Origin of the sequence: Subtercola boreus (assembly GCF_003399625.1) — a bacterium.
GTDB classification, from domain to species: Bacteria; Actinomycetota; Actinomycetes; order Actinomycetales; family Microbacteriaceae; genus Subtercola; species Subtercola boreus_C.
This window is the reverse complement of sequence record NZ_NBXA01000014.1, coordinates 57,447-115,117: the sequence shown is the minus strand read 5'-3', so window position 1 is coordinate 115,117 and position 57,671 is coordinate 57,447. Positions and strand designations below refer to the sequence as shown.

The 57,671-nt window shown below is 69.1% G+C and carries 48 protein-coding genes (2 of these 48 cut by a window edge); 23 read left to right on the top strand and 25 right to left on the bottom strand.

What is annotated here, in order from left to right; all coding sequences use genetic code 11:
- Positions 1-386, bottom strand: partial view of a helix-hairpin-helix domain-containing protein gene (locus B7R21_RS06945; RefSeq protein WP_253259678.1) — the beginning only. 484 nt of this gene lie to the left of the window's left edge; 386 of the gene's 870 nt are visible here — the first part of the coding sequence; the start codon lies at positions 384-386; the stop codon falls past the left edge of the window.
- 63 nt (positions 387-449) lie between these two features.
- The gene (gene leuS / locus B7R21_RS06940) at positions 450-2,987 is read right to left on the bottom strand and encodes a leucine--tRNA ligase (RefSeq protein ID WP_116282579.1); all 2,538 of its coding nucleotides are present in this window, start codon (positions 2,985-2,987) and stop codon (positions 450-452) included.
- Positions 2,988-3,237: 250 nt separating this feature from the next.
- On the opposite strand from leuS, the gene B7R21_RS20025 reads away from it, so the two are divergent.
- On the top strand, positions 3,238-4,191 hold the full coding sequence (locus tag B7R21_RS20025; RefSeq protein ID WP_172592082.1) for an aminotransferase class IV: 954 nt from the start codon (positions 3,238-3,240) through the stop codon (positions 4,189-4,191).
- A 346-nt stretch (positions 4,192-4,537) separates the two neighbouring features.
- On the opposite strand, the gene B7R21_RS06925 is transcribed toward B7R21_RS20025, so the two are convergent.
- Genes B7R21_RS06925 through B7R21_RS06910 form a run of 4 tightly spaced genes read right to left on the bottom strand, consistent with a single transcriptional unit; the run spans position 4,538 to position 10,644 of the window.
- Positions 4,538-6,364, bottom strand: a complete 1,827-nt coding sequence (locus tag B7R21_RS06925; RefSeq protein ID WP_116282508.1) for an amino acid ABC transporter ATP-binding/permease protein — start codon at positions 6,362-6,364, stop codon at positions 4,538-4,540.
- The gene (gene cydD / locus B7R21_RS06920; protein WP_216364156.1) at positions 6,364-8,163 is read right to left on the bottom strand and encodes a thiol reductant ABC exporter subunit CydD; all 1,800 of its coding nucleotides are present in this window, start codon (positions 8,161-8,163) and stop codon (positions 6,364-6,366) included. Before cydD ends, B7R21_RS06925 begins: the two co-directional genes overlap by 1 nt.
- Positions 8,160-9,218, bottom strand: a complete 1,059-nt coding sequence (gene cydB, locus B7R21_RS06915) for a cytochrome d ubiquinol oxidase subunit II (protein ID WP_116282507.1) — start codon at positions 9,216-9,218, stop codon at positions 8,160-8,162. Before cydB ends, cydD begins: the two co-directional genes overlap by 4 nt.
- Before the next feature lie 13 nt (positions 9,219-9,231).
- Entirely contained in the window at positions 9,232-10,644 is a 1,413-nt protein-coding gene (locus tag B7R21_RS06910; RefSeq protein WP_116282506.1) for a cytochrome ubiquinol oxidase subunit I, read from the bottom strand.
- 112 nt (positions 10,645-10,756) lie between these two features.
- Here B7R21_RS06910 and B7R21_RS06905 point away from each other — a divergent pair, with 112 nt between their 5' ends.
- Both B7R21_RS06905 and B7R21_RS06900 read left to right on the top strand, forming a co-directional pair.
- Positions 10,757-11,176, top strand: a complete 420-nt coding sequence (locus B7R21_RS06905; protein ID WP_116282505.1) for a BlaI/MecI/CopY family transcriptional regulator — start codon at positions 10,757-10,759, stop codon at positions 11,174-11,176.
- Between the two features lie 25 nt (positions 11,177-11,201).
- Complete coding sequence (locus B7R21_RS06900; protein WP_216364154.1) at positions 11,202-12,221, top strand: M56 family metallopeptidase; 1,020 nt, start codon at positions 11,202-11,204, stop codon at positions 12,219-12,221.
- Between the two features lie 179 nt (positions 12,222-12,400).
- Here the strand turns inward: B7R21_RS06900 and B7R21_RS06895 are convergent, their stop codons facing one another.
- From B7R21_RS06895 to B7R21_RS06875, 5 genes are all read right to left on the bottom strand, one after another.
- On the bottom strand, positions 12,401-13,333 hold the full coding sequence (locus tag B7R21_RS06895) for an ABC transporter substrate-binding protein (protein WP_116282504.1): 933 nt from the start codon (positions 13,331-13,333) through the stop codon (positions 12,401-12,403).
- A 1-nt stretch (position 13,334) separates the two neighbouring features.
- On the bottom strand, positions 13,335-14,072 hold the full coding sequence (locus tag B7R21_RS06890) for an ABC transporter permease (protein WP_116282503.1): 738 nt from the start codon (positions 14,070-14,072) through the stop codon (positions 13,335-13,337).
- Between the two features lie 4 nt (positions 14,073-14,076).
- The gene (locus B7R21_RS06885) at positions 14,077-14,826 is read right to left on the bottom strand and encodes an ABC transporter permease (protein WP_116282502.1); all 750 of its coding nucleotides are present in this window, start codon (positions 14,824-14,826) and stop codon (positions 14,077-14,079) included.
- Positions 14,827-14,922: 96 nt separating this feature from the next.
- Positions 14,923-15,735 (bottom strand): ABC transporter ATP-binding protein, encoded by an 813-nt coding sequence (locus tag B7R21_RS06880; RefSeq protein WP_116282501.1) that lies wholly within the window; start codon positions 15,733-15,735, stop codon positions 14,923-14,925.
- A 202-nt stretch (positions 15,736-15,937) separates the two neighbouring features.
- The gene (locus tag B7R21_RS06875; protein WP_116282500.1) at positions 15,938-16,594 is read right to left on the bottom strand and encodes a TetR family transcriptional regulator; all 657 of its coding nucleotides are present in this window, start codon (positions 16,592-16,594) and stop codon (positions 15,938-15,940) included.
- 175 nt (positions 16,595-16,769) lie between these two features.
- On the opposite strand from B7R21_RS06875, the gene B7R21_RS06870 reads away from it, so the two are divergent.
- The 3 genes from B7R21_RS06870 to B7R21_RS06860 all read left to right on the top strand — a co-directional run bounded on the left by B7R21_RS06870 (position 16,770) and on the right by B7R21_RS06860 (position 21,380).
- Positions 16,770-17,852 (top strand): App1 family protein, encoded by a 1,083-nt coding sequence (locus B7R21_RS06870; RefSeq protein ID WP_253259677.1) that lies wholly within the window; start codon positions 16,770-16,772, stop codon positions 17,850-17,852.
- 60 nt (positions 17,853-17,912) lie between these two features.
- The gene (locus B7R21_RS06865; RefSeq protein WP_116282499.1) at positions 17,913-19,007 is read left to right on the top strand and encodes a winged helix DNA-binding domain-containing protein; all 1,095 of its coding nucleotides are present in this window, start codon (positions 17,913-17,915) and stop codon (positions 19,005-19,007) included.
- A gap of 261 nt (positions 19,008-19,268) precedes the next feature.
- Complete coding sequence (locus B7R21_RS06860) at positions 19,269-21,380, top strand: acyltransferase family protein (protein ID WP_116282498.1); 2,112 nt, start codon at positions 19,269-19,271, stop codon at positions 21,378-21,380.
- Between the two features lie 81 nt (positions 21,381-21,461).
- On the opposite strand, the gene B7R21_RS06855 is transcribed toward B7R21_RS06860, so the two are convergent.
- Entirely contained in the window at positions 21,462-22,016 is a 555-nt protein-coding gene (locus B7R21_RS06855; RefSeq protein ID WP_116282497.1) for a YceI family protein, read from the bottom strand.
- A 134-nt stretch (positions 22,017-22,150) separates the two neighbouring features.
- Here B7R21_RS06855 and B7R21_RS06850 point away from each other — a divergent pair, with 134 nt between their 5' ends.
- Both B7R21_RS06850 and B7R21_RS20405 read left to right on the top strand, forming a co-directional pair.
- Positions 22,151-22,780, top strand: coding sequence for a DsbA family protein (locus B7R21_RS06850; RefSeq protein WP_116282496.1), 630 nt, complete (start codon positions 22,151-22,153; stop codon positions 22,778-22,780).
- Positions 22,781-22,831: 51 nt separating this feature from the next.
- On the top strand, positions 22,832-24,052 hold the full coding sequence (locus B7R21_RS20405) for a hypothetical protein (protein ID WP_216364152.1): 1,221 nt from the start codon (positions 22,832-22,834) through the stop codon (positions 24,050-24,052).
- A gap of 38 nt (positions 24,053-24,090) precedes the next feature.
- On the opposite strand, the gene B7R21_RS06840 is transcribed toward B7R21_RS20405, so the two are convergent.
- Positions 24,091-24,930, bottom strand: coding sequence for a polysaccharide deacetylase family protein (locus B7R21_RS06840; protein ID WP_116282495.1), 840 nt, complete (start codon positions 24,928-24,930; stop codon positions 24,091-24,093).
- A 17-nt stretch (positions 24,931-24,947) separates the two neighbouring features.
- The gene (locus B7R21_RS06835; RefSeq protein WP_116282494.1) at positions 24,948-25,814 is read right to left on the bottom strand and encodes a polysaccharide deacetylase family protein; all 867 of its coding nucleotides are present in this window, start codon (positions 25,812-25,814) and stop codon (positions 24,948-24,950) included.
- A 28-nt stretch (positions 25,815-25,842) separates the two neighbouring features.
- On the opposite strand from B7R21_RS06835, the gene B7R21_RS06830 reads away from it, so the two are divergent.
- Entirely contained in the window at positions 25,843-26,739 is an 897-nt protein-coding gene (locus B7R21_RS06830) for a UbiA family prenyltransferase (RefSeq protein ID WP_116282493.1), read from the top strand.
- A 92-nt stretch (positions 26,740-26,831) separates the two neighbouring features.
- On the opposite strand, the gene B7R21_RS06825 is transcribed toward B7R21_RS06830, so the two are convergent.
- Positions 26,832-29,489, bottom strand: a complete 2,658-nt coding sequence (locus B7R21_RS06825; RefSeq protein ID WP_116282492.1) for a DEAD/DEAH box helicase — start codon at positions 29,487-29,489, stop codon at positions 26,832-26,834.
- 127 nt (positions 29,490-29,616) lie between these two features.
- Here B7R21_RS06825 and B7R21_RS06820 point away from each other — a divergent pair, with 127 nt between their 5' ends.
- Positions 29,617-30,777 carry an LLM class flavin-dependent oxidoreductase gene (locus B7R21_RS06820; RefSeq protein ID WP_116282491.1) on the top strand — a complete coding sequence of 387 codons (1,161 nt, stop codon included), beginning with the start codon at positions 29,617-29,619 and terminating at the stop codon, positions 30,775-30,777.
- A gap of 110 nt (positions 30,778-30,887) precedes the next feature.
- Here the strand turns inward: B7R21_RS06820 and B7R21_RS06815 are convergent, their stop codons facing one another.
- Positions 30,888-32,231 carry an MFS transporter gene (locus B7R21_RS06815; protein ID WP_301182556.1) on the bottom strand — a complete coding sequence of 448 codons (1,344 nt, stop codon included), beginning with the start codon at positions 32,229-32,231 and terminating at the stop codon, positions 30,888-30,890.
- Between the two features lie 207 nt (positions 32,232-32,438).
- On the opposite strand from B7R21_RS06815, the gene B7R21_RS06810 reads away from it, so the two are divergent.
- Positions 32,439-33,437 carry a LysR family transcriptional regulator gene (locus B7R21_RS06810; RefSeq protein WP_116282490.1) on the top strand — a complete coding sequence of 333 codons (999 nt, stop codon included), beginning with the start codon at positions 32,439-32,441 and terminating at the stop codon, positions 33,435-33,437.
- On the opposite strand, the gene B7R21_RS06805 is transcribed toward B7R21_RS06810, so the two are convergent.
- Positions 33,404-34,213, bottom strand: a complete 810-nt coding sequence (locus B7R21_RS06805; RefSeq protein WP_116282489.1) for a 3-hydroxybutyrate dehydrogenase — start codon at positions 34,211-34,213, stop codon at positions 33,404-33,406. The genes B7R21_RS06810 and B7R21_RS06805 overlap by 34 nt on opposite strands.
- Positions 34,214-34,368: 155 nt before the next feature.
- On the opposite strand from B7R21_RS06805, the gene B7R21_RS06800 reads away from it, so the two are divergent.
- Entirely contained in the window at positions 34,369-36,018 is a 1,650-nt protein-coding gene (locus B7R21_RS06800; protein ID WP_116282488.1) for an SDR family NAD(P)-dependent oxidoreductase, read from the top strand.
- Positions 36,019-36,307: 289 nt separating this feature from the next.
- On the opposite strand, the gene budA is transcribed toward B7R21_RS06800, so the two are convergent.
- From budA to B7R21_RS06785, 3 genes are read right to left on the bottom strand one after another with little or no spacing between them, the layout of a single operon-like run.
- Positions 36,308-37,066, bottom strand: a complete 759-nt coding sequence (budA, locus tag B7R21_RS06795) for an acetolactate decarboxylase (RefSeq protein WP_172592081.1) — start codon at positions 37,064-37,066, stop codon at positions 36,308-36,310.
- 32 nt (positions 37,067-37,098) lie between these two features.
- On the bottom strand, positions 37,099-37,539 hold the full coding sequence (locus tag B7R21_RS06790) for a DUF3054 domain-containing protein (protein ID WP_116282486.1): 441 nt from the start codon (positions 37,537-37,539) through the stop codon (positions 37,099-37,101).
- A gap of 37 nt (positions 37,540-37,576) precedes the next feature.
- Positions 37,577-39,025 (bottom strand): phytoene desaturase family protein, encoded by a 1,449-nt coding sequence (locus B7R21_RS06785; protein ID WP_116282485.1) that lies wholly within the window; start codon positions 39,023-39,025, stop codon positions 37,577-37,579.
- A 134-nt stretch (positions 39,026-39,159) separates the two neighbouring features.
- Here B7R21_RS06785 and B7R21_RS06780 point away from each other — a divergent pair, with 134 nt between their 5' ends.
- Entirely contained in the window at positions 39,160-39,423 is a 264-nt protein-coding gene (locus B7R21_RS06780; protein WP_116282484.1) for a hypothetical protein, read from the top strand.
- Positions 39,424-39,482: 59 nt separating this feature from the next.
- Here the strand turns inward: B7R21_RS06780 and B7R21_RS06775 are convergent, their stop codons facing one another.
- Complete coding sequence (locus B7R21_RS06775; protein WP_116282483.1) at positions 39,483-40,214, bottom strand: 4'-phosphopantetheinyl transferase family protein; 732 nt, start codon at positions 40,212-40,214, stop codon at positions 39,483-39,485.
- A 63-nt stretch (positions 40,215-40,277) separates the two neighbouring features.
- Here B7R21_RS06775 and B7R21_RS06770 point away from each other — a divergent pair, with 63 nt between their 5' ends.
- The 6 genes from B7R21_RS06770 to B7R21_RS06745 all read left to right on the top strand — a co-directional run bounded on the left by B7R21_RS06770 (position 40,278) and on the right by B7R21_RS06745 (position 45,744).
- Positions 40,278-41,231: a Dyp-type peroxidase gene (locus tag B7R21_RS06770; protein WP_116282482.1), complete on the top strand. Its 954-nt coding sequence runs from the start codon at positions 40,278-40,280 to the stop codon at positions 41,229-41,231.
- A 51-nt stretch (positions 41,232-41,282) separates the two neighbouring features.
- Positions 41,283-42,524: an ATP-binding protein gene (locus B7R21_RS06765; protein ID WP_116282481.1), complete on the top strand. Its 1,242-nt coding sequence runs from the start codon at positions 41,283-41,285 to the stop codon at positions 42,522-42,524.
- Complete coding sequence (locus tag B7R21_RS06760) at positions 42,521-43,582, top strand: tetratricopeptide repeat protein (RefSeq protein WP_172592080.1); 1,062 nt, start codon at positions 42,521-42,523, stop codon at positions 43,580-43,582. The genes B7R21_RS06765 and B7R21_RS06760 overlap by 4 nt, the downstream gene beginning before the upstream one ends.
- A gap of 72 nt (positions 43,583-43,654) precedes the next feature.
- Positions 43,655-44,047, top strand: a complete 393-nt coding sequence (locus B7R21_RS06755; RefSeq protein ID WP_116282479.1) for a PPOX class F420-dependent oxidoreductase — start codon at positions 43,655-43,657, stop codon at positions 44,045-44,047.
- Positions 44,048-44,220: 173 nt separating this feature from the next.
- Entirely contained in the window at positions 44,221-45,147 is a 927-nt protein-coding gene (locus B7R21_RS06750) for a DsbA family protein (protein WP_116282478.1), read from the top strand.
- A gap of 129 nt (positions 45,148-45,276) precedes the next feature.
- Positions 45,277-45,744 carry a VanZ family protein gene (locus B7R21_RS06745; RefSeq protein ID WP_116282477.1) on the top strand — a complete coding sequence of 156 codons (468 nt, stop codon included), beginning with the start codon at positions 45,277-45,279 and terminating at the stop codon, positions 45,742-45,744.
- Between the two features lie 47 nt (positions 45,745-45,791).
- Here the strand turns inward: B7R21_RS06745 and B7R21_RS06740 are convergent, their stop codons facing one another.
- Positions 45,792-47,063: an SGNH/GDSL hydrolase family protein gene (locus tag B7R21_RS06740; protein WP_116282476.1), complete on the bottom strand. Its 1,272-nt coding sequence runs from the start codon at positions 47,061-47,063 to the stop codon at positions 45,792-45,794.
- A 250-nt stretch (positions 47,064-47,313) separates the two neighbouring features.
- On the bottom strand, positions 47,314-48,786 hold the full coding sequence (locus B7R21_RS20400) for an NtaA/DmoA family FMN-dependent monooxygenase (protein WP_216364150.1): 1,473 nt from the start codon (positions 48,784-48,786) through the stop codon (positions 47,314-47,316).
- A 21-nt stretch (positions 48,787-48,807) separates the two neighbouring features.
- Here B7R21_RS20400 and B7R21_RS06730 point away from each other — a divergent pair, with 21 nt between their 5' ends.
- Positions 48,808-49,452, top strand: coding sequence for a helix-turn-helix domain-containing protein (locus B7R21_RS06730; RefSeq protein WP_116282475.1), 645 nt, complete (start codon positions 48,808-48,810; stop codon positions 49,450-49,452).
- Positions 49,453-49,567: 115 nt separating this feature from the next.
- Positions 49,568-53,341, top strand: coding sequence for an ABC transporter ATP-binding protein (locus B7R21_RS06725; RefSeq protein WP_216364148.1), 3,774 nt, complete (start codon positions 49,568-49,570; stop codon positions 53,339-53,341).
- Position 53,342: 1 nt separating this feature from the next.
- Here the strand turns inward: B7R21_RS06725 and B7R21_RS06720 are convergent, their stop codons facing one another.
- Positions 53,343-54,260 carry an alpha/beta fold hydrolase gene (locus B7R21_RS06720; protein ID WP_116282474.1) on the bottom strand — a complete coding sequence of 306 codons (918 nt, stop codon included), beginning with the start codon at positions 54,258-54,260 and terminating at the stop codon, positions 53,343-53,345.
- 93 nt (positions 54,261-54,353) lie between these two features.
- On the opposite strand from B7R21_RS06720, the gene B7R21_RS06715 reads away from it, so the two are divergent.
- On the top strand, positions 54,354-54,833 hold the full coding sequence (locus tag B7R21_RS06715) for a DUF4190 domain-containing protein (protein WP_116282473.1): 480 nt from the start codon (positions 54,354-54,356) through the stop codon (positions 54,831-54,833).
- Between the two features lie 89 nt (positions 54,834-54,922).
- Complete coding sequence (locus tag B7R21_RS06710; RefSeq protein WP_116282472.1) at positions 54,923-57,487, top strand: carboxylate--amine ligase/circularly permuted type 2 ATP-grasp protein; 2,565 nt, start codon at positions 54,923-54,925, stop codon at positions 57,485-57,487.
- 97 nt (positions 57,488-57,584) lie between these two features.
- On the opposite strand, the gene B7R21_RS06705 is transcribed toward B7R21_RS06710, so the two are convergent.
- Positions 57,585-57,671 carry the end of a DUF805 domain-containing protein gene (locus tag B7R21_RS06705; RefSeq protein ID WP_367379389.1) on the bottom strand. Its footprint extends 264 nt past the window's final position, so only the last 87 of its 351 coding nucleotides appear in the window; its start codon lies beyond the right edge, outside the window — the gene reads right to left on this strand; the stop codon is at positions 57,585-57,587.

Below are 57,671 nucleotides of genomic sequence, written 5' to 3'. Positions count from 1 at the left end.
GACGCCGGGTTGGAAGCGGAACCGGGCGTGCCGGTGGCAGCGCTCGATGAGCCGAGGGAGCCCGAGGCACCCGCGCCCGGGTCACCGGAGACCGCACCGGCAGAACCGCCGGTAGCGCTGGTATCGCCCGCACCGCCCGCCGCAGATGCACCACCACCCGGGAGCGCGACGAGATCGACCCGGCCGCGCCCTGCCACCATGGACACGACCACCGCACACACCAGAGTCGCGATCACCAGCACGATGGCGGCGCCCACGCCGATCCGCAACCGGGACCTCCCGGCAGGCTCCTCCTCGCGAGGCGGCTCCTCGATCTCCCACGGCAGTGGCCGCCCGGCCCCCACGGGCCGGGCGGACTCCTCGGGGACACCAGGCACATCGCGCATGCACCGACCGTACGAAACAGAAAGGGCCGAGCATCCGCCCGGCCCCGAATCTGTGGAGAACTTCTACGAACGCGCCTTTGTGGCAATGTTGACGATCTTCGGTGCACGCACGATGACGTTCACGATCTCGCGATCCCCGAGGAAGCGCACGACCGCCTCAGACGACCGCGCCAGCTTCTCGAGTTCGTCGCCCGAGATCTTCGGAGAGACCTCGAGGCGCGCCCGTACCTTGCCGTCGACCTGGACGACGGCGGTCACCGACTCCTCCGTGAGCAGCGCCGGGTCGGCACCGCGCCAGCCGTATGCCGAGATCGAGGGCGGGTAGCCGAGGCGTTCCCACATGTCCTCGGCGGTGTACGGAGCGAACAGCGACAGACCGAGCGCGATCGTCTCGACCGCCTCGCGGACCGCGGGGTCGCCGCCGCCCGGTCCGCTGTCGATCGCCTTGCGGGCCGCGTTGGTGAGCTCCATGATCCGCGCGACGACGACGTTGAACTTGAACGCCTCCACCAGGCCGGGGGCCTCGGCCAGGAACCGGTGCGTGATGCGGCGGAGCGCGACATCCCCGTCCCGCCAGTTCACCGACGGCAGCGATGTGACGTCACCCGACAGCCGCCAGGCGCGGGCCAGGAACTTCGCCGAGCCCGCGGGCGAGACATCCGCCCAGTCGATGTCGTCTTCGGGCGGGCCCGCGAACGCCATCGTGAGGCGCACCGCGTCGACACCGTGCTCGTCGAGCTGGTCGCTGAGGCGCACGATGTTGCCCTTCGACTTCGACATCGCCGAGCCCTCCATCAGCACCATGCCCTGGTTGAGCAGTGCGCTGAACGGCTCGGTGAACGAGACGTAGCCGAGGTCGAACAGCACCTTCGTGATGAAGCGCGCATAGAGCAGGTGCAGGATCGCGTGCGTCACGCCGCCGACGTACTGGTCGACGGGCGCCCACTTGTCGACCTCACGCGGGTCGAACGCCTTCGTGTCGTCGTTCGGGGAGAGAAAGCGCAGGAAGTACCACGAGCTGTCGACGAAGGTGTCCATCGTGTCGGCGTCGCGGAGGGCCGGTGAGCCGTCGCGCGGGTCGGGCACGTTCACCCAGTCCGTCGCGGCACCGAGGGGCGAGGTGCCCTTCGGCTGCAGATTCAACCCTTCGGTCGGCGGCAGCAGCACGGGCAGCTGGTCTTCGGGCACGGGAATCTCCGCGCCGTCGGCTCCGTGGATGATCGGGATCGGCGTTCCCCAGTAGCGCTGGCGTGAGATCAACCAGTCCCTGAGCCGGTAGTTCTTGGCGGCGCGACCCGATCCTGCGGCCTCCAGCTGCTCGATCACGCGCGCGATCGCCTTGTTCTTGCTCAGCCCGTCGAGCGCGCCCGAGTTGATCAGACGCCCGTCGCCGGTCAGCGCCTTACCGGTGGATGCCGGGTCGAGCGGTGGCAGGTCGTCCGGAAGCTCGCCGTCGACGAGGATCGGGATGGCCCCCGTGACCGGCTGGTTCGTGTCGAGCACGACGCGGACGGGCAGGGAGAACGCACGGGCGAAGTCGAGGTCGCGCTGGTCGTGCGCGGGCACGGCCATGACCGCCCCGGTGCCGTAGTCGGCGAGCACGTAGTCGGCCGCCCAGACGGGCAGGCGTTCGCCGCTGACGGGGTTGACCGCATAGCGCTCCAGGAAGACGCCGGTCTTCGGCCGGTCGGTGGCCTGGCGTTCGAGCTCCGTGCTCTTCTGCACCTCGGTGAGGTACTCCGTGAAGCGGGCGCGTGCGACATCCGACACCGACGGATCGGCGATCAGCTCGGCGGCGAGCTCGGACTCGGGCGCGATGACCATGAAGGTCGCGCCGTGGAGCGTGTCGGGGCGCGTCGTGAAGACCGTCACCGGCTCGTCGCGGCCCTCGATGGCGAAGTCGACGTCGGCGCCGATGGAGCGGCCGATCCAGTTGCGCTGCATGGCGATGACCTTGGCCGGCCACGTTCCCTCGAGCTGCTTCAGGTCGTCGAGCAGGCGGTCGGCGTAGTCGGTGATCTTGAAGTACCACTGCGTGAGCTTCTTCTTCACGACGACGGCGCCCGAGCGTTCGGACGTTCCGTCGGGCAGAACCTGCTCGTTCGCCAGCACGGTCTGGTCCACCGGGTCCCAGTTGACCCAGCTCGACTTGCGGTACGCCAGGCCCTTCTCGTAGAGCTTCAGGAACAGCCACTGGTTCCACTTGTAGTACTCGGGGTCGCTGGTGTGCAGCTCCCGGCTCCAGTCGAACGAGCCGGCGTAGCGGCGGAAGCTCGCCTTCTGCTGGTCGATGTTCGCGTACGTCCACTCGCGCGGGTCGATCTGGCGCTTGATCGCAGCGTTCTCGGCGGGCAGGCCGAACGAGTCCCAGCCGATCGGGTGCAGCACGTTGAATCCCTGGTGGCGCCAGTAGCGGGAGATCACGTCGCCGAGCGCATAGGCCTCCGCGTGCCCCATGTGCAGGTCGCCCGAAGGGTAGGGGAACATGTCGAGGATGTATTTGCGCGGGCGCTTGTCGTTCGTGAGATCGGTGCGGAACGGCTCCGACTCGTCCCAGACCGGCAGCCACTTGTTCTGGAGGGCCTCGAAGTCGTAGCGCAGAGAATCGGATGCTGCGTCGGTGTTCGTTGCGGGTGTCGTGTCGGTGTTCGTGGTGCCTGTGTTCGTGGTGCCTGTTGCGTCGTCTTCGGCGCCACGCGCAGCGGAATCGCGTTCGATAGTCACGTGAGTCTCAATCGTCGGGGAACGACCGCACAGTGCGGCCTTGCGGAGGCGGTTCGGGTGCCCGCGTCTCCAGCAGTCAATTGTACTGAACCTGCCTGCGGCTCGCTGTTGCTACGGTGAACTGATCATGACTACGTCTGCTGCCGCCGATTCGGCCGGTTCTCGCCGCTTCATGTACCGCGACGGATCGTTGGTCGCTGACGCTGGGCCGATGGATGCCCGGCTGCACCTCGACGTCGCAGACTCCTGGCTGGTCGACGCCGGGCGGGTGCGGGCCATCGATCTGCACCGGGCCCGGTTCTTCGCCTCGGCGGCGGCCGCCGGGTTCGGGAACGAGACGCTGCTCGCCGCGTTCTGGGAGGCGGCGCTCGACGCGATCCCGCCGGTGCACCGGTGGTTCCCGCGGGTGGAGTTGAGCCGGGTCGGCGGCGGTTCGGCGGCGGACGGCGCGGCGCGCGGCGGTTCGGCGGCGGACGGCGCGGCGGCGGGCGGTGCGGCGCGCGGCGAGGGTGCGGCATCCGGCGGCGCGGGCGGCGCAGGCGGCTCCGGATCGGGTTCCGGCGCGGCACGGTGGCGGCTGTCGCTGTTGATGCGGCTCGCTCCGCCGCTCGCAGCCTCGGCTGTGCTGCGTTCCCATGACGGGCCCGAGCCGCGGAGCATCCCGAGCTGGAAGGGCCCCGACCTCGACACGCTCACCGCCCTCCGCGACGCGGCACGTGCCGACGGCATCGACGATCTGGTGCTGCTCGGCCAAGGCGGCGAGATCATCGACGGAACAACGACGGCGCTGCTGTGGTGGCGGGGCGACACGCTCTCTGCGCCGCCCGCCGACCTCGTGCGGGTCGACAGTGTCACCGCGAAGTCTGTGCGCGTGCTGGCCGCGGCTCTCGGCGTGACCGTGTCGGAGGAGCGTGCCACACCCGCCGACCTCGCCGGCACGGAGCTCTGGGCCGTGAATGCGCTGCACGGGATCCGCGTGGTGACGTCCTGGCCGGGCGGGCCGACGCTCGCGCCCGTGCCCGGGCGCGCGGCCCTCTGGCAGCGGCGGCTCGCGGCGCTGGCGCGCCCCCTCGCTCCCTGACGTCCCGCGCCAGCTGCCAGCTGCCCGACTCGGCCGCCGCTCAGAGCCGTCACACGGACGAGGCTGAGTTGGGACTCTGTCTTCAGGCGCGTCGCGTGGGCTGAGGTTCGCCGATTCGTCGCGACCGTGCGGGATGGCGGGCCGGCTGACTCGCTGAGCGGTGCGAGTCCCGTCGGGATGCAGCCGGACTGCAGGCTGGGGCCGGCTCACCCACACGGGAGGAGCTGGGCCGATCCACAGCAGATACGGCGTCGCACCGGCTCAGCTCCTCCCGGAGGAACACGGTTGCGGTGGCGGTGGCGGTGGTGGTGCTGGAGGCGGAGGCGGAAGAGTAGCCAGCCGGACGTCAGCCGAGGCGGAGACGCTCGGTGATGAGGTCGGGCGGGACATCCGTGTGCGAGATCAGCACGACGCTCCGGCCGGGGCCGGCGGCGGCGAGCAGGTCGCGGAGGAGTGCGTCGGCGCGGGCCGGGTCGACGTTCGCGGTGGGCTCGTCGAGCACGACGACCGGGAAGTCGGCGAGCAGCACGCGTGCGAGCGCGATGCGCTGGGCCTCGCCGCCCGAGACGAGTGCTCCGTGCTGGCCGAGCCGGGCGTCGAGTCCGCCGCGGTCGGCGGCCCAGGTGGTGAGTCCGACGCGGTCGAGCACGGCGAGCAGGTCGTCGTCGGAGGCCGTCTCCTTGGCGAACAGCAGGTTCTGCCGGATGTTCGCGTCGAAGATGTACGGAGTCTGCTCGCAGAGCCCGATGCTCTGGCGCACGACCTCGGGGGCGAGCGTGCGCACGTCGACGCCGTTGAGCGTGAAGGTGCCACTGTGCTCGAGGAACCGCACGAGCACGGAGGCGAGCGTGGTCTTGCCGCTGCCACTCGCACCGGTCACGAGCAGCCGCTGCCCCGGCCGGATGGTGACGCTGACGTCACGGAGTGCCGCCGCCGTTTCGCCACGGGTGGCTGGGGCGATCACGGTGGTCGGGGCGGGGCGGTCGAGCGAGGCGACACGTTGCGGCCATCGCGCGGACACACGCTCGAGACGGATGACCGGCGCGACGCGTTCGCCGGACGCCGCGTGCTCCGCACCCGGAAGGGGATCCGGCAGCGCGGCGGGCCCGGACTCGGCTGGCGACGCGGCGGCGGCGGGCGAGGAGGCCGGGACCTCGGGCGGCAGGGCGTCGGGCAGCGCGGACGCGACGCGGGCCGCGCTGGCGTGCACCTGGCGCCAAGCTCCCGCCGCGAGGGGGACGGCGGAGAAGACCTCGAAGACCGCGATCGGCACCAGCGCGAGCACCGCGAGGACCGGACCGGTCAGGCCCGAGCCGGAGGTGCCGCTGAAGAGGCCCGAGGCATCCGCGCCGACGCTGCCCGCGACCACGGCGGGACCGAGCGCCGGGATACCCACGGCGAGAGCCGCGACAGTGGCCAGCCCAGCCAGGAGGGAGACGATCGCGGCGGTGGCTCCGGCACCGGCGGCACGGCGGGTGGCCGACCGGGTGAGCCGCTGATCGGTGGCTTGGAGGTGGGCGAGCCGGTCATCCACCGCTCCGAAGGCGACGAGCACGTCGAGGTTGCCGATGACGTCCAGTGTCTCGTCGGAGAAACGGCCGCGGAGGGGCGCGAGTTCGCGTTCGGCAGCTCCAGCGATGCGCGAGTTGACGAGTGTGCCTGCAAGGAGCGCGAGGAGCAGGGCGACGGCAAGCGTGAGTCCGGCCGCGGGCAACAGCAGCGCGACACCCACCACGGCGAGCGCCGACACGAGCAGGGAGGTCACGAGCGGCTGCACGACGCGGAGCGGAAGGTTCTGCAGCTCATCCACATCGCCGACCAGCCGTGCGAGCAGGTCTCCGCGGCGGATCCCGCCGAGCCCGGCGGGGGCGAGCGGCACGATGCGCTCGTAGATGGCGACCCGCAGTGACGCCAGCGCGCGGAAGGCCGCACTGTGCCCGGCGAGCCGGTCGAGGTAGCGGAAGGATGCCCGGGCCAGAGCGAATCCGCGAACGCCGACGATCGCGATCGAGAGGTACAGGATCGGCGGCTGCTCGGCGGCGCGCGCGATGAGGTAGGCGGAGGTGGCGAGGAGTGCGACGGTCGAGAGCGCGCTGAGCAACCCGAAGGCGAGCGCCGGCGTGAACGCGCGCGGGGCAGGCTGGGCGAGCCGCAGAACGTCGGCCGTGCGCATCAGCGCACCGCCCCGGTGAGGCGCGATGGCGTGGCGGCCGAGGTGGTGGTGGGAGTGGTGGCAGCCGGCGCGATGGAGGCGGTGGTCGCACCAGCGGCGGTACCTTCACCAGCGGCGGTACCTTCACCAGTGGCGGCCCGGGAACCGGCGCCGGCGCGGTCGGTCCCCTGCGCTGGCGCCGACAGTTCGATCACGAGGTCGGCCGCCCGCGCGAAGGCCGCGCGGTGCGACACCACGAGCACCGCGGCACCCGTGCTGGCCGCGACCGAGCGGATGCCGTCGATCATCCGCTGCTCGGTCGCCCCGTCGAGGGCTGAGCTGGGCTCGTCGAGGAGGAGCACTCCGCAGTCCTCGTCGATCAGACGGTAGAGCGCCCGGGCGACCGCGACGCGCTGGGCCTGACCCCCGGAGAGACCCGATCCGTTCACACCGAGCTCGCGCCCGAGGTCGACCTCGGGCGCGGCGGCCAGTGCGAGCGCGCGGCTGGCGAGCTCGGGCGATGGATGCCCGCTCCCGAGCGTCACGTTCTCGAAGACGGTGCCGCGGAGGAGTCCCGGACGCTGTCCTGCCCAGGCGAGGGGAGCCGACACGATGCTGCCGGTGTGGGGCACGAAGCCGAGCATGGCGGCGAGCACACTCGACTTGCCCGCTCCGCTCGGACCGGAGAGCACCGTGAGGGTGCCGGGCCGGAGATCCGCCGAGAAGTCACGCACCGCGAAGCGCTCAGCGCCCGGCTCGCCGTAGCGAACGGAGACCAGCGCGAGGGAAGCGCCCGCGGGTTCGTCGGGGCGTGACGCGTGTTCCGACAGAACAGCAGCCCCGGCCGGAGCCCCCGCCACAGCCCCCGCCCCCGCCCCGACGATCTCGAACACCGCGTCCGTCGCCGCCACCCCGTCGGCCGCCGCGTGGTAGGCCGCCCCGACCTGCCGGAGCGGCAGGAACGCCTCGGGCGCCAGCATCAGCACGAACAGTCCCACACCGAGCCCGAGATCCCCGCCGACCAGGCGCAGCCCGACCGCCACAGCAACCAGCGCGACCGAGAGGCTCGCCGCCATCTCGAGCGCGAATCCACTGAGGAACGACACCCTCAGCACTTTCAGCGTGCTCGAGCGGTATTCCTCCGTCACGAGGCGGATGCGCGCCGCCTGCCGCTTCTCGCGCCCGAAGACCTTCAGCGTCGACAGCCCCTCGACCACGTCGAGGAATCCCGTCGAGAGCGCTCCGAGCGTCTCCCACTGTTTCTTCTGCAGCGCCTCGGTCGCCCAGCCGATCAGGATCATGAAGACCGGCACCAGGGGCAGCGTCAGCACGACGATGATCCCGCTGGTGACATCCGACGCGAACAGCACCAACACCAGCAGAGGCGTCGCGAGCGCCGTCAGGATGAGCTGGGGCAGGTACTTCGAGAAATAGGTGTCGAGCGCATCCAGACCCGTCGTCGTCACGGTGGCCACCTCGACGCTGTTGCGCCCCGCCAGCCAGCCCGGGCCGAGCCGCACGAGCGACGCGAGCACCGTCTGCCGCAGCTCGCTCTTGACCCTCGCCGCTCCCCGGGAGGCGTTGCGTTCCCTGAGCCAGACGAGAAGCGAGCGGAGCACGATCACGCCGACGAGCGCGGCCAGAGATCCCGCCAGAGCGGGCAGGGAGGCCCCGGCGATCGCCGAAACCACCATCGAGCTCACCAGCCACGCGAACGCGACGATGCAGCCGGTCTCCAGAAGCGCGAGCAACGCTCCCAGAGCAAAGAACCGGCGAGCGGATGCCGCGTACCTCAGCAACCGCGGGTCGACAGGTTTCACGCGCCGACCCTGTTCCCGGCGACAGCCGGCCCTGACGGCTCCGGTGCCCCGGTGATGGATGCGCGGCTGACCCGCTTGCGGAACACCCAGTACGTGAACCCCTGGTACGCGAGGATCAGCGGCACGAACACCAGCGCCACCCAGCTCATCAGCGTGAGCGTGTACCCCGACGACGACGCGTTCGCGATCGTCAGGCTGTTCGCGGGGTCGTTGGTCGCCGGCATCACATCGGGAACGAGTGAGAGGAAGAGCGAGAGCACGGCGAACGCGATCGTGGCTGCAAGGAAGGTGAACGACCAGCCCTCCGCCTTCCGCTGGTTCGCGAGCCAGCCGGCGATGAGCGTCACAGCGGCGACGGCCGACAGGATGCCCGACCACACCGATCCGAACGACACCGTCGTCCAGACCAGGAAGACGGCGGCGACGAGGATCGTGAGCATGCCGGAACGGCTGGCCAGTTGCCTGGCCCGCTCCCGGATCGGCCCGTCGGTCTTCAGCGACACGAACACCACCCCGTGCGTGAAGAACAGCAGCAGCGTGGTCAGCCCGCCGAGCACGGCATAGGGCGAGAAGAGGTCGAAGACGGTTCCGGTGTAGTTGAAGCCTGCGTCGAGCGGCACCCCGCGCACGACGTTCGCGAAGACGAGCCCCCAGAGGAAGGCCGGCACGGCGGAGCCGACCACGATCATCCGGTCGAAACGCCGCTTCCAGGCGATCTCGGGGCGCTGGTGACGGTACTCGAACGAGACCCCGCGGAGGATCAGGGCCAGCAGGATGACCAGGAAGACCAGGTAGAAACCGCTGAACAGTGTGGCGTACCACTCGGGGAAGGCCGCGAACATCGCCGCGCCCGCCACGATCACCCAGGTCTCGTTGAGGTCCCAGATCGGTCCGATGGTGTTGATCAGCACGCGGCGATCGGTGTCGTTCGGGCCGCGGGCGTCGCGGCCGAGGAACGGGATCGACATGCCGACGCCGAAGTCGAAGCCGTCGAGCACGAAGTACCCGATGAAGAAGAAGGCCAGCAGGCCGAACCAGAGGGTGGGGAGATCCATCAGTACACCGTTCCTAGTACACAGTCGCTTCGTGCTTCACTTCGCCGGTCTCGGCGTCTGGTGTCGGCGCCTGCTCCGGGCCTTTCTGGATGGCCTTCTTGATCAGCCGGAACTCGACCACCGCGAGCGTGCCGTAGACCAGCGTGAACGCGATCAGCGAGATCAGCACCTCCAGGCCCGTCGTGTTCGGGGACACCGCGTCCTGGGTCTTCAGCAGGCTGAACACGATCCACGGCTGCCGGCCCATCTCGGTGAACACCCAGCCGACGATCATCGCCGCGAGCGGGAGCGGCATCGACCAGATCGCGACCTTCCAGATCCAGCGCTTTTTCGGCATCCGGCCCTTGCGGGTGAACCAGAGGCCGCCGACGGCGGTCATGACGGCGAGCACGCCGAAGGCGATCATGTAGCGGAACGCCCAGTAGGTAACCCAGATGGTGGGCGTGTAGTCGCCAGGGCCGTACAACTGTGTGTACTGCGCCTGCAGGTCGTTGATGCCCTCGACCGTGCCGTCGAACGTGTGCGTCGAGAGGAACGACAGCAGATACGGGATCCGGATCGAGAACAGCTCGCTCACGCCGTCGGGCGTACCGAGGGTGAAGATCGAGAACGAGGCGTTCGCGCCCGTGGAGGTGTTGTAGAGCGCCTCGGCTGCTGCCATCTTCATCGGCTGGGTCTCGACCATCGCGAGCCCCAGCTGGTCACCCGAGAGGAAGGTCAGCGTGCCCGCGATCACCATCATCCAGAGCCCGAACTTCAGGGCGGGGCGCATGGTGTCGAAGTGCTGGTTGCGGGAGAGGTGCCAGGCGGCGGCGCAGACGATCAGCGCAGCCGAGACCATGAAGCACGCGAAGATCGTGTGCGGGAAGGCGGCCAGCGCCACTTTGTTCGTCAGCAGCGCCCAGATGTCCGTGAGCTCAGCGCGCCCCTTCACCTCGTTGATCTGGTAGCCGACCGGGTTCTGCATGAACGAGTTCGCCGCGATGATGAAATAGGCGCTCAGGATGCTCGCCAGCGCGGTGACCCAGATGGTGGCGAGGTGGAGTCTCTTCGGCAGGCGGTCCCAGCCGAAGATCCACAGGCCGATGAACGTCGCCTCGAGGAAGAACGCGAGGAGCCCCTCGAGGGCGAGCGGGGCGCCGAAGACGTCGCCGACGAAGCGGGAGTAGTCCGACCAGTTCATACCGAACTGGAATTCCTGCACGATGCCCGTCACCACGCCCATGGCGAAGTTGATGAGGAAGATCCTGCCGAAGAACTTCGTGATCTGCAGGTACTTAGCGTGCCCGGTACGCACCCAGGCCGTCTGGAAGAGGGCGACCGTCAGGGCCAGGCCGATCGTGAGAGGCACGAACAGGAAGTGGTAGATCGTGGTGAGCCCGAACTGCCAGCGGGAGAGCAGCAGTGGGTCGAGCCAGTCGTTCACAAGTCCTCCACGGTGATTTTCTACGGTGTGTAGAAGTTCTTCTTCTACCGAGTGTAGAACGCTTTTTCTACCCTATGTAGAACACGCAGGAAAAAGGCGCTAATCTAATGCCATGGCAACACTTGGCGACCTCGAGCGCTCAATCATGGAGCGACTCTGGCAGAGCGACGCTCCTGTGTCGGCCGCTGAACTGCGCGACGACCTCGAGCACAAGACGAGCGCCGGCAAGGATCTCGCTCTGACGACGATGCTCACGGTGCTATCCCGCCTCGAACGCAAAGGTTTCGTCGCCCGCGACCGGAAGGTCAGGCCGCACCTCTACTTCGCCGTCACCACGCGCGCCGACCACACGGCTGAGCTGCTGGCGCAGGTGCTGGGCGCCGAGCCCGACCGCGAGGCGGCCCTCGCCCGGTTCGTCGGCCAGGTGAGCCCGCAGGAGGCCGACACCCTCCGCCAGCTGCTCGAGAAGCGCGCGGGCTCGGTCGGAGCATCCGCCGCCCCCCGCCCGCTGCCCGCCGCGCAAGCCGACTGACAGCCCAGAAGGCTACGCTGGGCGCGTGCTTTCCGCCTCCCTGACCCTTGCCGCGCTGGCGGTCATTCTGGCGTGGCCGGTTCCGGTGCTGCTCGCCCGGGCGCACTGGCCGTCGCGCTCGCCGGGTGTGGCACTGCTGCTCTGGCAGGCGATCGCCCTCGCCGGCGGGCTGTCGATGATCGGCTCTCTCGTGACGTTCGGCCTGATCCCATTCAGCAACGGACTGCTCAGCGGGCTGGCCGATCTCCCGCCTCTCGTCTTCTCCGGCGCGCTTCCGGCCGGGGCGGGCCTGATCCATCTCTTCGCCCTCTCGAGCGCCGCGCTGCTGCTCGCACACCTGCTGCTGAACCTGGGCGTGACCGTCACCCGCACGGAACGCCAACGCAGACGCCACCGCTCCCTCGTCGACCTCCTCAGCACCCCGCTGCTCGGCCAGCCCGGCACGCTCATCCTCGACTCCCCCGCGCCGGTCGCCTACTGCCTGCCCGGCGCACGCACCGTCACCGTGCTCTCGGAGGGGCTCGTCTCACTGCTCGACTCCGACCAGCTCGATGCGGTGATCGCCCACGAGCGGGCACACCTCCGCCAGCAGCACCACATCCTGCTCGTGGCCTTCGAATCGTGGCGGAGCGCCCTGCCGTGGTTCCCCATAGCCACCCGCGCGCAGGTCGCCGTCTCGCTGCTGGTCGAGATGCTGGCGGATGACCAGAGCCGCCGTCTGACCGACAGCACCACCCTCGCCGAAGCCATCGCGCTCGTCGGGTCGGCGGAGACGCAGAACATCGTGCGCCGCGGCCCTGCGTCGATGTCGGTGGTGGATGCCCCGGCCTACGCCGTGCGCGCAGACAAGGTCGGTACGGCGACGGAGTTCGGCGAAGACCTGCAGCACGACGTCCGGTTCGCCACCTCCGTCGATCCCGTGGTCGTGCGGGTGCGACGGCTGCTGCACCCCGAGCTCCAGCTCTCGCTACCGGCCCGCACGGGCATCCTGTGCCTGGCCGCCCTGCTGCTCGCGTTGCCCGCCCTGCTGCTCCTCACAGCCTGACCCCCCGCCCCTCTCCCCCTCCCGCCCCTTCCCCCACCTGTCGCAAAAGAGGATGAGGCGATCGCTGCGTCGCCCCGCGACTCATCGGCTCTGGAATCCTCTTCTACGAAAGAGGAGAAGCCGGCCGGGAGGTCCCTGAGGACCGCCCGGCCGGCTTCGGCGTACAGGATGGGGTGGGGCTAGAACAGCTTCTTGCTGGCGAGCCACTCCTTGGCGATGTCGGCCGACGACTTCTTGTCGTTGACGCTCTCACCGTTCATCGAGACGAGATCCGCCGTCGTGAGTGCGGCGTCGACCTTGTTGATCACGTCGGTCACGGCCGGGGTGGCCGCGTCCTTGTTGATCAGCGGCACGACGTTCGACGCGAGGAAGAGGCTCTTCGGGTCGGTCAGCGTGACCAGGTCGTTCGCGCCGATGCTCGGGTCAGCGCTGTAGATGTTGGCGACCTGGATGGTGTTGTCGAGCAGGGCCTTCAGCGTCAGCGGTCCGGCCGAGTCGTCGATCGGTGTGAAGCCGACGGTGACGTTGTAGGTGCTGAGCAGTCCGGGAGGGCCGTAGGGGCGGGTCGCGAGTTCGGCGTTGCCACCGAGCGTCACGTTCGACACCTTGGCGAGATCGGCGATGCTCGTCACGCCGTTGGCCTCGGAGAAGGCCTTCGTGACGTTGTAGGAGTCCTGGTCTGCCGCCTCGGACTGGTCGAGCACTTCGAGGTTCGCGGGCACGGCGGTCTTCAGGGCCGCATACACGTCGCTCGCCGAGACCGCGGTGGTGGCCTTGTCGTAGAACTGCAGGAGGTTCCCCGAGTATTCCGGGAAGAGGGTGACCTCGCCGCTGGCGAGAGCCGGCAGGTAGGCGTCGCGCTGGCCGATGTTGAACTTGCGGGTCACGGTCTGGCCATTGGCCTCAAGTGCCTGAGCGTAGATCTCCGCAACGATCTCATTCGAGTAGTAGGACTGCGAGCCGATGACGATCGTGCCCGCCGCGGCCGAACCCGAAGAACTGGAGCCCAACGGGCTGCTACTGCCTGATGAACACCCTGCCAGTGCGACTGCCGCACTGACCGCGATGACGCCGAGGGCGGCGACACGGCCTTTCTTCAATGCTGTGAACATGCTATTTCCCTTCTTGGATGGGGGATCCCACCACCGCTCGCGGCCTGACTGACCGTGAGCGGACTTCTGTGACCTGGCCCGCGGTGACACCGCGTGGCACGAACAACCTCTGCAGCAGCGCGAATATGCCCTCGAGGACGAGAGCGAGCACCGTGACCACGATCGACGCGCCGATGAGCTCCGCATAGTCGCGGGTCTTGAGGCCGTCGTTGATGAACACGCCGAGCGCCCCGCCGCTGGCGAAATAGGCGAGGGTCGCCGTGGCGACGACCTGCAGCACACCCGAACGGATGCCGCCGATGAGCAGAGGCAGACCGAGCGGCAACTCGACCTTCGTCAGCACCTGCCACTCGGTCATGCCCTGCGCCCTGGCAGCGTCGACGGTGCGCTTGTCGACCGCTTCGACGCCGGCGTAGGCGCCCGAGAGCAGCGACGGGATGGCGAGGATGACGAAGGTCAGGAGCGGTGCCTTGAACCCGATGCCGATGCCGAGCGCGAAGATGATCAGCAGCCCGAGGCTCGGGAGCGCGCGGAGACCGCCCGAGCAGAGTACGGCGATGTCCCGGCCGCGCCCGGTGTGCCCGATCCAGAGACCGAGCGGGATGGCGATGATGGCCGCGATGGCCACCGCGCCGAAGGTGTACGAGAGTTGCTCCGCGATGCGCGCCCAGATGCCGCCGGGGCCGGAGAGGTGCGCCGGATCGAAGATCCAGGCGAAACCGTCGAGGAAGAGATCCATGGGACTACCGCCCCGCCATCGATGGATCGCTGACGGCCGGGTCGTCGACGACTGAACCGCCCGCAGACGCACCGGCTATGGCCGTCTCGACCGTCTTCCGCCAGGCACGCTTTGCCGTCGGATCCGCCTTCGCCCACGGCAGCAGCACGCGGCCGGCCAGCACGAGCAGGAGGTCGAAGACCACCGCGATCAGCAGGGTGGCGACGATTCCACTGGCGACCTCCTCGATGATGTTCCGCTGCAGCCCGTTCAGGAAGAGGTAGCCGAGGCTCGACACACCGATGACCGAACCGATGCTCACCAGACTGACCGTGCTGACCGACACGACTCGCAGGCCCGCGAGCAGAACCGGCCCGGCCAGCGGGAACTCGACCCGCCAGAAACGCTGCCAGGCCGAGTAGCCCATGGCGGTGGCCGCCTGCCGGACTCCCGCGTCGACGGCAGCCAGGGCATCCGCCACCGAACGAACCATGAGGGCGACGGCATAGATCGTGAGCCCGACCACGACGTTGATGGGGTCGAGGATGCCCGTGCCGAGGATCGCGGGAAGGGCGATGAACAACGGCAGCGACGGCACCGTGTAGAGCAGCCCACTGATGGTGAGGAGGACACCCCGCGAGGCGTGGAAGCGGTTGGCGACCCAGCCGATCGGGATCGAGATGATGAATCCCAGGATGATCGGGGGAACGGCCAGCGCGACATGGTCGAGTGTGAGGCTCCAGATGAGCCCGAGGTTGTTGATGACCCAGTTCATGCGCGAACCCGATCCACGGAAGCGGGCGCGCTCATCGGGCCAACGCCCTCTTCAGCGCAGCCCAGTTCTCGACGAGGCCGTTCGAGGCTCTCGCGCTCATGACTGCAGCACCCCGGTCGGCCGACCGTCTTCGTCGACGACGACGTTCCGCCCGTTGACAACCTCGACCCGGAGCGCCCGTCGACCGCGATCGGCGCCGATGAAGGTGGCCACGAAATCGCTCGCCGGCTTCGACAGGATCTCGGCGGGCGTGCCCTGCTGCGCGATACGGCCACCCTTCTCGAGCAGCACCACCTGGTCTCCCAGCAGGAAGGCCTCGTCGATGTCGTGGGTCACGAAGACGATCGTCTTTCCGAGGTCGCGCTGGATGCGGATGAGCTCCTGCTGCAGTTCCGAGCGCACGATCGGGTCGACGGCACCGAACGGTTCGTCCATCAGCAGGATGTTCGGATCGGCCGCGAGGCCCCTGGCCACCCCGACACGCTGCTGCTGCCCGCCCGAGAGCTGGCTGGGATAACGCTCGGCCAGCGACCGGTCGAGCCCGACGGTGTCGAGCAGTGTGAGGGCGGCCTCCCGCGCCTCGGCCTTCTTCACGCCGTTCAACACGGGGACGGTGGTGACGTTGTCGATCACCTTGCGGTGCGGGAGCAGGCCCGAGTTCTGCATCACGTAGCCGATGCTGCGACGGAGCTTCACCGGATTCAGGGCGTGGATGTCCTCGCCGTCGATCTCGATGTCGCCCGAGGTCTTCTCGACCATCCGGTTGATCATGCGGAGGATGGTCGTCTTGCCGGAGCCCGACGAGCCGACCAGAACCGTGGTCTGCCGGGCGGGGAGCACCAGGCTCAACTCGTCTACAGCAACAGTGCCGTCAGGGAACTTCTTGGTAACCGTGCGGAATTCGATCACGCAGATCTCCAGTCGTCGGAAAGGTCACAGCACGTGCGGCTCGGACCAGTGCGCCAAGCCAAACACCATTCCGAAGAATTGGCAAAGCTGGGCACCGTGCTTGACACAGTGTTACGTGAGCCTCCGACATCCGGAGATCTTCCCCGGATGCACGCGGAGGAGCACCCGGATCAGGAGCGCGGGATCGAGCCGCCCGGCCGGACTACTTCTTCGCGCCCTGGTCGAACGAGGCGAGGTACGACGAGATGATGGATCGCGCCTCGTCGATGATGCGGGTGTCTCCCGCCTTGTCGCTCACGAACGCGCGCACGAGGAGGGCATCGGTCATGTTGACCGACATCTCGAGGTGGAGGGTCAGGTCGGGCGTCGACTCGACCCCGAAGTCCTGGTCGATGATCGCGGCGAAGGCATCGGCGATGCGCGCCGACCGGATGGAGGTGGGTTCGACCTCGGGGTACGACACGAGATCCCCCAGGCGGATCGACGTGAAACCCACCTCTGTGCGGTGCATCTCGACCGCGGTCTCGAAGGAGATCAGCATCATGTCGATCCACGACTCCGGCTTGTCGCGCAGGATGTTCTCCCTCGTCTGGCGGAGGAACCTGTCCATGCTGCGGAGGCTGAGCGCCGAGAGTACGGCGATCCGATCGGGGAAGTAGCGGTACACGGTGCCGATGGAGGCACCGGCCCGCTCGGCGACCATGGCCGTCGTCATGCGCTCGACACCGACCTCCTCGACCACCTCGGCGGCCGCATCGACCAGGGCGGAGATGCGCGTGGAACTCCGCACCTGTACGGGCTCGTTCCGCACATTGACCATCTCGAGCAGAGTCTCATCGATCAGCTTACTGAGTGACACTTTTCTTCGCCGGCCCCTTCATCACGTGTTCAAGTAAGTCTCATGTTACCCGTCGTCCCTGCGGGTGCAGTGACAATACGTGCTGGTTCTTGAGAACTTCTCCATCATCTGCCAGGAATCAGCTCCGGGTTCCAGCGATCAGGCGTCTCGCTGAGACGTCTGACAGACTGGGACGGTGGCAGACGAACCGGTACGACCCTTCCCTCCAGGCCTCGCGGGTGCCAGGGTCACGCCCGAACGCATCCTGCACCGCGCCGCCCGTGTCGAAGACGCCCTGCACGAGTTCCGGGAGAACCGGGCGAGAAAGCGCGGCTACGAGACCACGGTCGTGCCCTACAGGGGCTACGGCTCCACAGAGTGGGTGCGGATCCTCTGCCGCGTGCTCCTGACGCACGACCGGAAGCCGCGCCGGCGCCTCCCCCTCATCGGCCGCCGCGAGGAACTCGTCCGCGGCTGGCGGAGTTTCACGGCGGTGCCCATCAACGAGGTGGATGTCACGGTGACGGTCGGCGGCGTGGAACACCAGGTCAAGGCCGACCGCGGAGGTGTCGTCGATGCCGTCGTGCCCGCGGCCCTCGAACCCGGCTGGCACACCATCACCCTGCGGGCCGAGGACTCCGAGCCCGTCGATTCGTCGGTCTTCATCATCTCCCCGGACGCCACCTTCGGCGTGGTGAGCGACATCGACGACACCGTCATGGTGACCGCGCTCCCCCGGCCGTTGCTGGCCGCCTGGAACACCTTCGTGCTCGACGAACACGCCCGCATGCCCACGCCCGGCATGGCTGTGCTGCTCGATCGGCTCGCCTCCGAGCATCCGGGATCCCCCACCATCTACCTCTCGACGGGTGCCTGGAACGTGGCCCCGACGCTCGGCCGGTTCCTCTCCCGGAACCTCTACCCCACCGGCCCTCTTCTCCTCACCGACTGGGGACCGACGCACGATCGCCTCTTCCGCAGCGGCCGGGAGCACAAACGCGACAACCTGCACCGGCTCGCCGAGGAGTTCCCCGCGATGCGCTGGCTCCTCATCGGCGACGACGGGCAGCACGACGAGGAGATCTACGGCGAGTTCGAGCAGCAGCACCCCGGCAATGTCGCGGCCATCGCGATCCGTCAACTCTCCCCGAGCGAGGCGGTGCTGGCCGGAGGCCGGTCCAAGGCCGAATCGATGAGCGCGAAATCCGACGCGCTCTGGATGTACGCCCCCGACGGCTCCGGCCTCGCGCAGCAATTGCGGGCCGCCGAGCTGCTCTGAAGCTGTGCCGTGTCTGAAGCCGTTCCGTGTCTGAGAGTCTGCCTTGTCTGAGAGTGTGCCGTGAAGGCACGCGAGGCGAGCAGCCTGGCCCGGCTGCGACTGGTTGGCCAGGGCATCCAGCGCCGCAGCGGCTCCGGTGAACGTGCCGGTGTCGTCGATGTCGTGCGGCGCCTCGGGGCCCTGCAGGCGCAGGACCTGCCGGGCGCCAAATGGTCGGTCGCGCTCCGCTCCCCCGGGGCCACGCTCCGCACCGTCGACGATGCCCTGAACAGAGGCGAGGTCGTGCGGTCGTGGCCGTTCCGCGGAACACTGCACCTCGTCGCCGCCGAGGACCTCGGGTGGATGCTCGATCTCACCGCGACGCGCACCATCACCGGCGCGGCGACCCGTCACCGCCAGCTCGGGCTCGACTCCGAGACCTTCGAGAGGGCGCGCACTGTGGCGGTGGGAGCGCTCGAGGGCGGGCGCTCGCTCACCCGTGACGCGCTGTTCGCCGAGTTCCGCTCGCACGGCATCGACACAGCGTCCAACCGGGGATCGCACCTGCTCTGGTACCTCAGCCACACGAAGACACTCTGCTTCGGGCCCATGGTCGGCACCGCGCAGGCACTCGTTCTGCTCGATGAGTGGATCGGGCATCCACGACGCCTGAGTCACGAGGAGGGCGTGCGGGAGCTGGCCCTCCGCTACTTCACCAGCCACGGGCCCGCCTCGCTCCGCGACTTCCTCTGGTGGTCGAACCTGCTCGTGCCCGACGCGAAGGCGGGACTGGATGCGGCAAAGGGCCGCCTCGAATCCTTCACGGTCGACGGCGTCGAGTACTGGATGCCCGCCGGCGCACTCGCGGAGGCCCCGGTTCGCTCGACGGTTCACCTGCTGCCGGGCTTCGACGAGTACCTGCTCGGCTACACGGATCGGAGCGCCGTGCTGGCGGCGGAGTACTCCGAGCGCATCGTGCCCGGCGGCAACGGGATGTTCCTGCCCACGATCGTCGCCGGCGGGCGCGTCGTCGGAACCTGGTCGCGAAAGGCCGGCGCTGCCCGCGTGACGGTGACACCGGCCCCGTTCGAGCCGCTCGGCGCCGAGCAGGCCGCCGGCATCGCGCGCGCCGCCGCCCGCTACTGCGCCTACCTCGGCCTGACTCTCAACTCCTGACGCACCTGGCACCAGCCTCTGGGCCACCAACCGACCCCGACGCTTGCTTTGCGCGGGGTGGGCTTCGATGCCACACTGGGCGCGAAACAGGCGGCCAGAACCTGCGGTAGCACGTCATTTCGGCAGGAAAACGTCGTATTCGGGGGGCGAAGATGTGGTCGAACAGGGGGATGCGTGTCATCAATTGTGAATGACGTCCACCATGGGCCTCGGGGGAACAGAGCGGGCACCAGCGGGGGTCAGGGCGCTTCGAGGAAGAGCGTGTTCCGGCCGGACATCCAGGGCCTCCGCATGCTGGCCGTCGTGGCCGTCATCGCCGATCACCTGTTCGCGTGGCCGGCCGGAGGCTTCGTCGGTGTCGACGTCTTCTTCGTCATCAGCGGTTTTCTGATCACCGGTCTGCTTCTCCGGGAGCACGAGAAGACGGGGCGTATCTCGTTCGTCGGTTTCTACCGGCGGCGCCTGAAACGGATTCTGCCCGCGGCGACGATGGTGGTCTTCGCCTCGGTCGTGGCGGCCTTCTTCATCTTCAACCGGATCCGCTTCGACCAGACGCTCTGGGATGGAGTCTGGGCCACCGTCTTCGCGTCCAACTGGCACTTCGCCGCAGCGGGCACAGACTACTTCCAGGCCGACGGGCCGGTCTCCCCGCTGCAGCACTTCTGGTCCCTGTCTGTCGAAGAGCAGTTCTACTTCGTCTGGCCATGGCTGATGCTGCTCATCTTCGCGCTCGTCACCCGGCGTGCCGGCCGCTCCACCATCGCTGCGCGTCGCACAGTGGGCGTAGCGATCGTGGTGATCACGATGTGTTCCTTCGCGTGGTCGCTCTACGAGACCCGTACAAGCCCGACCCTGGCCTACTTCTCGACGTTCTCGAGAGTGTGGGAGCTGGGGATCGGCGCGGCCGTGGCCGTGTTCGCGGGAGCGTTCGCCGGGATACCGAACGCCGTCCGGCCCGTTCTCGGGTGGATCGGATTGGCCGGAATCCTCGTGTCGCTGTTCGTCGTGAGCGCCGACTTCGCCTTTCCCGCGCCGTGGGCGGCCCTGCCGGTTGCGTCGACGGCCCTGACGATCGTCGCAGGCACGGGTGGCCCCCAGCGCTTCCTCTGGCCCCTGATGAATCCTGTCTCCACCTATCTCGGCAACATCTCGTACTCGCTCTACCTATGGCACTTCCCCCTGATCATCTTCATCGGAGAGTTCATGGCGGGCGACACGGCCGTGTTCTGGGCCACCACCCTGGCGGCCATCGCCGCCCTGTCCGTGCTGTCGTACCACCTGGTCGAAGATCCCCTCCGCAGATCCGCGTGGCTGGAGCCGAAGACGGGCGGGAGGAGTCGGCGCCGACCGCCGGCCAGGCGACGACTCGGCGAGTCTTCGCCGCTGGCGCTCAGCGTTCTGGGCGTGGTGATAGCAGGCGCAACCGTGCTCGTCATTGCGGCCTTCTCCGTGCCCGTCCCCGCTCCCACTCCAGCCCTTGCGGCCATGCCGCCCAGCGCTGCCCCCAGCGCTTCGACGACACCGGCCGCACCCGAGACATTCGCCGCGACCCTGCAGACCCAGATCAAGCAGGCGCTCACCGCGACGGCCTGGCCCGAGCTCAGCCCGGGCATCGACGATCTCGCCACGCTCTCGTTCGACCCCGTCGACGCGAACGGATGCGCTCCGTCGAACCCCCAGGGCAAGGACTGCAGCTCGATCACGGTCGCCGATCCGGCGAAGACCGCTGTGGTCGTCGGCAACTCGATCGCTGTCGCCTGGCTGCCGGGCATTCGCGCGGCCCTCGAACCCCAGGGCTGGACAGTGGTGTCACTGGCGATGATCGGTTGTCCGTTCGTCGATGCGGAGACCGTCAACCCTGACGAGGGCGTGACCGGTGCCTGCCCCGGGCACAAGGAGGAAGTGGTCGAGACTATCAATCGGCTCCATCCGGCCCTGGTGATCTCGAGCAACGTCTACGGGACCGAATTCGCCAGCAGTGCGGGCTATGCCACAGCCACAGATCACTGGGCAGCTGCCCTGGACTCCCAGTTCGCGAAGATCGAGGGCAGCGTGGGAACCATCGTCATGCTCTCGCAGCCCCCGCGCGGCACAGATCCTCAGTCCTGTGCCAGCCGGGTCAGCTCGCCCCGGGACTGTGTGTTCTCCCCGCCCGCAGAATGGGCGAGCTTCGCCACAGCCGAAAAGCGCGTGGGTGACGCACCTCAGCGTACGTTCGTGAACACCCTCACGTGGTTCTGCACCAACGCCCGGTGCCCCGCATTTGTGGGCACGACTCCGGTGAAGAGGGATTCGACACACATCACTCCGCAATACGCCGAGTTGGTCGCCCCCCTGCTGTCGGATGCGATTCTCGGAGTTCCGACGAGCTGAAGCTCCGATGGAGGCGAAAAAGCCGCCGGCCTCCCGGGGGAGGGCCGACGGCCGGGTCGCGCGAGCGCGCGGGAGGACGGGTTACGCCTGGAGCGACGCCTGCAGGTCAATCGTGATGGTGACGTCGTCGCCGACGAGCACTCCGCCGGCCTCGAGCGGAGCGTTCCAGCTCACACCGAAGTCGTTGCGGTTGATCACGGTCTTGGCGGTCAGGCCGAGCTTGTAGTTGCCGTAGAGGTCGTTGCCGAAGCCGCCGAACTCGACGTCGAACGTGACCGTCTTGGTGACGCCCTTGATCGTGAGGTCGCCGGTGACCTTGAGGTCGTCCTTCTCGGCGACGACGCTGTTCGAGACGAACGTGATGGTCGGGAACTCGGGAGCGTTGAAGAAGTCGTTCGTGCGGAGGTGACCGTCGCGGTTGGCGTCACCGGTGTTGATCGACTCGATGTCGGCCGACGCGGTGAGCTTGGTGTCGAGGGGGCTCTCGCCGGTCACGAACGTGGCGTCGAACTTCTCGAACTTGCCCTTGACCTTGCTGATCAGCAGGTGGCGCACGCTGAAGGCGACCTCGCTGTGCGAGGGGTCGATGGTCCAGGTGCCCGCTTTGTGGCCGGGAATCGTGTAGGTGTCAGTCATGGTTTCTTCCTTCTGAGCCGAACATCAAAAACTTGTAAGTACAACAATAACGGTAACTCCAGCCAGCGCAAGCCTTTTTGCATGCGAATGTATTGAATTGCCGCCGTGCCCTTCCAGAGTGGCAGAGTGGGGTCATGGCTGAGCAAACAACACGTGTCGATTTCTGGTTCGATCCCTCCTGCCCCTGGGCCTGGATGACGTCGAGATGGGTCGACGAAGTCTCCACCCACCGCGACCTCGATGTCACCTGGCACATCATGAGCCTCGCGATCCTCAACGAGAACAACGACATGGACGACGCCCACCGCGCATTCTTCCCCCGCGCACTCCGGTACGCCCAGCTCGTCGCTGCCGTGAAGGAGCTGAAGGGCCAGGAGTTCGTCAAGCCGCTCTACGACGCCCTCGGCACGCGGATCCATCTCGGCCAGAGAAGCGACGTCGACGCGATCATCGCCGAGTCGCTCGAGGAGGCCGGACTGCCCGCCGACCTCGCGAACGAGGCTCCGGATGCCGCTGCCGGTGAACCGTTCCGTTTCGAGAGCGAACTGCGGGCATCCCACTCGAGCGGTATCGACCTGGTCGGCCAGGATGTGGGCACGCCCATCCTGTCGGTCGACGGGATCGCGTTCTTCGGGCCGGTCATCTCCCCCGCCCCGACCGGCGAGATCGCCCTGACGCTCTGGGACGGCATCGTCGCGGCAGCGAGCTTCGACGGCTTCTTCGAGCTCAAGCGGAGCCGCACCCGGGATCCGATCTTCAGCTGATCGGCAGCGTGGGCATCCCCGTTTTCGCCCGGTGTCGCATAGCGTAGAGGAATGAATCGATCGCTGCGCCTCGTCGTCGCCGCCGCCCTGGCGGTCTCGGCGGGCGTCGGCGTGCCCGTCGCCGCCTCCGCGACGCCTGCCCCGGCGCTCTCCGCCCCGTCGCCCTCGGCAGCGGCGACGACTGCCCCGGGCATCCTCTCGCTCGCCGTGCGTACGGACTACCCCAGCTGGGACGACGTCAACGCCGCCAAGCAGAACGAGGCGACGAAGGCCGCCGAGGTGCAGAACATCACCGGGCTCATCGACGAACTGCAGCAGCAGGCGGCCGAGCTCGGTGACGTCGCGGTACAGAAGGGCAACGAGTACCTCAACGCGCAGGCCGCCCTGCAGTCCGCCACCCAGACGGCCGACGCCTCCCGCCAGCGCGCAGCCGAGGCGACGGCCAAGGCCGCCACGGCGAAGGCGCAGTTCGCCCAGTTGACGGTGGAGCTCTACCGCTCGGGCGGCAACCAGACCGCGAACCTGTTCCTCAGCGGATCGCAGGCCGGCACGCTGCTCGACCAGCTCGGTACGCTCAGCAAGCTCACCCAGCAGTCCGCGCGCCTCAGTTCCCTGGCCACCTCGACCCAGAACCTCGCGACCACACTCGACGCCCAGGCCACCGTCGCCGAAGACGCCCGCACGCAGCTGGCAGACGCCGCCCAGCAGGCCGCCGCCGACGCGCAGGCCGCAGAGCAGGCCGCCGACGCCGAGGTCTCCGCCCAGCAGGCGCAGAGCGACATCCTGTTCGCCCAGCTCGCCACCTTGAAGGACACGACGGCCGCCGTCGAGCAGAACTACCAGCTCGGCGTGAAGGCCGCGAAGGATGCCGCCGACGCCGCAGCCGCGAAAGAGGCGGCCGCCAACCAGGGCGACGGCAACGGCAACGACAGCAGCGCCCCGCCGAGCGGGCTGGTCAGCGACCCCCAGGGGGCGAAGAACTACGCCGAGGGCCAGGTCAGTGCGCGCGGCTGGGGCTCCGACCAGTTCCAGTGCCTCGTGAACCTCTGGAACCGCGAGTCGGGCTGGCGCCTGAACGCCTACAACGAGTCGAGCGGCGCCTACGGCATCCCGCAGTCGCTCCCCGGCAACAAGATGGCCTCGGCCGGCGCCGACTGGCGGACGAACGCTGCCACGCAGGTCAACTGGGGCCTCGCCTACATCTCGGGCCGCTACGGCAACCCGTGCGGTGCCTGGGCGCACTCGCAGAACACCAACCCGCACTGGTACTGATCACGCGCCCGGCACGGCGGGCATCCGGAGCTCGCGTGCTACGACGCCAGGAAGACATCGTCGAGCGTGACCGTCTGAAGGGCGCGGCTCCGGATGATCTCCAGCAGGTCGGGGAAGACCTCGGTCACCGGGTCGTGGTTCAGGTGCCCGATGATGATCTGCCCCGGCAGGAAGCACTTTCTGGCAAGCGCGACGATCTTCGCGGGGTCGAGCAGCTTCGAGTCGTAGATCGAGTTGGTCCAGAGCACGGGGGCGGTGTAGCCGATACTCGCGGCCAGGCCATCGGTCCGTTCGTCGCGATGGCCGTAGGGCGGGCGGTAGTACGGCCGGGAGTCCACGCCGAACGTGTCGAACAGGAAGTCGTGGTTCTTCTGGAGCTGCTGGATGACCTCGTCGTCCGACGCTTTCGTGAGATCGACGTGATCGAAGGTGTGGTTGCCGAGCTGGATCTGGCCGGAGTCGACCAGCGGCTGGAGTGCAGGCGCGTTCGCCGCCCAGCCTCCGAAGCGGCCATTGGCGAAGAGCGTCAGCCTCACCCCCGATGCCACGGCGAACCCGACGTACTTCCCGATGACGTCGGAGTCGGCGCCGTCATCGGCCGTCCAGGCCAGCAGGTCACCTGTTCCCGGCAGCTCGGTGATCGGGCCGGGGGGACGCACGACCTTCACGAGCGACGAACCGGACGGGCCGGGCGTCGAGGGCGCCGACCTAGCCGTCGCCGTGGGGCTGGCACTGGCACTGCCTGACGCGGTCGGAACCGGGGCCGACCCGTTCGTGGCCGGAGAGGTCGGCGGGGGCGGTGTCGAGAGCCCCGCGCACGCCGTCAGTGTGGCAGCAGCACCGGCCGCGGCGACTGCGAGAAAGTGACGGCGTTGCATGCTCTCACCGTAGCGTCCTAAGGCTTCAGGAAGACGTCATCGAGCGTGACCGTCTGAAGCGACCGGCTCCGGATGATCTCCAGGAGCTCGGGGAAGACCTCCGTGACCGGGGTGAAGTTCAGGTGCCCGATCACGACGTGCTGCGGCAGGAACCACTGGTCGGCGAACCCGACGACCTGCTCGGTCGTGATCAGCCCGGAATCGGAGAGCGATCCGTACCAGAGCACCGGCTGCGTGTAGCCGATACTGGCCGCGAGATGGTCGGTGCGGTGGTTGCGGAAGCCGTAGGGCGGACGGTAGTACGGTCGCACATCCACGCCGTAGGTCTTCTCGAGGAAGTCGTGGTTCTTCTGCAGCTGCTCGATCACCTCGTCGTCGGAGCATTCGGTGAGGTCGACGTGGTCGAAGGTGTGGTTCGCGAGCTGGATCTGCCCGGATGTCACCAGGGGCCGGAGGAGGTCGGCGTTCGTCGTCCAGCCCTCGTAGGAGCCGTTGGCGAAGAAGGTCAGGCGCGTGCCCGAGGCCTTCGCGAACTCGACGTACTTTCTGATCACCTCGCTGTCGGAGCCGTCGTCGACGGTCCACGCGAGCAGGTCGCCCGTGCCGGGGAGGTCGGTGATGGCGCCATCCGGCAGGGCGACCTTCACCAGGTGCGGCGCCGTCGGCGTCGGAGTGGGGGTCGGCGTCGGAGTGGGGGTCGGCGTCGGAGTGGGGGTCGGCGTGGGGGTGGGCGTCGGCGTCGGGGTCGGGGTCGGCCCCGGGGTCGCCGTCGGGTCCGTCACCAGGCCGATGGGCGGTTTCGGTGGCGAGGAGACGACGGCGCACGCGGCAAGCGTCGAAGCGACACCTGCTGCGGCTATGGTGAGGAAGAGGCGACGCTGCACGCCTAAACCGTAGTGGCCGGAGGTTTTGATGAGCAAGCTTCACGGCGACGACGCGCCGGATGACGCGGGAGGGCATTTCGGCGGGCACGAAGGTCGCGGCAGGTCACCGATCGAGGCCCTCGTCGGCGCCTCGCACCCCGGACCGACCGTTGCGGTCACGGCCCTGGCGGTCATCCTGTCGATCGCGACCGGACTCGAACTGCCGCGGATCATCGAACTGGGACTCGCCGTCTTCGTCGGCCAGCTGGCCATCGGCTGGTCGAACGACTGGCTCGACGCACGGCGCGACGCCGAGGTGGGCCGCACCGACAAACCGATCGCCGCCGGCGAGATCTCGGCCCGCTCCGTGCGCACAGCTTTCATCGTGGCGGCGGCGGCGACCATCCCTCTCTCGTTCCTGCTCGGCGTCGACGCGGCGATCCCACACCTCGTGCTCGTGGCGTCGGGGCTCGCCTACAACGCCGGCGTCAAGAAGACGGCGTACTCCTGGCTGCCGTACATGCTGAGCTTCGGACTGCTGCCCACCGTCGTGACGCTCGCCGGACGACCGCCGGCCGAGGCCGAGTGGTGGGTGATCGCGACCGGTGCCCTGCTGGGGCTCGCCGCCCACCTCACCAACGTGCTGCCCGATCTCGACGCCGACCGGAAGACGGGTATCCGGGGCCTGCCGCACCGGCTCGGACTCCGCATCTCGGGCGTCGGGGCGTTCGCTGCGCTGCTCGTGGCGTCGCTGGCGATCCTGGTCGGGGCGGGCCCGCACATCGTGACGGTGGTCGGTCTCGTGCTCAGTGTGGGCGTCGCCGCGCTCGGGGTTCGGCTGGTGCTGACCCGTCCGCCCGGCCGGCTGCTGTTCCAGCTGATCATCGCGGGTGCCCTCATCGATGTGCTGCTGCTCGCCCTCTCGGGCTCCCGCCTCAAGGTCTGAGCATCGATCCACCGAAATCTGTCGCTTCGCCGCGCGTTCGGCGACAGTTTTCGGTGGATCGATGGGCCGGAGGTGGGGTGGGGGGCGGGGGGTCAGAGGCGGTTGACGCCGGTGACGTGGATGATCGCCACCCCCTCCTCGGCGGAGGCCGCCAGGTCGACCTCCGCGTCGATGCCCCAGTCGTGGTCGCCGTCGGGATCGTCGAAGGTCTGGCGCACGATCCAGACGTCGCGGCGCTCCTCGATCGTGATGAGGGTCGCGCTGCGGGCGTCACCGCCGATGCCGATCGAGTTGTACTCGCCGTAGTAGCCGTCGAGCGCCGTGGCCCAGTCGCCGCGGCTGAAGCCGAGGGGGCCATCCAGTTCGCCGAGGTCGTCGACCTTGTCGAGGCCTGCCAGCTGTACCCGTTTGAACAACTCGTTCCGCACGAGGATGCGGAACGCGCGCCCGTTCGACACGACACTGTGCGGCGCCGGCGGCAGCACGGCCGTGACGCCCCGGCCCTGCGCGGCGATCTCGTCGGCCTCGCCCTGCACCTCGGTGGGGTTCGTCAGCTCCTCCCACTCGTCGAGCAGGCTCGAGTCGACCTGGCGCACGAGTTCTCCGAGCCATTCGATCAGGTCGACGAGGTCGTCGCTCTTCGCCTCGTCGGGGATGGTGGAGCGAGCCGCCTTGAACGCGTCCGAGAAGTACCTCAGCACGAGGCCTTCCGAACGGTTCAGCTTGTAGTACCCGATGTAGTCGTTGAACGTCATCGCACGTTCGTACATGTCCCGCACGACCGTCTTCGGGCTCAACTCGAAGTCACCCACCCAGGGCTGGGACGCCTTGTAGATCTCGAACGCGGCATCCAGCAGCTCCTCCAGGGGCTTCGGGTGCGTGATCTGCTCCAGCAGCTCCATGCGCTGGTCGTATTCGATGCCCTCGGCCTTCATCGCCGCGACAGCCTCGCCCTTCGCCTGGAACTGCTGGGCGCTGAGCACCGGCCGCGGGTCGTCGAGGGTGGCCTCGACCACCGAGATGAGGTCGAGCGCGTAGGTCGGCGCGTCGAGGTTGATGAGCTCGAAGGCCGCGAGCGCGAACGGCGAGAGCGGCTGGTTGAGCGCGAAGTTCGGCTGCAGGTCGACGGTGAGGCGGATGCCCACCCTGCCTTCGGCGTCGGGCGGCAGCTGCTCGACGATCTCCGCGGTGCGGAGGGTGCGGTAGATCGCGAGCGCCTGCCGCTCGAGCTCGAGCTGCCGGGAGCGCGGCTCGTGGTTGTCCTCGAGCAGGGCGCGCACGGTGGCGAAGGCGTCGAAGAACCCGTCGCCGCCGGATGCCGCTGCCGCGCCGTCCGCGCCGCGCACCATGCCACCCTCCGAGCCTCGCCCGATGATGTTCAGCAGCATCGCGTGGTTGATCTGCATGCTGCTTGTGAGGGTTTCGGGCTCCGCACCGATCAGTCGGTTGAAGCTCGGCTCACCCCAGCTGACGAATCCCTCCGGCGCCCGCTTCCGCACGACCTTCTTCAGCTTCTTCGGGTCGTCCCCCGCCTTCGCCACGAGCCGGGCGTTCTCGGTCTCGTGCTCAGGCGCCTGCGCGACGACGGTGCCCGCAGTGTCGAACCCGGCACGCCCGGCACGCCCCGCGATCTGGTGGAATTCGCGCGCGGTGAGCTGGCGCATCCGGACGCCGTCGAACTTCGTGAGAGCCGTCAGCAGCACGGTGCGGATCGGCACGTTGATCCCGACGCCGAGCGTGTCGGTGCCACAGATGACGCGAAGCAGCCCGCGCTGGGCGAGCTGCTCGACGAGGCGCCGGTACTTCGGCAGCATGCCTGCGTGGTGCACGCCGATTCCCGCCCTGATCAGGCGGGACAGGGTGCGGCCGAAGTTCGTCGTGAAGCGGAAGTCGCCGATCGCGTCGGCGATCTCGTCGCGCTGCTCCCGGCTGACGATGCGGATGCTCGACAGCGCCTGCGCGCGTTCGAGAGCGGCCAGCTGGGAGAAGTGCACGATGTACACCGGCGCCTGGCCGGTCTTCAGCAGGTCTTCGACCGTCTCGTGAACGGGCGTGGTGGCGTAGTAGTAGTTGAGCGGCACCGGTCGCTCGACGCCCGTCACCACCGCGGTCTCGCGGTTGGTGCGCCGCGTCAGGTCTTTCGTCAGCCATGTCACGTCGCCGAGCGTCGCGGACATCAGGATGAACTGCACCCGCGGCAGTGTCAACAGCGGAACCTGCCACGCCCAGCCGCGCTCGGGGTCGCTGTAGAAGTGGAACTCGTCCATCACGACCTGGTCGACGGGAGCATCCGCACCGTGCCGCAGGGCGATGTTCGCGAGGATCTCGGCCGTGCAGCAGATGATCGGTGCGTCGGCGTTGACGCTCGAGTCGCCCGTCACCATTCCCACGTTGGCCGCCCCGAAGATCTCGACCAGGGCGAAGAACTTCTCGCTCACCAGCGCCTTGATCGGCGCGGTGTAGAACGTGCGGCGCCCGTCGGCGAGAGCCGCGAAGTGCGCCGCCACCGCCACCAGCGACTTGCCGGTGCCCGTCGGGGTGCTGAGGATCAGGTTCTGGCCCGAGACGATCTCGATGATCGCCTCCTCCTGCGCCGGGTAGAGCGTCAGGCCCCTGGATTCCGTGTACTCGGCGAAGCGCTCGAAGAGGTCGTCGGGGTCGGCCTGCTGCCCGGGCGCGGGGAGGTCGGGCAGGTAGTTCACCAGCGAGAGGGCAGCGGATGCGGGTGGGGTGGTGGGGGCATCCGTCATGCTTCGATCATGCCCTACTCCCGCGGTGCCGCCGCGGGGCGGGGAACGGGGCGCCCCGCTTACTTCCGAGGCAGCATCCGCATAAGATGTAGCTACAACTATTTCTGCGACAACTATCGGGGCCTCCATGCAGCTCAGCTTCCTCTCGTTCATTCCGAACCATGCCGGGCCGGCCGGCGGCGCGGCAGCGCTCGAGAACGGGCTGCAGCTTTTCCATTTCGCCGAACAGCTCGGCTACGACACGGGCTGGGTGCGCGTGCGGCACTTCGAGCCGTACCTGTCGAGCCCGATGACGTTCCTGGCGGCGGTGTCGCAGCGCACCTCCCGGATGCACTTCGGCACCGGGGTGCTGCCGATGCGCTACGAAGACCCGATCCGTGTCGCCGAGGATGCGTCGACGCTCGACCTCCTGAGCGGCGGGAGGCTCGAACTCGGGCTGTCGAGCGGGATCCCCACCCCGGGCATCCTCGATCCCGTGTTCGGATCCTCGCCCCTCGGCTTCTCGGCCGAGTCGCAGAAGCGTGTGTTGCGCCTCCGCGAGGCCCTGGCGGGTGCTCCGCTCGTGAACAGCGGCGAGGGTTTCATGAGCATCCCCGCGAACACCGACCTGACGGTGTCGCCGCCCGCACCGGGGCTGCTCGATCGGCTCTGGTACGGGGCCGGTACCGTGGCGAGCGCGGCACGCACGGGCGCGCAGGGGTTCGACCTGCAGGTGTCGACCCTGAACGGCGAGGAGACCGGAGTGTCGTTCGAGGAGGGCCAGCTGGCCCAGATCCGGGCCTACCGGGCGTCATACGCGGCTCGGGTCGGGCAGGCGGTTCCGGATGCCCGGAACGAGGTCGCCCGAGAGGGTGCCGCCGGGCATCCGATGGCCGCAACCGGCACGCGCGCACCGCGCATCACGGCGGGGCGGATCATCGTGCCGCTCGAGAACGACGCCGACCGGGCCGAGCACCGCGCCTTCATCGAGGGCTACCGTTCGGGCATGCACGCCGACGGCCGCCACCACGACCCGACCGTGAAGCTGCGCTTCAGCCGCATCTTCGACGGTTCGCCCGAGCGGATCACGGATGACCTGCTGGCCGACTCCGCCCTGTCGGAGGCCACACAGCTGATGGTGACCCTGCCGGCCGAGGGCTCCCTCGCGTCGCACAAGCGCATCCTGCAGACGATCGCGGAGCGCATCGCGCCGCACCTCGGCTGGACGGGCGCCACGCCCGCGGCCGCCGCGGCACCGGCATCGGCAGCGGCGGCAGCGGCGGCACCGGGCTACGGCACCGCCGCCTGACGTCCCGCGCACCTGCGCGAACTCACTCCCCCGGGAGGAGGAGAGCCGATCCGGCGCACAGAGCGACCCGGATCGGCCCAGCTCCTCCCTGGCGGGAGGTGCGCAGCGCGTCAGCGGCGCGCGGTCGCAGCAGCGCCGGCCGGAGCCGCGCCGGACACGGCCAGCCCGCACCGGTCTGCGTCGTCGGAGTCGACCTGGCGGAGCGACACTCCGCGCGTCTCCTTCAGCGTCAGCACCGTGATCGCCGTGATGATGCAGGCGGCGAGGATGTAGAGCGCCACGGGGATCCACGATCCGTAGGCCTGCAGCAGTGCCACGGCGATGATCGGCGCGAGCGAGCCCGCGAGGATGGAGGTGACCTGGTAGCCGAGCGAGACACCCGAGTAGCGCATCCGGGTCGGGAACATCTCGGCCATGATCGCGGGCTGTCCGGCGTACATGAAGGCGTGGAAGCAGAGCCCGATGGTCACCGCGAACACGATCACGGCCGGGTTCAGGGTGTCGAAGAGCGGGAAGGCGAAGAACGCCCAACTCGCGCCCAGCACGGCGCCGATGAAGTAGACGGGCTTCCGGCCGATGCGGTCTGCCAGCCGGCCGACCTGCGGAATCACGACGAAGTGGACCGCGTGCGCGATCAGCAGCGCCAGCAGCAGCGACTTGGTGTCGTACTTGTGCACGGTCGAGAGGTAGACGATCGTGAAGCTGACGATGATGTAGTAGAGGATGTTCTCGGCGAACCTCAGGCCCATCGCCTGCAGCACACCCTTCGGGTAGCGGCGGATGACCTCGCGCACCCCGTAGCTCTTCGCCTTCTCCGCCTCGGCTGCGGCGCGCGCCTCGAGGAAGATCGGTGCCTCGGAGACGTGGGTGCGGATGTAGTAGCCCACGACGACGATCACGGCCGACAGCCAGAACGCGATCCGCCAGCCCCAGCTGAGGAACTGGTCGTTCGGCAGTACGGCAGCGGTGATCAGCAGCACCAGCGTGGCGAGCAGGTTGCCGACCGGCACGGCCGCCTGGGGCCAGCTCGACCAGAAGCCCCGGGACTTGTCGGGGCTGTGCTCTGCGACGAGCAGCACGGCGCCTCCCCATTCGCCGCCGACGGCGAAGCCCTGCACGAACCGCAGCACGACGAGCAGTGCGGGGGCGAGGTAGCCCACGGCGTTGAAGCCGGGCAGGCAGCCCATCAGGAACGTCGAGACACCGACGAGGATGATCGTGACCTGGAGGGTGTGCTTGCGGCCGAGCCTGTCTCCGATGTGACCGAAGACGATGCCGCCGAGCGGCCGGGCGACGAAGCCCACGGCGTAGGTGATGAACGCGGCGATGATGCCGTCGAGCGCCGTGTTGGCGTTCGGGAAGAAGAACTTGCCGAAGACCAGGCTCGCGGCCGTCGCGTAGAGGAAGAACTCGTACCACTCGACGACGGTGCCGACCATCGAGGCGGCCACGATCTTCTTGAGACCGGATGACCGGGGTTCTGCCTGGTTCGAGGGAACGCCCGGGGCGGCCTTCGAGGTGCGGCCTGTGGGGCCGGTGGATGCGCTCACGCGGGGTCTCCTTCTGTCGACGTTGACGTGGTGGGGCTGGACTGAGTATTCCTGCAGGAAAACCGGGCAGCAATAGCCGGTTCCGCAGAGCGCGTGTGCATACTTGCAGATATGAACGATGCACCGCGAACGGGCCGTCAGAGCGGGCCCCTTCGCCCGACAGCCACACCCCGCCCGAATCCCGACGACCTGCTGGTGCTGCTCGCCGTCTCGCGAAGCGGCCGGTTCACGACGGCTGCCGAGACGCTCGGGCTGAACCACACCACCGTGTCCCGCCGCATCGCCGCGCTGGAGGCCGCCCTCGGCGGACGACTTCTCGCCCGGGCGCCGGGTGGATGGCAGCTCACCGATCGCGGGCAGGACGCCGTGCGGGCCGCCGAGGAGGTCGAGAACGCGGTACGGGCGCTCAGCGGCGATCCGTCGGGGTCGACACAGCTCAGCGGCGTGGTGCGGCTCTCGGCGACCGACGGCTTCAGCGCCTACATCGCCGCTCCGGCGATCGCCGCCCTGCAGCAGCGGCATCCGCTCCTTCGAGCCGAGATCGTGACCGCCACCCGCCGAGCGCTCCAGCACCGCTCCGGGCTCGACATCGAGATCGTGGTCGGCGAGCCCCAGGTGCACCGGGCCGAGGCGCACCTGCTCGGCGAGTACGCCCTCGGAATGTACGCCTCGCAGGCCTACCTCGCCGACCACGGCGCCCCGTCCTCCACCGACGAACTCGTCGGCCATCCCCTGATCTACTTCATCGACTCGATCCTGCAGGTGGACGATCTCGACGCCCCGCGCCGACTGGTGCCGAGCATGCACGACGGCATCAGTTCGACGAACGTGTTCGTGCACGTCGAGGCGACACGGGCCGGTGCCGGCATCGGGTTCCTGCCGTGCTTCATGGCCGACCGGCACGCGGATCTGGTGCGGGTGATGCCCGCCGAGTACGACGAGCACCTGCCGTACTGGATGGTCGTGCGCTCGGAGTCGCTCCGCCAGAGCGCCGTGGCAGCCGTTGCCGACGCCCTGCGGGAGCGCACCCGGGCGATGACTGGGGAGCTCGCCGGCCACGGCGGGAATCCGGGCGCCTACCGGGCCGACCAGCCGCCGTCCATCGTGTAGCTCGCGCCCGTCACCATCGCGGCTTCGTCGGCCGCCAGCCAGGCGACCAGCGCCGCGACCTCCCGCGGTTCGACCAGTCGCTTGATCGCACTCTCGGTGAGCATGATCGAGCTGAGCACCTCGGATTCCGGGATGCCGTGCAGGGCCGCCTGGTCGGCCAGCTGCTTCTCGACCAACGGAGTGCGCACGTACCCCGGGTTCACGCAGTTGCTCGTGACCCCCCGTTCGCCGCCCTCGAGCGCTGTCGTCTTCGACAGGCCCTCGAGGCCGTGTTTCGCTGAGACATAGGCGCTCTTGAACGGCGACGCGCGGAGCCCGTGCACCGAGGAGACGTTGATGATGCGCCCGAAACCACGTTCGTACATCCCGGGCAGCGCCGCCCGGATGAGCAGGAACGGAGCCTCGAGCATGAGTCGGAGGATGCCGCGGAACTCCTCGACCTCGAACGTCTCAATCGGATTCACCCGTTGGATGCCCGCATTGTTCACCAGGATGTCGATGGTTCCGAGCTCCGCCGCCAACACGTCATCGGTGAGCGCGTGGGTGTCCTGCAGGTCGACGACCCAGCTGCTGCCGCCGATGTCCGAAGCGACGCGGGCGGCCTCCCGGGCATCCCGATCGGCGATGACGACCTCGGCGCCCCGGGCCGCGAGGGCGCGGGCCGAGGCCTCCCCGATGCCGGATGCGCCGCCGGTCACGAGAGCGCGCCGACCATCCAGCGGCAGGCGGAGGCGTTCCGGTCCGGAGTTCGGTGCGGTCCCAGGATGCTCGGTCATCAGTGTCTCCCACGGCTCCGCTCGACCTCAGCCCTTGAATCCGGCGAACCTCTCCGAGTCTCGCCCGTGCGTTCGTCGGCCGTCAACGAACGAATCTGCAGAGCGCGTGTGTTTTTGTGCAGACCATCGGGGCGCGGGTAGAATTCTGCGAGCCCATGACTACTCCTTCGCCAGAACTGCCTGAACACGCGACATCCACGACACAGGGCATCGACCAGCACGAGCTGGAGGTGGCCCTGCGCGTTCTGGCGAGCCTGCACGAGCTCGACGACGAGCATCCGGATTTCGTCGCCGTGCGCCGCGCCACCGCCAGGATGTTCAAGTCAGTGAAGAAGAACCGCCGCGACGAGAAGCGCGACGCCATCGCGAACGCCGACCGCAGCGTGATCGCCAACACGGCGACCGGCGCCCCCGACCGCATCGACGACGAGACCCGCGGCGTGCAACTCGCCGCGATCACGACCGCACCCACCGCCGGCACGCTCATCAAGTCGCGCCCCTGCTACATCTGCAAGCAGCACTACACCCAGGTCGACGCGTTCTACCACCAGCTCTGCCCGTCGTGCGCGGCGACGAGCCACGCGAAGCGGGATGCCCGCACCGACCTCACCGGAAAGCGGGCGCTGCTCACCGGCGGCCGCGCCAAGATCGGCATGTACATCGCGCTCCGCCTGCTGCGGGATGGCGCTCACACGACCATCACGACCCGGTTCCCGCGAGACGCCGTGCGACGGTTCTCGAGCCTGCCGGACTCGGGCGACTGGCTGCACCGGCTGAAGATCGTCGGCATCGACCTGCGCGACCCGGCGCAGGTCATCGGGCTGGCCGAGACGGTCGCCGCCGCCGGTCCGCTCGACATCCTGATCAACAACGCGGCGCAGACCGTGAAGCGCTCCCCCGGCTCGTACGCGCCGCTCGCCGAGGCGGAACTCGAACCGCTGCCCGATGGCCCGGGCCCGGGCCCGGAGATGATCACGTTCGGCCACACGAACGACGCGCATCCCCAGGCGCTGGCCGCGTCGGTGGCCGCGCATCCGCTGTTGCAGCGTGCGGCAGTCGTCGCGCCGGCCGCCGCCGCGCTGGGACTCGCCCCGCTCGGGCACGGCTCCGGGGTCTCGGATGCCGACGCCAACGCCGAGCTGGTCGGATCGGAGCTGCTCGGGGCCGCGCTGGCCGGTGCGGGTCTGGCGCCGGGCGAGCTGAGTGCCGACGAGCTCTCCGGTCTGGCGCTGGCCGCCGGATCCTCCTCCCTGTCGCGTCTCGCAGACGGCACCGCCATCGACGCGGGCGGGCTCGTACCCGACACGCACCACGAGAACAGCTGGACGCAGGCCGTGCAGGATGTGGACCCCCTCGAGATGCTCGAGGTGCAGCTCTGCAACACGACGGCGCCGTTCCTGCTGGTGTCCCGGTTGCGGCCCTCCCTCGCCGCCGGGGCTTCGGCCGCGGCATCCGGGCGTGCGTACATCGTGAATGTGTCGGCCATGGAGGGCGTGTTCGCTCGCGGATACAAGGGCCCCGGGCATCCGCACACCAACATGGCGAAGGCCGCGCTCAACATGCTGACCCGCACGAGCGGCAAGGAGATGCTGACCGACGGCATCCTGATGACGAGTGTCGACACGGGCTGGATCACGGACGAACGGCCGCACCCCACGAAGGTGCGGCTCGCCCAGGAGGGCTTCCACGCGCCCCTCGACCTCGTCGACGGTGCCGCCCGCGTCTACGACCCCGTGGTGCGCGGCGAGGCCGGCGAGGACCTCAGCGGCGTCTTCCTGAAGGACTACGCGCCCTCCCCCTGGTGATCTTGCGGCGCGTTGCGCTACGCGCCCCGCGCACGCGCTTGTCTTGACAGGCGTGACGTTCGCGGAATGAGGGCTGTGCGGCGCGGAGGGCACGGACACGCTTCGCGCGAACTCCACCTCTTGATCGCGATCGAGTGGGCAGTTCGGGCCCTCTCGCGTCGATTTCGGGGCCCGAACTGCCCACTCGATGGGATCGAGGGGCGCGGCGGCGGGGGCGGGGGCGGGCCGGCGGCGGCGGGGGCGGGCCGGCGGGCCGGGAAGAGGCGGGGGTCAGGCCAGCGGAACCGGGTCAGCGGGCGGAGGCGGGGGCGGACTCGACGCGGCGGATGTCGGCGTCGGCCGTCGCGGCACCGAGGTCGGCCGCCGCGAACTCGGGCGTGCCGGGCAGGTGCACCTCGATGCCGGTGACCGGCTGCAGGCGCAGGGTGCCCGACGTCACGGTGTAGTCCAGCGTGTGCCCACCGTGCGTGCGCGAGTCGTTCAGGTAGTGCAGGTGGTAGCCCGCCACACTCACGCCCTGGAAAATGTGCGGCGCCCAGAATCCGACAAGCGTGCCGGTCGTGGAGGGCAGCGTCATCTCTCGCTGGCCCGCCATCACCTCGGGCAACGGGCGGTACGGATGATGCTGCCGCACCGGTTCCCGCACGAGCATGTGCTCGAACTCACCGTCGAGCCGGATCGCGTAGAACTGGTTCGGGTTGCCGACCAGCCCGCTGATCAGGGCTTCGAGACCGGTGCGGTCGACGGATCCGGCCAGTTCGTGCTGGAGGGTCGGCGCGAAGGCCACGACTTCGGCGAAGGGCAGCAGCTCATCCGGGTCTCCGTGGCTGACGGCGCCGTCGTCGGTGCAGCGGAAGATCTGCCCGTCGACGATGACGAGTTCACCGTTCAGGGCATTGCCGCAGCCGAGCCCGAAGTCTCCCACCGCGAGCACCTCACGGGCCGCGAACGCTCCGTCGTAGAGCCCGGCCATGAGCGCCTGGATGACGGAGAACTGGTGGATGCGCACCCGCGCTGCTCCGGCGGCCGGGATGCCCGCAGAAGACACGCTCGCACCCGGCGTACTCACGGCCGGCGTACTCACAACCGGGCGCCGCGGCCCTGCCCGACGCGCGCTCGGGCCCGCCTCCGGAGGATCGCCCCGGCGATCAGGCGCCAGCCGAGCAGGAACACCCCGAGCACGATGATCGCCACGATCACGAAACTCACGGCGACACCCTGCCCGCTCAGCAGGCGGAACAGCATGCCGACGGCGACGGTGAACAGCCAGATCGGGATGCCCGGCAGCACCAGTGCGAACGGATGGCGCCAGGCCCGCGTGGCCAGCCAGCCCACGGCGAGTCCGAGGAGGAAGGGCCACCAGGTGGTGAGGATGCCCGGAAGGCTGAAGGCCTCGGCGTGATTGCCCCGCCCGATGATGACGAAGGCAAGTACGAGAACGATGTCGATCACGAGTGCCAGCACGACATGGAGCGACGGAACGGGCGGGCGCACCTTGCGGAGCGGGGCGGGCTGGGTCATGGTCCCCAGTCTACGAAGAACGGCCGACAGCCTGCGGCTACAGCCCGAGGTGGGGCGCGCGGCGGATACCGAAGGTCACGGCGAGAGCACGCCTGGCCGCGTGCCAGCCGGCAGACCCGTTGACACCGGGACCGGGCGGCGTCGACTGCGAGCACAGGTAAACGCCGTCCATCGGCGTCTGCCACGGGTGGAGCGACAGCGTCGGGCGCCGGAGAAGTTGCGTCAGCGTGGCGGCCCCCGCTGAGATGTCACCACCGACGTAGTTCGGATTCTGCGTCTCCTCACCCACGGCAGTGCGCCCCGCGTGGCTGAGGATCGTGTCGCGGAATCCGGGCGCGAACCGCTCGATCTGCCCGATGATCGTCTCGGTCTGGTCGACGTCGGAGCCTCGCGGCACGTGGGTGTAGGCCCACAGCACGTGCCGCCCCGCCGGTGCCCGCGACGCGTCGACCACGCCCGGCTGCGACACCAGAACGTAGGGCTTCGACGCGTGCTTGCCGGAGGCCACGATCGCCTCTGCGCGGGCGATCTCCGCGTGGGTTCCGCCGACGTGCACGGTTCCGGCCTTCCGCAGTTCGGGGTTCGTCCACGGCACCGGGTCGCTGAGCGCGAGATCGAGCTTCGCGACGGCATTCCCGTAGCGGAACCGCGACAGCGCCCTGCCGTAGCGCGCCGGCATCCGCGAACCGGCGATCGACAGCAGGCCTCGCGGCGAGACATCCAGCAGCACCGCCCTGCTCGGCGGGAGTTCGTCGAGGCTGGTGACCTCTGTCGAGGTCTGGATGCTGCCGCCGTGGGCGATCAGGTCGTCGGCGAGCGCCTGCACGATCGACTGGCTGCCTCCCACCGGAATGGGCCAGCCAACGCCGTGTGCGAGCGTGGCGAGGATCAACCCTGCCGCAGCGGGTGCGAGCCCCGGCAGCGGGAGAATCGAGTGCGCGGAGACGCCACTCATCATGGCCGGAGCGACCGCACTCTCGAAGCGCTGGCTCCAGAGCGGACTGCCCTGCTCGAGCATCCGGAGCCCGAACGCGGCGAGCGCGGCCGGGCTCTCGGGCACCCGCAGGAGGGAACCGCTGGTGTACGACGTGAGCCCCTCCCAGCGTGACACCAAGGGGCGGAGCATCCGCTGCCAGGCCGGCCCGTCGACGCCGAGGCCGCGAGCCGTCTCGTCGAGGCTCCGGTAGGCGATGCCGGCCCTGCCGCCGTCGAGTGGATGCCCGTAGGCGACCTCGGGCTGCCGGAGCTCCACCCGCGAGGCGAGCTCGAACGCGCGGAAGAACGGCGAAGCGAGGGCCATCGGATGCACGGCGGAGCACACATCGTGCAGGTACCCGGGAAGCGTGAGTTCGACCGTTCGGGCTCCCCCGCCGATCGTCGGTTCCCGCTCGTACACCCGCACGGAGAGGCCCGCCCGGGCGAGGGTGACGGCTGCGGCGAGGCCGTTCGGCCCTGAGCCCACGACGATGGCGTCAACGGTGTCCATGCCACCCAGTATCCCCTGATCGCGGTTCGATCCTCCGGGTTCTCGATGCGCATTCCCAGCCGTCTGTCAATCGCTGCCGTCAGAGTCGAACCAATGCTTGTATAACGTCAAGCACCCGACCGAAGGAGGTTGATGTGACCGACCAGCTCAGCGCACCACCGCTCGCAGCAGACATCCGGATCTCGATCCTCTCCGATCACGAGTGGCGCATCTGCGACCGCCGTGTTCCCGACACGAATGCGGAGAGCGTGCTCGGCTACATCGAGAAGACCGGGGTGTACTTCGAGGTGATGAAGCTCTCCTCACCCCGCAACCTGTTCTCCTTCACCGATCTCGAGCACGCCGTCGAGAGTTTCTCCACAGGCGTCCCACCCGTCTCGCTGACCGGGCGACTGTGAGCGACACGTCACCCCGCGCGCGGTCCAAGCCGAGGATGGGGCGGGCCGCCGCCTCGCCCTCAGAGGCTGAGGGTGCGGGTGTCCGGTGCCACTGTGTGGCGCGGGCGCGCTTCGACGGCGACGGCGGCCACGAAACCGGGGGGCGGTGATTCCGCGTCGTGCCAGGTGAACGTGCGCGACTCAACAAGCGTTCGACCCACCAGCGCGCCCGCCACTTCGAGGTGCCGGGGGTCCAGGCGCAGGCCGGCTCCGAGCGCCTTGGACACCGCCTCCTTGCGAACCCAGAGGCTGGCACGAGCGGAGAGCGCGGCGTGCGCGTCGAGCCCCGCGGCACCGAGCGAGGCTCGTTCGCTCGCGCTCAGCGCCACATCGTCGAAGCCCGGGAACCCGACCGCATCGATCCGCTCGAGGTCGACGCCGATCGCCGGCACCCGCTCCCCCGGTGGCGCGACCAGCACGGCGACGAGAGCGGCACCCGCCGACCGCGAGAGCGAGACGGAGACCTCGGACAACCCGGCACCAGCGACGGCACCGGACCCGGCGAAGACTCTCGGCCGGCCGTGCTGGTCACCGCACCGCTCACAGGCGAAGTCGAGAACGACGTCGCCCGGATGGGCACCGACACTGTCGGCTATGGCCAGCCGGAGCAGCTGGTGCGACACGACGAAACGGTGCCGGTCGACGGGGTCGACCAGCTGCGCGGCCCGGAGCACTTCGCCCGGGGTGAGCCCTGTGGGATCGGCGGGGCGGGCATCCAGAACCGGCTCGGAGTAGAGCGCCACACGCCACATGCCCCCAGACTGCCACAGAGCGTCGCCGCCCTGCCCCACGCCGCCGACCGGTAGCCTCTCAGCATGGATGACCAGACCTGGGCCCGCACCCCCATCGAGCCGCAGAGCGTGAATGCGCCGCTCTCGGCCGCCGCGATCTTCCTCGTCGTCACCGTCGCAGCCGACGAGACGAGCCTGGCCACCGCCCGCGACGTCGTCAGCGACATCGGCGCTCTGGTGCGGGCCGTGGGCTTCCGCGATCTCGGCGGTCGCCTCTCGTGCAACGTGGGCATCGGATCCGCGCTCTGGGAGCGCCTCGGCCAGCCGTCGAGGCCCCGCCAGCTCGACCGCTTCCACACGATCCCGGGGTCGGGCGGGCACACCGCCGTGTCGACGCCCGGGGATCTGCTGTTCCACATCCGAGGCGAACGGCTCGATCAGTGCTTCGAGCTCGAACGACTCATCCTGGCGAAGCTCGGCGACGCGGTCGAGGTGGTCGACGAGACGCAGGGCTTCCGCTACTTCGACTCCCGCGACCTGCTCGGCTTCGTCGACGGCACCGAGAACCCGACGGGCCAATCCATGGCCGAGGCCGCCCTGATCGGCGACGAGGATCCGGACTTCACAGGCGGCAGTTACGTCGTGGTTCAGAAGTACCTGCACGACCTGGCCGCCTGGGGAACGCTCAGCACCGAGCAGCAGGAGGCCATCATCGGGCGAACGAAGGCCGACAATCTGGAGCTCGACGACGGCGAGCGCCTCTCCCACAAGGGCCTCAACACGATCGTCGACGAGAACGGCGTCGAGCACGACATCCTGCGCGACAACATGCCGTTCGGCCGGCCGGGGGCGAAGGAGTTCGGCACCTACTTCATCGGATACTCCCGCGACCTCTGGGTGATCGACCACATGCTCCGGCGGATGTTCATCGGCAGCCCGGTCGGCGAATACGACCGCATCCTCGACTTCTCGAAGGCCGTGACGGGCACGACGTTCTTCGTGCCCTCCAACGACGTGCTGGAGGGCCTCGCGCCCTGACCCGGGCGAATGCCCGGCCAGCCATCAGGATGTGCGGTCTAAACTCACTCCATGGAAGAGCCACTCATCAGCTCGTTGCGCCGGGCGATCGCCTCTTCCCCCGATGACATTCCGCTTCGGCTGCTGCTCGGCCAGCTGCTGGTGAAGTCCGGATCGCCTGCCGAAGCCGTGTCGCTGGCGGCCGGTGTGCTGCAGGATGCGCCAGACAATCTGGATGCCCGGCAGCTGATGAGCGAGGCGCTAGCGCCCGTGGCACCGACGGCACCCGCGTCCCCCGACCCGACGGCCACCATCCCGGCCCCCGCACCCGCCGCGGCTCCGCCCGAGTTCGACTGGAGCGCCGCCGAGATCGACGTGCACGAGCTCGCCCAGCCGATGTTCACCGACGCCCAGCCCTCGGTGGTGCCGGGATCCGGTTTCGACATCGAACGCTCCGTCATCACCCTGGCCGACGTCGGCGGCATGACGTCGATCAAGAAGCGCCTGAACGCCGCCTTCCTCGCTCCGCTTCAGAACCCCGAACTGCGAAAGCTCTACTCCAAGAGCCTCCGCGGTGGCCTGCTGATGTACGGCCCGCCCGGCTGCGGCAAGACCTTCATCGCCCGGGCGATCGCCGGGGAGCTCGGCGCCCGGTTCCTGAGCGTCGGGCTCTCCGACATCCTCGACCCGATGCTCGGCAACAGCGAACAGAACGTGCACGAGGCCTTCGAGCTGGCCCGGCGCGAGGCCCCCTGCGTGATCTTCTTCGATGAGATCGATGCGCTCGGCCAGCGCCGGAGCCAGACCCGCAACAGCGCCCTCCGCGGAACCGTGAACCAGCTCCTCACCGAACTCGACGGGGTCGCCGACCAGAACGAGGGCGTGTTCGTGCTCGCGGCGACGAACCAGCCGTGGGACGTGGATCCGGCCCTCCGTCGCCCCGGGCGCTTCGACCGCACGGTGCTCGTGCTGCCGCCCGACGAGGAAGCGCGCGAGTCGATCTTCCGCTACCACCTGCAGCACCGCCCCGTCGAGGGCATCGAGCTCAAGGCGCTGGCCCGGTCATCCGCGGGCCTCTCCGGGGCCGACATCGCCTACGTCTGCGAGGTCGCTGCCGAGCGTGCCCTGATGGACAGCGCCGAGACCGGGGAGCTCCGGCTCATCACGATGCACGACGTCACGGAGGCCCTCAGGGAGGTGACGCCGTCGACGACGAGCTGGCTCGACAGCGCCCGGAACGTTGTGCTCTTCGGCGACGACGACGGCACCTACACCGAATTGAAGACCTACCTGAAGAAGGCCAAGCGCCTGTGAACGCGGAGGATGCCGCGCTGGCACACGCCCGCACCTACCTGTCGCTCGGAAAGCCTGTCGACGCCCTCCGTGCGCTCGCCCCGCATCTCGCCGCGCATCCCGAAGACGACCGCGGCCTCTGCCTCGCGAGCCAGGCCCACCTCGTGGCCGGGCATGCCGCCCGCGCCCTCGAGGCCGCCCAGCAGGCGCTGTCCCGCACGCCCGACAACGAATGGGCCTGGCGACTCGTGGCGCTCTCCTACTCGAAGCTCGGCAACGTGACCGAGGCGAAGGCTGCCGCGCACACCGCGCAGAGCCTCGCCCCCGAGCTCTGGGTGACACACGCCCAGGTCGCACAGGTCGACATCGCCGCCAAGCGCATCACCCGGGACGCCGAGCACGCGGCACGCGAGGCCGTCCGGCTCGCGCCGCTGGAACCGGATGCCCACCTCACAGCCGGCAACGTCGCCCTCGCCCAGCAGGACTGGCCCGCCGCCGAGGCAGCGTTCCGCCAGGCCCTGAACCTGCAGCCCGATCATCCGGCGGCCCGCAACAACCTGTCGCTCGTGATGCTGCGGCAGGGGCGGGCGGGCAGCGCGGCAGCCGGTTTCATCGACATCCTGGCCTCGGATCCCGGCTCGGCGGTGGCCGTCCGCAACCTCCGCGCGGTCGCGGCGGTCGCGCTCCGCCGCATCCATTTCATTCTCTGGATCGCCTTCGCGGTGGTGACGGTTGCGTTCAGCGGCGCCAGCCAGCCGACGGACTCGCCGCTCTACGGCACCGTCTGGCAGGACTTCCTCGCGGTCGTCGCACTCGCCTCGGCGGTGTTCATCGTGGTGTACCTCGTGCAGCTGAGGCGGGCGGCCGGCCGCCGGTTCGCGCGGTTCGTGCGGAGCATCCCACGCATCGACGGGCTGCTCGTGGTCTGGGCCTCGCTCCTCGTGGCCTGCTGGGCACTGATGGCCGGCGCCTGCTTCGCCGAGGTGCGGATCGCGCAGGTGCTGTACCTGCTCGCGGGCGCGCTGCTCGTGGCGGGCTCGATCGTCGTGATCGTGCGGCGCCGCCGGGCTACTGCCTGAAGCCGGGCAGCCCACTGACGCCCCCGGTCTTCCGCGGGAGAATGGTATTCCCACACTCACCGAGGAGACCCCGTGACCCTGCCCGACAACCTGCTCGACCTGCTGCAGAAGCCGAGCCCCTGCTTCCTCTCCACCATCATGGCCGACGGCTCCCCGCAGGTGACGGAGACGTGGGTCGACACCGACGGCGAGCACATCATCATCAACACCGTCGTCGGGTACGTGAAGGTGCGGAACGTCGAACGCGACCCGCGCGTGGCGGTTGCGATCCAGGACCCCGAGAACCCGTTCCGCTACATCCAGGTGCGCGGCGAAGTGGTCTCCATGACGACGGATGGCGGCGTGGAGAGCATCGAGGCGCTGTCGCAGAAGTACACCGGCCAGCCCTACCCCTGGTACGGCGGGCGAGACCAACAGCGCGTGATCCTCACGATCGAGGCGAAGAGCATCAGCGGCCAGGGCTGACGAGCTCCCACGCGAACGCATCGAAGCGCAGCGCCACGACATCTGCGCACGTTGCGGAGAACGGCTCGCGGCACTCGCCCAGCGCGTCGATAGCAGACTCATAGGCCGGCCTCGTACTCTCGGATGCTCGGCGCCGCAGTTCCCCGGCGCCCAGGAGCTGACAAGGAGCCCGGGTGCCGGCGAAGAGTTTCGACCAGGAGTTGAGGGGTCTGCCGAAGAAAGAGCGGCAGGCGCTCCAGCGTGAGATGTCCAGGCTCCAGCGCGAGGAGGATCGGAAGCGCCAGAAGCGCAACCGCATCATCCGGCGCACCAGCCTCGTCACTCTCGGTGTGGCGGTTCTCGCCGTCGCCGGCCTCGTGATCGTGAACACGGTGCGGGCGGGACTGATCGGCCCGGCGAACATGGCCTCCGACGGCATCCTGTTCACCGGCGACGGCACCACGATCACCCCCTCGACGACAGCTGCCCTCGATGTGGGAGCCAGTCCGGCCGCAGCGAGCTTCGACCCGTCGAACGGCGTTCTGAGCGTCGACCTCTACGTCGACTACGCGAGCCCGGATGCCGCGACCTTCGAGACGACGAACGGCAGCACGATCCAGGGCTGGGTGACGAAAGGCTATGCCACGCTCTCGATCCACCCGGTCGCCCTCGTGAGCTTCGATTCGAACAGCCAGTCGATGCGCACGGCGAACACGATCGCCTGCGTGGCCGATCAGGCACCCTCGAGCGTGCTGGCTGTGCACAACGCGCTCGTCGCCGATGCGGCGGTCATCGCCGGCGCCGGGCTCAGCACGAGCGACCTGGTCACCCTCGTCACCAAGGCGGGAGTGACGTCCCCGGAGGTCTCCCGCTGCATCACCTCCGGCGGTTTCGACAACTGGGTCGTGGATGCCTCCAACCGGGCGAAAGCGAACATCCCGAACTCCGACGTGGCGAACCTCACCGCCAGCCCCACCGTGGTGCTGGACGGCACGGTCTACACCGGGTCGGTCTCCGACGCCACGGCTTTCGAGACGTTCGTGACGGCGACGTACCAGGCGGCAGTACCGGAGAGCACGGCGACCCCGACCCCCACGCCTACGCCTGTTCCGACGCCCTGAGCCGCCGCGGGAGTCGCCGTCTCCACCGGAGCGTCGGGGAGCTGCGGCAACGTGCACAGCAGACATTCACAGCAGACATCCACAGCCGGCATCCACCGTTCACCCGGGAACGTCAGGCAGAGTGAGGGGATGTTCCGACGCCATCCCGTGCTCACAGCCCTCACCGTGGCGTACCTCGGGCTGGTCGCCTGGATCACGCTCGGGCCCCAGCCGCTCGACGACCGTGCGGAGGGCCTCCTCTATCGGGCGCTGCGGGTGTTCGGCCGGCACGCCTCGACAGAATGGATCACGTACGACCGTGTCGAGTTCGCCGCCAACATCGCGATGTTCGTGCCCGTCGGGCTGTTCCTTCTGCTGTTGCTCGGCCGGCGCCAGTGGTGGCTGGCCATCCTGATCGGCTTCCTCATGACAGTCGCGATCGAAGTCGCCCAGCTGGGCATCCCCGGCCGGGTGAGCGACCTCCGCGACATCGTGTCGAACACCTCGGGGGCCACGCTCGGAGTGCTGGCGGGGCTCGTTCTGACGGCAGGCGCGGCCAGGCGTCTCCGCCGGGAGCGGGCACGTCGGAGCGTCCGAGCAGAGACCATCGCGGGCTGAGCTCCGCGGCCATCCGCGCCTGGGAGTCAGCCGCGCTGGCGTCCGGGTCAGCCGCGCTGGAGCCTCCGGCGGGCGACGATCATCCCGGCACCGGCGAGCACGCTGAGCAGGGCGAAGACGCCGACCGCGATCAGCATGGGCGCGAACACGCCCGTCGCGGCGAGCGCCGACGAACCGTTGCCGGCATCCGCCGCTGGCACCGGTACCGACGCGGTCGTGGACGGATCGGGTGCCACGGGCGAGACCGACGGCTCGGGAGTCACAGTCGGCGTGGGAGTCGACGTCGGCTGCGGAGCCACGACGGGGAAGGCCTTGGCAATTGCCGTCTCGGCGAGCTGCGCCATGAATCCGACGCCGTTTGCGTTCGGATGAAGCGACTTCTCATCGATGACCGGCGAGGTCGGCACGGTGAAGTCGACGAAGACGCCGTTCACGTAGGAATCGGCCGCAGGGGCGCAGGCGCTGTGGCCCCGCGATTCGGCGAACGTCGGCACGTAGATGAACCCGGCAGCCTCGGCCTGGGTCTGCACCGTGTTGTCGAGCGTCTGCTCGATCGTGTGCAGGAAGGGCGTGTCGGCATCGGTGAACGGAAAACCGCCGGGCTGCGTCACGGGCGAGAAGCAGCTCCCGCCGGCGGGCAGGTCGGCGGCATCGGGAGCGATGCTCGGGTAACCCAGCACGAAGATCTTCGCGTTGGGGGCGGCCTTGCGCACTGCGGCGTAGGTCGCGCCGATCACCTGGCCGAGGAGCGGGATGCGCGACGGAAGCGCCGCGATGCCAGGGATCTGCTGGCAGCTCGTGAGGGCACCGAGGCCGGGGCCGACCAGCGGACCGTTCGCAGATGCCGCAGCACACGCCGCCGCCACCGTGGTGAACTTCAGCCCGTTTCCGCCGACGGTGATCGTCACGACGTCGGTGGAGGCATCCAGAGCCGCCGTCTGCACGGGCAGCGTCGAACCGTTCACGGGCTGCGGCACAGTGGTGAGGTTCTCGGCCTGCGCTCCGCTGCAGGTCACATCCGTGAGGTCGAGCCCCAGGGTGGCAGCCAGCAGGTGCGGAAAGTTCTCGAGCGATTGGCCGCAGTCCGACGGCACGTCTGGGTTGACGGCGCCGATGCCGATGCCCGAGGAATACGAGTCGCCGATCGCCACATACTTCAGCCCGGCGGTCGGCAGCGCGACGTCTGCCGCGCTGGCGCTGCCGGCCACGGCCACCGGTGCGATGCCGGCCACGGTCAGAACGGCGGCGAGCGCCACCCAGCGGCGGGGTCCGCTACCGCGACGCGGCCGGCCCTCTCGACGTGTCAGTGCTGACGACATGCTTCCCCTCGACTGTGCGGATGACGTTCCTGCGGATGGCGACTGTGTGAACCGCAATCGCGTGAACTGCGACTGTGTGAACTGCGACTGTGTGAACTACGACTGCGACTTCGACTGGGTGAACTGCGATGCGGATGACCGTGCGCCTGCCGGCACGAATGACGTACGGATGGCGGCGCTGTGGTTTGGCCACACACTAGCAGCGAAGCCGGGCCTCCCGTGTTACGCGCGCGAGTCGATCGCCCCTCTCTCACCCTGTTGGAGTTGTCGGCCCTGTTGGAGTTGTCGGCCCTGTCGGAGTTGTCGGCCCTGTTGGAGTTGTCGGCCCTGTTGGAGTTGTCGGCCCTGTTGCCGCGTCGGCCCAGGTGAAGGCGTGCCCCCGGTGCGATTCGGGCAGCCGTGCGTGGCCCTCGCCGAACAGCTGCTCCCGCAGTGTCGAACCGCAGTACTCCCCCGGGGCGAGCCCACGCTCCCGGAGAACGGGCAGCACGAGCTCGATGAAGTCGTCGTAGGTGCTCGGAGTCAGGTGCGGCTGCACGAGGAAGCCGTCGACGTCGGTGGCCGCCACGAACTCCTCGAGCGCGTCGACCACCTCGTCCGGCGTGCCGACAAAGACGCTCCCGTTGATGCCGGTCGTCCGGAAGTTCTCGAGGATGTCGCGCACCAGCGGGGCCGGCGTGCCGTCCTTCGCGAGATAGCGCTCGACGTTGCTCTGGCCCATCTCCGTGTTTCTCTGAGCCAGCGGCAGGTCGGGGTCCAGTGCCAGGAGATCGATCCCGGTGTTGCCGGCGTAGATCGCCGCGGCGCCCTCGTTCGTCGACATCGCGAGCATCTCTGTGTGCTTCGCCTCGGCCTCCTCGTGCGTCGGGGCGGTGATGAACAACGCCCCGACCAACAGCTTGACCGAGTCGGCCGCGCGTCCGGCCGCGACCGCGCTCGCCCGCACTCCGGCGACGTTCGCGGCCACCACCGACGGCACGCCGCCCGCCACGAACACGGCTTCGGCGTTCCGGCCCGCGAACTCGCGGCCGCGCCCCGAGGCACCGGCCTGCACGAGGAGCGGGGTGCGCTGGGGCGAGGGTGGCAGGTTCAGGATGCCGTGGGACCGGAAATACGGGCCGTCATGGTCGATCATCCTCACCCCGGCGGGGTTCGCGAAGACGCCGGCCTCCCTGTCGAAAACGAGGGCGTCGTCGGCCCAAGATCCCTCCCAGAGCTTCAGGCAGACGTCGACGTAGTCGTCGGCCATGTCGTAGCGGAGGTCGTGCGAGATGAGGTCCTTGCCCATCAGGTCTGCCGCTGTCGCCCCGGAGGAACCGGTCACGATGTTCCAACCGATCCGGCCGTCGGTGAAGTGGTCGAGCGTCGCGAAACGCCGAGCGTTCGCGGCCGGAGCCTCGACCGTGGTCGAGGTGGTGAGGATGAAGCCGAGCCTCTGGGTGACCGCGGCCATCGCGGTGACGATCGGCATCGGGTCGCCCTGCGGGATGCCGCGACCCTCCCGCACTGCGGCGTCGAGCAGCGCGCCATCCAGAGCGGGGAAACCGTAGCTGTCGGCGAGGAAGAGAAAATCGAGCCCGGCCGCCTCGAACTTCTGGGCGAGCGCCGTCCAGTGCGAGATGTCCAGGTAGTCCAGCGAGGTGTCGCCCGGGTGCTGCCAGGCCGATCCGACGGTGCCGTTCGGGGCGATGTACTGGAAGATTCCGAAGACGAGAGGCTTCATGGGTATATTTATGTCATAAATATGACGAATTCACGAATCATGAACCAGACCCCCTCGACAGCGCCACTCGACGACGATGCGGTCACGATGGGTGCGCGCATCCGCGAGCTCCGGCGCTCTCGGGGCCAGACCCTTGTGCAGCTCGCGTCGGCCACGGGGATGTCGCAGCCGTTCCTGAGCCTCGTCGAGCGGGGGCACGCGCGGTTGAGCCTGGCTTCGATGGGCCGCATCGCGACCGAGTTCGGCGTGCAACCGGGCGACCTGCTCGCCCACCGGCCGCCCCGGCGGACGACGAGCGAGACGACCGACGTGGTCTATTCCGCCCACCGCGACCGACCGGCCAGCAGCGGTGGGGCACGCTCGGTCTGGCAGCTGGCGGAGCTTCCGGGCGGGCTCCGGGGAGTCGAGCTGTTCAGCGCCGAGACTGCGTTCACGGAGTTCGGCGTGCATGACGACGACGAGTTCGTCTACGTGCTCGCTGGCACCCTCGAGGTCGGGCTCGAGGCCGAGCCGGGCGGAAGTGTCGACGATGCTCTCGTCGAATGCCTCGCCGCGGGCGGCTCGATCACCTTCGCCGCCGGTACCCGGCACGCCTGGCGCGCCGCCGGCCCCGAGGGCTTTCGCGTGCTCGTCGTCACCGCGCCCGCCCCCGGCCGCGTCTTGTGAATCGAATCCCCGAAAACTGTCGGTAAGGACGTCGGATACCGACAGTTTTCGGTGTCTCGATCACCGGAGGTGGAGGTGGGGGTGGAGGCGGGGTGGGCGCACGTAGACTCAGGAGGTGACAAACGCCCCCACCGCATCCCCAGCCCCGGGCTGGGTGCGGCGGCTCTGGGGCTACATGCTGCGGCACCGCCGGAGCCTCATCCTCTCGCTCGGCGCGGCGCTTCTCGGCAGCGCCTGCCAGGTGGTCGTTCCGCTGGTCGCGAGGCAGATCGTCGACAACGTGATCCTCGTCGCGGACGCCCCGCTGCTGCCCTGGCTCGCCCTGCTGGTGGGGCTGGCCCTGGTGACATTCGGGTTCACGTATGTGCGCCGCTACCACGGCGGGCAGGTTGCGCTCGAGGTGCAGAACGACCTCCGTAACGGTATGCACGACCACCTCCAGACGCTCGACTTCGCGAGCCTCGACCGGATGCCGACGGGCCAGCTGGTGTCGCGGGCGAACTCCGATGCGACCCTCGTGCAGGGCCTGCTGATGATGTTGCCGATCATGAGCGGCAACATCATCCTGATGCTGCTGTCGCTCGTCGTGATGTTCGTGCTCTCACCGCTTCTCGCGCTGGTCGCCCTCGTCGTGACCCCCTTGCTCGTGCTGATCTCCTATCGCATGCGGGCCCGACTGCTGCCGGCCACCTGGGATGCGCAGCAGCGCGAGGGCGACGTCGCGCAGATGGTCGACGAAGACGTCACCGGTGTGCGCGTCGTGAAGGCCTTCGGGCGCGAGCGGCGTGAGATCGACCGGATGATCGGGACCTCCTCGTCGCTCTACGGCTCCGAGATGCGTGCGGTGCGCATCCAGTCCCGGTTCCAACCCCTGCTCGAAGCTGTGCCCACCCTCGGCCAGGTTGCCGTGCTCGCGTTCGGCGGCTGGCTGGCCCTGAACAACCAGCTGACCATCGGCACCTTCCTCGCCTTCTCGGCCTATGTCTCCCAGCTGATGGCGCCCGCGCGGCAGCTGGCGGGCATCCTGACCGTGGGCCAGCAGGCGCGGGTGGGCATCGAGCGCATCTTCCAGCTGCTCGACCAGCGCCCGGCGATCGTGGATGCCCCGGCCGCCGTGCCACTGCCCGCGGGCGGTGGGGCCATCGACTTCACAGGGGTGCGGTTCTTCTATGGTGCGGAAGGCTCGGGCGGCGCGCCGGTGCTCGACGGCTTCGACCTGCACATCCGGGCGGGCGAGCGGGTCGCGATCGTCGGCCCGAGCGGCAGCGGCAAATCGACCGTGGCCGCGCTGGTCTCGCGGTTCTACGAACCCGATGCCGGAACCGTCTCCGTTGACGGCATCGACGTACGCCAGCTCAGGCTCGCCTCGCTCCGCCGGCAGGTCGGCGTCGTGTTCGAGGAGAGCTTTCTCTTCAGCTCGACGATCCGCGCGAACATCGCCTATGGACGGCCCGGCGCGACAGACGCCGAGGTCGAGGCGGCCGCCCGGGTGGCAGAGGCCCACGACTTCATCGGCAGGCTCCCCCTCGGATACGACACCGTCGTCGGCGAACGCGGGCTGAGCCTCTCCGGCGGGCAACGACAGCGCATCGCCCTGGCGCGCGCGATTCTGTACGACCCGCGCATCCTGATCCTCGACGACGCCACCAGCGCGATCGACGCGAAGACGGAGGAGCGCATCCATCGGGGGCTCCAGGAGGCCCTCGGCCGGCGCACCGTGCTGCTGATCGCCCACCGGGAGTCGACCCTCCACCTCGCCGACCGCATCGTCGTTCTGGAGGAGGGCAGGATCAGCGACTCGGGCACCCACAGCGAACTGCTGGAACGGAGCACCACCTACCGCGAGCTGCTCTCCGGTCTGGATGAGGAGACCCGCGCCGCTGCCGCTGCCGGCCGCATCGAGGTGCTCGCCGACCTCACCGCGGCCGGCACGCTGGTCGACGGCAAGGAGCACGACGCGGATGCGGCAGCCCGACCCGACCGCGCGAAGAAGCCCGCCGCGGCAGGCCCTCCCCCGTCTGCCGGGGCTCAGAGCGGCCTGCTCGGCGCCGACCCCGCCCTGCTCGACGCGGTCGCCGCCCTCGGCCCGATCCGCGACATCCCGCACATCGACCGCGACCGCGAGACCCGGCACGACCCGCAGTTCGGCCTGGTGCGGCTGCTGAAGGAGTTCCGCCGGCCCCTGGCTCTCGGTCTGGTGCTCGTCGTGCTCGACGCTCTCGCCGGTCTCGCGGGCCCGGTGCTGGTGAAGACCGGCATCGACGACGGTGTGCAGGCGGGGTCGCTGATGGTGCTGCTCGGGGCATCCGCCCTCTACCTCGTCGTGACGCTCGCCGCGCTGCTCGACGGCATCGCATCGACGTTCGTGACGGGCCGGATCGCGCAGCGCGTCATGCTGTCACTCCGCATCCGCATCTGGTCGCAGTTGCAACGTCTCTCCCTCGACTACTACGAGCGCGAGATGGCCGGGCGGGTGATGACCCGGATGACGACCGATGTGGTGCAGTTCGAGTCGCTCGTGCAGAACGGTCTGCTCTCGGCCCTCGTCTCGGTTGTGACCTTCGTCGGTGTGGGGATCGCGCTGGTGTCGCTGAACGTCGAACTCGGGCTCTGTACGCTCGCCGTCGTGGTGCCCCTCGCCTTCGCGACGGTCTGGTTCCGAAAGCGTGCCTCCTCGCTCTACGACACGGCACGCGATCGCATCGCGCTGGTGAACGCCGACTTTCAGGAAAGCCTCTCGGGCGTGCGCGAGTCGCAGGCGTTCGTTCACGAGAGCGACACGGTCGAGCGGTTCCATGGCCTCGGCCGCTCCTTCCTCGAGACCCGGGTGGCCGCGCAGCGGCTCGTTGCGCTGTACTTCCCGTTCGTGCAGTTCCTCTCGAGCGTCGCGGATGCGATCGTGCTCGGTGTGGGTGCCGGCCTCATCGCCTCAGGGCAGCTCAGCTCGGGCGACCTGATCGCCTTCATCCTGTACATCTCGCTGTTCTTCTCCCCCATCCAGCAGCTCTCGCAGGTGTTCGACTCCTGGCAGCAGACGCGCGTGTCGGTGGGGCGCATCTCCGAACTGATGAAACTCGACACGCTCACCCCCGAGCCGGCACCCGGAACCGCGATCGAGCCGGGGCGGCTCCGCGGCGCGCTCTCGCTCGTCGATGTGCACTTCGCCTACCCGGCGGCGGTGCAGGCGCAGAAGCCGGCGGAGGCGCTGCACTCGATCACGCTCGACATCCGCCCGCACGAGACGCTGGCGCTGGTCGGCGAGACCGGCGCGGGCAAGTCGACCGTGATGAAGCTGCTGGCCCGGTTCTACGATGTGGACTCGGGTGCGGTGCTGGTCGACGGAATGGATGTTCGCACCCTCGACCTCGTCGCATTCCGCACACAACTGGGCTACGTGCCCCAGGAGGCCTTTCTCTTCACCGGCTCGGTGCGTGACAACATCGCCTTCGGTGATCCGGAGACGTCGGATGCACGGGTCGAAGCGGCAGCCCGCGCCGTCGGCGCGCACGACCTCATCCGGGGCCTTCCCGGCGGGTACGGGCATGTGCTCAGCGAGCGGGGCCGTTCCCTCTCGGCCGGTCAACGGCAGCTGATCGCCCTCGCCCGCGCCCAACTCGTCGACCCGGCGATCCTGCTGCTGGATGAGGCCACCTCGAACCTCGATCTCGCCACGGAGGCGCGGGTCACCGCCGCGATGGAGCGCGTCTCGTCGGGCCGCACCACCGTCGTGATCGCGCACCGCCTGCAGACGGCACGCGCGGCAGACCGCATCGCCGTGATGCACGACGGCCGCGTCGCGGAACTGGGGTCGCATGACGACCTCATCGCCGCGGGCGGTCGCTACGCGTCGATGTGGGAGGCGTTCGAGTCGGCGGAGCGCCCCGCCTGACTCAGACCGGGTCGGAGACGGCCGTCAGGTACTCCAGGATCTCGGCTCGGCGGGTGAGAGCGACGAAGTGCCCCTCGTCGGCGAATTCGTGCAGCCGGGCATCCGGCAGCCGCTCGACGAGGATCCGCGACCACGCCGCGCGGATCACCCTGTCTGCGTCGCCCTGGAACACCTCGACCCGGGCCCTGACGGCTTCGGGCGCGAACCCCCACGGCGCCCCGAACGCGAGGTAGTCGTCCACAGAGCCTCGCGTGTCGGCCACCGACTCGGCCATCGCGCGGGCGAACCAGTTCGAGTACATCGTGATGAGTGCCACGTCACTCGGGCCGAGGCCGATCGACGCCAGCCGTGCGAGGATCGGAGGCGACAGGACGGTCAGCCAGCGGCTGGCCAGAAAGTACGCCCGCGCGGCGATCGGAAGCCGCCGGGCGAGAGCGATGAGCCGCCGGTCGTTCGCGTTCAGTTCGGCAAGCCGCTCCGGATGCGCCGGTTCGGCCAGCGGCAGGGCCCCGGCGACGATCGCCACACGGTCGACCCGGCCGGCGTGCGCGTGAGCGGCGGCGAGCGCGTACTGGCCGCCCTCCGACCAGCCGATCACCCGGAACCGATCGACGCCGAGGTGCGCCAGAAGCACCTCGAGGTCGGTGCTGGCCCAGTCGAGCATCCGGTGCCCCGGCCACCTGGAGCTGCCGCCGATCCCGGGCCGGTCAGGAGAGATGATGCGCACTCCGAGAGCCCGCGCCGGTTCGTCGGAGTACTCGATGTCGATACCGCTGACGAGGCCACCGTGGCAGTTGACCACGACGGCCCCGGCCGGGTCGCCGTACTCGTGGTACGCAAGCCTTCGCCCGTCGGGCAGGATCAGGATGCTCGGGGGCAGGTTCTCCCGGAGCGGTGTGACAGGCGCTCTCCGAACCATCGTCTGCCTCCCTGGAGGCAATCGTAATCGAGCAGCGGGCTGAGCCGACGCCGTAGGCTGGCCTGAGCCCAGACCACCGAACGGAAGCAGCCGATGAGCGATCAGAACCCGCCCCCCGCCCCCGAGCAGCCGAAGTACGGCGAGACTGCGCCGACCGAACAGTACGGCCAGCTGCAACCGCCGGCGTACAGCCAGCCGGCCGCCGCGCAGCAGCCCTACGGCCAGGCCGCTCCCGCCCCGAGCTACGGCCAGGCCTCTCCCGCTCCGCAGTACGATCCGTACTCGGTTCCGTCGCCCCAGGCCTACGGCCAGCGCACGAACACCCTCGCGATCATCGCGCTGGTGCTCGGGCTCACCATTCCGATCGGTGGCATCGTCACCGGCCACATCGCGCTCGGCCAGATCCGCCGCACCGGCGAATCGGGCCGCGGAATGGCACTGGCGGGCCTCATCATCGGGTACGCCTACACCGCCCTCGTGATCCTCGCGATCATCGCGTACATCGTCTTCTTCGTGGTGCTGTTCAGCACGGCGGGCCTGAGCCACAGCTCCGGGTACAACTACAACACCTGATCGGCCCGAGCCGGGGGGTGAGGTGTCAAGTCCCCGGCAAAACAGCCTGCAGACTGCCTTCCCGGCCCCGGTGCCAGTAAGTTGTCGGCATGAGTGCTGAGCTGACCCTCGGAGCAGAAGAAGAGCTGCATCTGATCGATCTGGAGAGCGGGAAGCTCTCGGCCCGAGCACCACAACTGCTCTCGAGGCTGCCGAAGGGCAACTACTCGGCCGAGATCCAGCGCACCACCGTCGAGACGAACACCACCGTCACGACCACCCTCGACGGTCTTCGCACAGAACTCCTGAGGCTCCGCGGCGACCTCATCGGTGCCGCCGCAGAATTCGGGCTCGGCGTCGCGGCGGTCGGCACCGCCCCACACTCGGAGTTCGCCGACTTCGAGCTGACAACCACGGGCCGCTACCGCCGCATGCAGGAGCAGTACCGGCTCCTCGTCGACGAGCAGTTGATCTGCGGCACCCAGATCCACGTCGGCGTGGCCGACCGCGACATGGCCGTGCAGATCGCGCAACGCGTCTCCCGCGACATCCCGATCCTGCTCGCGCTCTCGGCGAGCTCGCCCTTCCTGAACGGTCACGACACCGGGTACGCGAGCATCCGCACCACCATCTGGCAGCGGTGGCCGAGCGCCGGTGCGACGGGGTACCTCGCCAGCGCGGCCGAGTACGACGAGATGCTCAATGACCTCATCGCGAGCGGCGTGATCGCGGATGCGAAAATGGCCTACTTCGATGTGCGGCCCTCCGCGCACGAGCCGACTCTCGAGCTGCGCGTCTGCGACGCGTGCCCGATCGTCGACGATGCCGTGCTCATCGCAGGGCTCTTCCGGGCGAGCGTTCGCGCCGCCGAGCTGGAGATCGAAGACGGCAGGCCGCCGCTCGGCATCCGCGCGCCCCTCCACCGCGCCGCCATGTGGCAGGCTGCGCGGGGCGGGCTGTCGGGTCACCTGCTCGACTCCACCGAGCATCCCCGGCCCGTTCCCGCCGCGCAGGCTGTACGGGGCCTCATCAGACGGCTCCGCCCCCAGCTCGAGGAACTCGGCGACTTCGACGAGGTGCGTCGCCTCGCCCAGACCACCCTCGCCTGCGGCAACTCGGCCGACCGCCAACGTGCAGCGTTCGCCGAGCGCGGCAGCCTCACCGATGTGGTCGAGCTCGTGGTGGCAGAGACCCACGGCCCGGCCGGAGGTCTCGAACCCGCGGCCTCCGCCCTCCGCGGCTACCGGATGCGCGCCGGCGACGAAGCAGTCGGCCCGAGCGCCGCCCCGCGGCCGCACTACCGGGAGATCGTCGACTTCTTCCGCACCCTCACACCGGACGCCCTGGCCGCCCGCAGCGGCGGACGCGACGCGTGGACGGCGGATGCCCAACTCGACTTCGGCGTGGGCGGGGAATTCACCCCCTTCGAGATCGACCTCGTGCCGCGGGTGATCAGCGCGTTCGAGTGGGCGGAGCTCGGCGCGGGTCTCACCCAGCGGGCACGCGCGATCGACGCGTTCCTGAGGGACATCTACGGCGAGCAGAAGGTCATCGCCGACGGAGTGCTGCCGGCGAGCACTGTCGACGGGGCGGGCTGGCGGGCGGAGGCTGCCAGGCTCCCCCACGACACGGTGCGTGCACCGATCATGGGATTCGACCTCGTGCGGAACGAGTTCGGCGCCTGGCGCGTGCTCGAAGACAATCTGCGTGCACCGAGCGGTGCCGCCTATGCCATGGCCGCCCGCCGGCTGATGGATGCGGTCGTGCCCGATCTCCCCCGGCCCGACGGGCTCCTCGATCCGCACTCGGCGCTCAGCGCCCTGCGGCAGAGCCTCGGAGGGGCGAAGAAGACCGGCCTCGGGGCCCTCGCCCTGCTCTCCAGCGGAGCGGCGAGCTCGGCTTGGTTCGAGCACCGCCGTCTCGCCGACGATGCCGGCCTGCTGCTCGTCACGGCCGACGATCTCGACATCCACGAGGGCCGCGTCGTGACGGGCGAGCGCAGAACGGTCATCCGGTCCCTGTATGTGCGCATCGACCCCGAACTCATCGACCTGCGGAACAACGCGGGCCGCTCGATCGGGGCGGAGATCTTCGAGGTGGCGGTCGCCGGCAACGTGTTCCTCGCCAACGCGCCGGGCAACGGGGTCGCCGACGACAAGGCGATGTACTGCACTGTGCCCGATCTCATCGCGTACTACCTCGACGAGCGACCGTTGCTGGAATCCGTTCCGACCTACCGCACGAGCGACGAGGCCGAACGCCGGAGTGTTCTCGAACGCGTCGGTGAGCTCGTCACGAAGCCCGTCGACGGTGAGGGCGGGCGCGGTGTCCTGATCGGACCCTCGGCGACGGCCGCCCAGATCGCCGAGCGTCGTTCGGAGATCGCGCGGGAGCCCGCGGCGTGGGTCGCCCAGGAGGTCGTCGCGCTCTCATCGCTGCCGGCCTACACCGGCGCGACGCTCGAACCGCGTCACGTCGACCTGCGGGCGTTCGTCTACGTCACCGGAGACGGTACCGGTGCCGGCGACTTCGAGATCGCCGATCTGGCGCTCACCCGTGTCGCCCCGACCGGCAGCCTGGTCGTGAATTCGACGCAGGGCGGGGGTGCCGAAGACACCTGGATCCTCGGGCCCGGCAGCACCCCCGACGAGCGAACTGCGTCTGTCAGGCCGTAGGGCGGTCGAACCGAGCTCCCTGCGGAACGCCCGGCAGCAGCATGAACACCAGCAGGATGATGCCGCCGACCAGCGGGATCAGGCCGAGCAGGATGAATCAGCCGGCCTTGTCCGTGTCGTGCAGCCGGCGCACGACGAGCGCGAGGCTCGGAATCAGGATGGCGAGGCCCCAGATCGCGTAGAT

What these genes read in the sequence shown, in the direction of transcription:
- B7R21_RS20025 (WP_172592082.1), top strand. Translation starts at nt 3,238, where the DNA reads ATGACTACGTCTGCTGCCGCCGATTCGGCCGGTTCTCGCCGCTTCATG.
- B7R21_RS06925 (WP_116282508.1), bottom strand. Translation starts at nt 6,364, where the DNA reads ATGCGCACGGCCGACGTTCTGCGGCTCGCCCAGCCTGCCCCGCGCGCG.
- cydB (WP_116282507.1), bottom strand. Translation starts at nt 9,218, where the DNA reads ATGGATCTCCCCACCCTCTGGTTCGGCCTGCTGGCCTTCTTCTTCATC.
- B7R21_RS06905 (WP_116282505.1), top strand. Translation starts at nt 10,757, where the DNA reads ATGGCAACACTTGGCGACCTCGAGCGCTCAATCATGGAGCGACTCTGG.
- B7R21_RS06895 (WP_116282504.1), bottom strand. Translation starts at nt 13,333, where the DNA reads ATGTTCACAGCATTGAAGAAAGGCCGTGTCGCCGCCCTCGGCGTCATC.
- B7R21_RS06890 (WP_116282503.1), bottom strand. Translation starts at nt 14,072, where the DNA reads ATGGATCTCTTCCTCGACGGTTTCGCCTGGATCTTCGATCCGGCGCAC.
- B7R21_RS06885 (WP_116282502.1), bottom strand. Translation starts at nt 14,826, where the DNA reads ATGAACTGGGTCATCAACAACCTCGGGCTCATCTGGAGCCTCACACTC.
- B7R21_RS06855 (WP_116282497.1), bottom strand. Translation starts at nt 22,016, where the DNA reads ATGACTGACACCTACACGATTCCCGGCCACAAAGCGGGCACCTGGACC.
- B7R21_RS06850 (WP_116282496.1), top strand. Translation starts at nt 22,151, where the DNA reads ATGGCTGAGCAAACAACACGTGTCGATTTCTGGTTCGATCCCTCCTGC.
- B7R21_RS20405 (WP_216364152.1), top strand. Translation starts at nt 22,832, where the DNA reads ATGAATCGATCGCTGCGCCTCGTCGTCGCCGCCGCCCTGGCGGTCTCG.
- B7R21_RS06840 (WP_116282495.1), bottom strand. Translation starts at nt 24,930, where the DNA reads ATGCAACGCCGTCACTTTCTCGCAGTCGCCGCGGCCGGTGCTGCTGCC.
- B7R21_RS06830 (WP_116282493.1), top strand. Translation starts at nt 25,843, where the DNA reads ATGAGCAAGCTTCACGGCGACGACGCGCCGGATGACGCGGGAGGGCAT.
- B7R21_RS06825 (WP_116282492.1), bottom strand. Translation starts at nt 29,489, where the DNA reads ATGACGGATGCCCCCACCACCCCACCCGCATCCGCTGCCCTCTCGCTG.
- B7R21_RS06820 (WP_116282491.1), top strand. Translation starts at nt 29,617, where the DNA reads ATGCAGCTCAGCTTCCTCTCGTTCATTCCGAACCATGCCGGGCCGGCC.
- B7R21_RS06810 (WP_116282490.1), top strand. Translation starts at nt 32,439, where the DNA reads ATGAACGATGCACCGCGAACGGGCCGTCAGAGCGGGCCCCTTCGCCCG.
- B7R21_RS06805 (WP_116282489.1), bottom strand. Translation starts at nt 34,213, where the DNA reads ATGACCGAGCATCCTGGGACCGCACCGAACTCCGGACCGGAACGCCTC.
- B7R21_RS06800 (WP_116282488.1), top strand. Translation starts at nt 34,369, where the DNA reads ATGACTACTCCTTCGCCAGAACTGCCTGAACACGCGACATCCACGACA.
- B7R21_RS06790 (WP_116282486.1), bottom strand. Translation starts at nt 37,539, where the DNA reads ATGACCCAGCCCGCCCCGCTCCGCAAGGTGCGCCCGCCCGTTCCGTCG.
- B7R21_RS06785 (WP_116282485.1), bottom strand. Translation starts at nt 39,025, where the DNA reads ATGGACACCGTTGACGCCATCGTCGTGGGCTCAGGGCCGAACGGCCTC.
- B7R21_RS06775 (WP_116282483.1), bottom strand. Translation starts at nt 40,214, where the DNA reads ATGTGGCGTGTGGCGCTCTACTCCGAGCCGGTTCTGGATGCCCGCCCC.
- B7R21_RS06770 (WP_116282482.1), top strand. Translation starts at nt 40,278, where the DNA reads ATGGATGACCAGACCTGGGCCCGCACCCCCATCGAGCCGCAGAGCGTG.
- B7R21_RS06765 (WP_116282481.1), top strand. Translation starts at nt 41,283, where the DNA reads ATGGAAGAGCCACTCATCAGCTCGTTGCGCCGGGCGATCGCCTCTTCC.
- B7R21_RS06745 (WP_116282477.1), top strand. Translation starts at nt 45,277, where the DNA reads ATGTTCCGACGCCATCCCGTGCTCACAGCCCTCACCGTGGCGTACCTC.
- B7R21_RS06740 (WP_116282476.1), bottom strand. Translation starts at nt 47,063, where the DNA reads ATGTCGTCAGCACTGACACGTCGAGAGGGCCGGCCGCGTCGCGGTAGC.
- B7R21_RS20400 (WP_216364150.1), bottom strand. Translation starts at nt 48,786, where the DNA reads ATGAAGCCTCTCGTCTTCGGAATCTTCCAGTACATCGCCCCGAACGGC.
- B7R21_RS06730 (WP_116282475.1), top strand. Translation starts at nt 48,808, where the DNA reads ATGACGAATTCACGAATCATGAACCAGACCCCCTCGACAGCGCCACTC.
- B7R21_RS06720 (WP_116282474.1), bottom strand. Translation starts at nt 54,260, where the DNA reads ATGGTTCGGAGAGCGCCTGTCACACCGCTCCGGGAGAACCTGCCCCCG.
- B7R21_RS06715 (WP_116282473.1), top strand. Translation starts at nt 54,354, where the DNA reads ATGAGCGATCAGAACCCGCCCCCCGCCCCCGAGCAGCCGAAGTACGGC.
- B7R21_RS06710 (WP_116282472.1), top strand. Translation starts at nt 54,923, where the DNA reads ATGAGTGCTGAGCTGACCCTCGGAGCAGAAGAAGAGCTGCATCTGATC.